Below are 57,671 nucleotides of genomic sequence, written 5' to 3'. Positions count from 1 at the left end.
TCGGGATTGAGTAACAGGATATACTCTCCTGTAGATAGATGAATGGCCTGGTTGTTGGCCTTTGAAAAGCCTTTGTTGTCGTGATTTTCGATCAGTTTAACTTCAGGGAATTTTTCGCGAACCATTTGGCACGAAGCGTCAACGGAATTGTTGTCCACAACAAAAATCTCAGCATCTATATTCCTGGATGCTTTTAGAGCAGCATGCAGACACTGTTCTAAAAAGTATTTTACATTGTAATTGACAATTACGACTGAGAGCTTCATTGTTGCTTAATGCTGCTTGGCTTTTTTGAAATGGTTACTGTGATAATGTACTTTCAAAGTCAAGACGGTTCTTAATGGATCTGCCTAGTGTTATTTCATCAGCGTATTCCAATTCATCTCCAATCGATACCCCACGGGCCAATGTTGATATCTTAACGTTCAGATCTTTCAATTTCTTATAAATATAAAAATTTGTTGTGTCTCCCTCCATGGTTGTACTCAATGCCAGAACGACTTCCTTTACCTCTCCACTTTTCACTCGCTCAATTAATGAGTTGATTTCCAGGTCCGATGGGCCAACTCCGTCCATTGGAGAAATAATTCCTCCAAGTACGTGATAGAGTCCTGAAAATTGCTGCGTATTTTCGATGGCCATCACATCTTTAATGTTTTCCACAATGCACACTTCCTCAGAATTACGATTGGGATTGCTACATATATTGCATGTCTCGGAGTCGGAGATATTGTAACATACTTTGCAGTGTTTAATCTCGGTTCGTAGTTGGATTAAACTATTCCCAAACAATTCAACCTCCGATTTTTCCTGCTTCAACAAATGCAAGACTAATCGCAATGACGTTTTACGACCAATACCCGGAAGTTTGGCAAATTCGTTGACAGCGTTTTCCAATAAGCGGGAAGGAAACTTTTCCGTAATCATACCTGGCAATTATTATGGCATCAAATTTAATAAGAGCTGGTTAATTATAGCCAAAATGCCAAGGTTATTTGAGATAACTGGCCAAAGTGTCCAACAACTCTTTCATTTTTATGGGTTTGCTTAAAACGTCATTGCAGCCGGAATCCAGGCACTTTTGTTTTTCTTCGGCCATTGCATAGGCTGTTTGGGCAATAATCGGTATTTCTTTATCGGTCTTCCGAATCGTTTGAGTGGCTTGATAACCATCTATTTCGGGCATCTGAATATCCATCAGGATTAGATCGACTCTGTTTTTACCATAGAGGTTTAGCGCGTCAATACCATCTTTGGCCCAAAGCACTTTTGCATTGGTGTCTCTTAAAATTTCAGCGAGGTATTCATAATTGTAGTCAACGTCCTCAGCAATCAAAATTGTAAATCCAGTAAAGTCATAATCCTGTTTTTGTTCCTTTGGTTGCGGTTTTGCGGGGGCACTGATCTTGTCGTAAGGAATTGTGAAATAGAAAATAGAGCCTTTGCCCTCTGTGGATTTCACGTTCATCGAGCCACCCATTAGCTTTACGAGTCCGTTTGAAATGGCGAGCCCCAACCCGGCCCCTCCTTTGCGTTCCTTTAAGCTGTGTGCATGGTGAAGTGTACGGTCGAAAATTGTGTTTTTCTGTTCTTGCGGGATTCCTTTTCCGGTGTCTTCTACATAGAACTGGATCTTTTTATTAGTCATCAATTGATAACCAATTTCAATATGCCCACTTTCGGTGTATTTCAGTGCATTATCAAAAAGGTTAAATAAAATTTGCTTCAGCCGTTGGGTGTCAGTGAAAATATAATCGTGATGTTTCAGATTCGGTTTTCGGAAGCGAATTTCCAAATTAGGTTTTTCTCTGGCTTCCTGCATTTCACTAAATCTTGCTGACAATTCACTAAACGTGTTTTGTATGGAGCAAGCATCCTTTTTTATTTTCAACTCATTTGCTTCAATTTTTGAGATGTCAATGATGTCATCAATGAGTACCAATAAATATCGACTACTTTTTTCAATAATATCAGCGTAACGATGTTGTTGTTCTAACGATAAATCGCCCGTTTGTAACAGCTCGGAAAATCCAATAATGCCATTGATCGGTGTTCTGATTTCATGACTCATGCTGGCCATGAAATTATGCCGGGACTGGTTCTCGATGCGAGTTCGTTTTCTTGACTTTTTTAGTTCTTCTTCCAGCCGTTTGAATGATGTAATCTCTTCGGAAATTTTAATGTAATTAGTAATAATGCCGTGCTCATCTTTTAGGCTCGAAATAGAGGCCAGCTCCCAATATGTTCTTCCGTTCTTGTTTCGGTTTTTAAATTCTCCTGTCCATTCATTACCTGTTGTAATTGTATCCCAAAGTTCCTCATAGAATTTTTTAGAATGAAAGCCGGATTTTTGAATGTTAGTCTTTTTCCCAATCAACTCGTCTTTCTGGAATCCGGTAATTTTACAATATGCCGGATTGAAAAGCTCAATATATCCATCTAAATCGGTAATTACGATCGCAACAGGACTTTGCATGATGGCCTGATTGAGTTTTCGGAGGTTACCCTCATGCTTTTTTTCTGTCGTGATATCGCGATTCGTGCCTAAAATACGCACAGCTTCTCCTTGACTGTCGCGAATAGCTGCGGCGCGGGTTTTAATCCAACGATAAACTCCATCCCGGTGTTTTAACCTGAATTCTGATTCAAAAATTAGCGAGCTGCTTTTAAGGAAATTGGTAAACGACCGCTCTACCCGGTTATAATCGTCCGGGTGAAGTTTGTTCATCCAGGTCTGAAACTTATCGTCCAGTTCGTCAGGATAATAGCCTAGTTGTGCTTTCCATTTTCTTGATATTTGTAAATCTTCGCTGTTAACCTTCCAATCCCAAACACCTAACTCCGATGCATCCACAACCAACCTTTTCCATTCTTGTTTCTTCTGAATTTGAGCTTCAGTATCTTTTTGTTTCGTAATATCCCTGATCAGGCCATTGACTGTGACAATGTCTCCTGTTGCGTCTTTTTCAGGCGATAAACTAATGCTAATCCATAATGGCTTGGTTGTGTTTTTTAGCCGAAATTCGTTGAAGTAAGGAGTGCCGTTTTTAATTATCAGGTCAAGGATTTGGTCGATGTCGTGGGTCAACTCTCCTAAATAATCTGTTTCGCTTATGGCCTGTCCAATAATATTATCGGGGCTGGTATTAAGCATAGAGAACAGATTGCCTGAATGATAAAGGTGTTTTTTTGAAGTGTCGAAACGTATAAATGCGTCATTTGCAAGATTTTTGTCAAATCCTTTTAATAGCTCATTGGATAATGAAGCTTGTGATGAATGCATTTTTGAAAGGTCACTTTCACTTTGTTTTTTATCTGAATGTGTCATAGGATTCGGTTTCAATCAAATTAAAATTAGCAAATAATTGTCAAACTACACGTAATCCGTCAATAGTAAAGCAGATTTTTTTTGAACTGTATACAGTGTTTCGTTAATATTAAAATTGTAACTCGCAGCAAGCGCATTTTGTTCAGCATAACATTGAATTAGATAAGTTATGATATGTTTATAGTTTGTCTCTTTTTGTAAGGTGAGGGTGGAGTCGCTTGTTTCTCTGTTCAGTTTTTGTTTTTGGGCAAAGCTTTTGTTGAAGCTGAGTTGAGGTACTGCGAGAATCAGGATATTTGCAAATATCTTAAAATAAGCATTATTTTGCCCTAGTTAAGTGGCATGGAAAAGAGAATGAAAGAACGGATTATACGATATTTTGAACGAACAATATCACAAATGGAGCGGTTTGCGAAAACACTGTTTATTGTTTTGTGGGGGCTCCTCTATTTTTCAGCGGGTTTTGCTGCGAGCAACGAAGTAAGTTTCGACTCATTTACTCAGGAAAGCGGCCTGCCTAATAATTTGATACAGACAATTTATCAGGATCATAAAGGATGGATGTGGATTGGCACCAGCCAGGGACTAAGTCGTTTTGATGGATATGAGTTTGTAAACTTTGTGCATTCGGATGATGATACAACAAGCCTGAACGGAAATTTGGTGAGGGTGATTTTTGAAGACAACAAAGAGCGTCTTTTGGTTGGTACCGAAAATGGAGGGTTGAATGTGTTCGACAGGGAGTTAGAAACCTTTTATTGTCCCTACGAAAATAATCTCTATTTCAGTGGTGAAGACAGGTCTGTTAATGATATTGAGCAAGATGCCTCCGGAAATTTATGGTTGGCAACCAATCACGATATTTTAATTATTGATACGCTTGGTACTGTTTCTCGCCTGTCGCTTGTTCCCGAAGATTCACAAGATAAAAATGAGGCATTTGTACGTGTGATTGAATTTGATCAGAATGGGATGCTTTGGGCTGGTACCAACGAGAGCGTTTTCTTGATTAACACCCGGCAGCAAACTTGCGAGAAGTTTGCTTTGCCATTAGCAGGAACAGGGCGCGATGAGATTTGGGAGCTTTTTCAGGATAAAAATGGGGATATGTGGATTGGCACCTATTCCAACGGTGTTTTTGTGGTCGATTCGGAGTCAAAGGAAATAGAACCTGTCGATTTGGGGTCGTCGTTTGAACGAACAAAGACGGTTCGTTCAATTTCAGAAGGAGCCCACGGCAACTACTGGATTGGCACGCGTGGTGGAATTTTTGTTTATTCTAAAAACGATGGCGTGGCTGCTTATTATCACAATGATGAGCGGGAGTCAACTAGTTTGATCAATAATTCGGTATTGGATATTGTTCACGATAGTCGTGGTGAAGCATGGATTGGAACGCGCGGAGGATTGAATTTGCTGGCAAAGAATAAACAGGTATTTGAAAATTATATTCCACATCCGTCGGACGATGGTAATAAGTATTTGAATAGTAGTATTGTTTATGCATTTTGGATTGACGGGGAGCAGAATATTTGGGTTGGTACTGAGGATGGAGGTATTAATATTTATCATCCGCAAACAAAAAACTACAGCTATCTGAGAGCCAGAGTTGATGATCCAAAATCGATTTCAAGAGACTGTATTAAAGCATTTCAGGAAGATAAGAAAGGAAATCTCTGGGTAGGGACTTTCCTTGGAGGAGTTGATGTGGTAAACCTGAAAACGAAGAAAGTTGTTCGACATTTTGATGCAAATCCATCAAACGAAGGGAGTATTTCGGATAATAAAATTTGGGACTTTCTACTTGATCACAACGGGAATATGTGGGTAGGTACATCGGCGGGAATTGATCGATATGATTCGCAGAATGACAAGTTTATTCACTATCCTCAATTGGCAGGGCAGGAGCAGGTAAACTGGATGGAGATGGACTCCTTTCGCCGCATTTGGTTTGGAACATCTGATATGGTTGGTATTTATGATCCTGAAAGCAAGAAAGTAACTCGTTTTAGTGAGCATTCAAGGGCTTTTGTTGAGGACTCGAAAGGTCGTTATTGGCTTACTACTTTAGATAAGGGAATTGCACAGTATTCAAGTGTAAACGGGGCTTTACAATACTACGACACAGAAGATGGTTTGTCTAATGATCAGGCTCTGTGCGTTTTAGAAGATAATAGCGGAAAGTTGTGGGTTAGCACCTCAAACGGTTTGTCGAAGTTTGACCCTGAACGGGAGACTTTTCAAAACTTTACAAGTAAGGACGGACTGAGAAGCAATCAATTTTCTTATGGGGCTGCATACAGAGCGGAGGATGGACGGTTACTTTTTGGTGGAGTATCAGGCTTTAATATCTTCAACCCGAAAGAAGTGAAGCTGGAAGATGGCGATGTTCCTTTAGTTTTAACTGATCTGCGGATATTTAACAAGAAAGTTCCAATTAACAGCGACAAAGGAGTGCTGACGAAGAGCATTTCAGAGACTAAGCATTTGGTTCTGCCCTACGAGCAAAACGTTTTTACACTTGAGTTTGCAGCATTGAACTACGTAAATAGCCAAAATAATTTATACAGCTATTATTTAGAAGGTTTTGATAAAGATTGGAACGAGCCTAGTCAAAACCGAACAGCCACCTATACCAATTTAAATCCAGACGATTATATGCTCCATGTTAAACGAGTTGTTCCGGGGAAGACAGAACTTGGAAGTGAGTTGAGTCTGATGGTTACTATTTTACCGCCTTTTTGGAAAACTATTTGGTTCCGTGGTTTGATTATTTTAATCATTTGTGTGCTGATTTATTTGTTGATCCAATTCTTCCTTTATCGTGAAAAGATTAAAAGTGAATTGATTTTGGAACGAATGAAAGCTCGCAAATTGCATGAGCTGGATATGCTCAAGTTGAAGTTTTTCACCAATGTATCGCACGAAATAAGAACACCGCTAACCTTGATTCTTGCGCCACTCGAAAAGCTAATTAAGCAAAAGGTGACTACGCCGGAAGTTAGTGCCAATCTTGATATGATGCACCGAAATGCGAAACAGCTTGATCGTTTGGTCAATCAGCTACTGGATTTTCGGAAGCTTGAATCCGGAAATTTGAAACTGGAGCTCGTGCAGGGAGATATTGTAAGTTTTATTTCAAAAATTGTGGAGTCTTTTCAGGGATATGCCGATGAAAAGGATATTCAGCTAAAATTCAATTCCTTAAAAAAGAATTTGACTGCTCGTTTTGATGCCGATAAACTCGAGAAGATGATCAATAACTTGCTTTCGAACGCATTCAAATTTACCGGAAAAGACGGTCAGATCACGGTGAATTTGTCTTTAATTTTTGATACGAATGAGGAGGATTTGGCATCGGAAAACCCTGATAAGGAATTTATTGAAATCACGGTTCGGGATACCGGGCAGGGAATCTCGCAAACCAATGCATCCAAAATATTCAACCGATTTTTTCAGGCCAATGAAAAGCAGGTGCAAACTGGAGCAGGAATTGGGTTGTCGTATGTAAAGGAACTGGTGAAGCTTCATCATGGAAAAATATATGTCGTGAGTAAACCCGGCAAGGGCAGTAAGTTTACCATTCGGCTGCCCTATGTCAAAGGCGAGTTAGTGGAAACGCCTCCTGAAACAGAAGCGCTGAACGATTCCGGGGTCGGGACCACAAATGAATCGAATTTGGTTCGTGAGCCGGAGCATTTGAATAGTCGCATCATGTTGGTCGTTGATGATAATCCTGATGTGAGGAAATTGATCAGTAGTCATTTTGACTCCAGATTTCAGGTTTTTGAAGCTGCTGATGGCCGAATTGGCTTGAAGATGGCATTGGAACAGGTACCCGATGTGATTGTTAGTGATGTGCTCATGCCCGATATTGATGGCTACGAGTTTTGTAAAAAAGTAAAGAAAGACGAGCGTATATCTCACATTCCGGTATTGCTTTTAACCGCGCTTCATTCAAAAGATCACGAAATAAAAGGATTGTCGAGTGGCGCGGATGATTATATCACCAAGCCCTTTGATCTGGCTATTTTACAGACAAAAATTGAAAATATGCTTTCGATTCGTGATTCACTAAAACAGAAATACTCTGGCGAAATCACACTCCAGCCTAAAAATATCATCATTTCTTCTCCAGAAGAAAAATTTTTGCAGAAAGCAGTTGAAGTGGTCGAAAACAATATTGCAGATACCGATTTGGATATCGAGCGTTTCGCACAGGAAGTTGGTGTCAGCCGTATGCAATTGTACCGTAAGTTGAATGCATTGACGGATATGACAGTCAAAGAATTTATAAGAAGTATTCGGTTGAAGCGGGCAACTCAGTTATTGTTGCAAGAAAAAATGACCGTCAGTGAAATAGCTTACGCTGTCGGTTTTAAAGATCTGTCACACTTCCGGAAATGCTTCCGCCAGACTTACGGCATGAATGCGACAGAATACAAGCAAAAAAACTGAATTAGGTCGGGTCGCTCTACTTTCAATACGACAATCGATTTAGTCAAATAGATCTTCGAGGTTTCCTGTTTTCGGGCTGATTTATAAGAGAGATGTTCGTCTTCCAAATGACAGAGGGGCGAAATAAGGAAATTCGATTTTCTGTTTTTTAACAGAATTGAAGTTGGCGTAGTACCCCTTGATTTTACCATGGAGATAGTCAGCTTTTAGAATTTTCTTTTACCCAGTTTTTTTTCTCAATAGCTTGTTTGCGACAGGATTAAAAGCCAAAATTGTATTCGTAGCGTTTGTTTTATTTCTCTGATTGTAAGTTGCTTTTTTGATGTGTAAACAGTGTGTGGGAAAATAGACCCCGCTATTTGGTATGTATTTCCCTCTTTGATATTGAGGCCTGTTCTTTTTGGGAATTAATCTAAGGCAAGTGCGGGATTGTCGTCTTATTTTTGGTAAGCTTAATAACAGGCACTAAAACTTATGGATAAAATGCGAAAAGATCTGAAAAGAAATTCCTGGACCATAACGATCGTTGTGATCGGGCTGGTTGTCGCATTGGTTATTCTTGTGAATATTATTTTTTAAAACAAGACTCCTCCCTAAGTTTATTTATGCCTCTAAAATTAAAACAAAATGTACCTGACAAAAGTTAAAAATGCTTATCTGATTCTGGCACTGATTGGCTTTACCTTCAGCCAATGCACAACAACCGAAAAAAAGGAAAAGGAGTCTGACCCAATCGTTGCAGACTCAACAGCGATTAAAATGGCAGTTCGTATGGCCGACTCCGAGATGGTTCACTTTCCGGAGGCTTCAACCGTAGATTTTAACCCTGAAGGAAAATGGAGCTATACTGCCGGACTGGTTTCTTCAGCCATGGTTGAATTGTCGGAGGAAACAGGAGATTCTGCTTATTACGAATATGCCAAAGAGTATGCAGATCAGTTCATTAACGAAGATGGTGAAATAAAAGGTTATAAAAAGAGTGATTTTAATATTGATAAAATTAACTCTGGTAAATTCTTGTTTGATCTATATGAAAAGACAGGTGATGAGCGCTACAAAAAGACTATTTTCATATTACGCGATCAATTGGAGGATCATCCACGTACTTCGGAAGGTGGGTTTTGGCACAAAAAAAGATACCCTCATCAAATGTGGTTAGATGGCTTATATATGGGAGCTCCGTTTTATGCCGAGTTTGGAAAAGTGTTCGACGAGCCGGCAGCATTTGATGATGTGATCAATCAATTCGTCACCGTACACAAGCATACCTATGACTCAATCGTTGGGTTAAACTACCACGGATGGGATGAAAGCAAAGAGCAGCGTTGGGCAGATCCGGAAACCGGATGTTCTCCTCATTTCTGGGGACGTGCAATGGGATGGTATGCTGCAGCTCTGGTTGATGCATTGGATTTTATTCCTGAAGATCATCCTGAAAAACACCAGGTTGTTGAGATATTGCAAGAAGTAGCAGCCGGTTTGAAAAAGTGGCAGGACGAAGAAACAGGTCTTTGGTATCAGGTGTTAGATCAGGGAGACCGGGAAGGAAATTACCTGGAATCGTCTGCTTCAAGCATGTTTGTTTATGCATTGGCTAAAGCCACTCGAGTAGGATATATTGACGAAGAATATCGTGAGGTAGCCGAAAAAGGATACGCCGGCATTTTGGATAACTTCATTAAAGAAAATGAAAATGGCACGATTAGCCTAACCGATGTTTGTTCTGTCGCAGGACTTGGCGGCGATCCGTATCGTGATGCGTCTTTTGAGTACTACATTAGTGAGCCTATTCGTGATAATGATCCAAAAGGCGTCGGTCCATTTATTTTGGCCAGCCTGGAAATCAGCAAATAATGAATTAAGAGATCAAAAGGGGTGAAAAGTATTGTTATTTTGAATTTTTTTCAGAGTGACAGTATACGTTTTTTTATCGTATCGCCAGTTTTTTTTAGGTGAATCAAAAACTCTGCGACACAAAAACAGAACTGAGCGATCAAAATATAGAAAACATGCAACTAAAAAACTACGGGCTACTGGTACTTTTTGTTCTGTTAAATACATTTGGTTTTGCCAATGTTGGGCAGCAATTTGATTTTGTAGTTTCGAAAGATGGATCAGGTGATTTTACCACTGTTCAGGAAGCCATTGATGCTGTTCCTCATTTTCGGAAAGAGAGAACGACCATCTTTATCAAAAACGGTGTTTACAAAGAAAAATTGATTTTGCCGAGTTCTAAAAACAAGGTCAGTTTTATCGGTGAAAGTGTTGAGAACACCCTTATTACAAACGATGATTATGCTTCCAAAGAAAATTGTTTTGGAGAAGAAATGGGAACAACCGGTTCGTCGGGCTTTTATGTGTTTGGCAACGACTTTAATGCCGAAAATATCACCTTCGAAAATTCTGCCGGTTCAGTAGGTCAGGCGGTTGCTGTTCGGGTTACCGGCGACCGTATTTTCTTTAATAATTGTCGTTTTTTGGGAAATCAGGATACCCTGTATCCGCAAGGAGAAAATAGTCGTCAATACTATAAAAACTGTTACATTGAGGGTACGGTCGATTTTATTTTTGGTTGGTCAACAGCTGTCTTCGAAGATTGCGAAATCTTTTGCAAAGCCCCAGGCTATGTAACGGCTGCGTCAACCTTGGAGGAAACACCTTTTGGCTTTGTTTTTTTGCATTGTAAAATCACAGGCAATGCTCCGGCAGGCTCCGTTTATCTTGGCCGTCCCTGGAGACCCTATGCCAAAACAGCTTTTATTGAATGTGAGCTGAGCGAAGTGATTAAAGAAGAAGGTTGGCATAATTGGGGAAAAGAAGAAGCCGAAAGAAAGTCAACTTACGTTGAGTACCAAAATACAGGTGAGGGTGCTAATCCCAAAAAACGTGTAGCGTGGGCGCCACAACTAACTAAAGAGCAAAGAGCCAATTATACGTTAGAGAATATTTTTGATGGGTGGATGCCCGGAAAAGCATTTGTTGAAAAACGTAGATAAATTAACAAACTAAATAGAACATGAAGCTTAATAAACTACAATTACTAATTATAGCATGTCTTGTAAGCATGTTGAATCCGGTGTTAGCACAAAAGAAAGATGTCTCCAAACAGTATATTTCAAATGTATGGGTAGCCGATAACGGCGATGGGACTTATAAAAATCCCATTCTTCATTCCGACTATTCTGATCCTGACGCTGTGCGGGTTGGCGACGATTTTTATATGACTGCATCGTCGTTTAATTGTGTTCCCGGCTTACCCATTTTGCATTCTAAAGATTTGGTGAATTGGGAATTGATTAATTATGCGTTGCCTAAACAACCACCCTTTGATGTGTTTGATAAACCACAACACGGCAATGGCGTGTGGGCTCCCTGTATCCGTTATCACGAAGGCGAGTACTACATTTATTATCCTGATCCTGACATTGGAATTTATATGACAAAAGCAGAAGATCCGGCCGGTAAATGGTCTGAACCTGTTTTGGTGCGTGGAGGCAAAGGCCTGATTGATCCATCGCCGCTTTGGGACGACGATGGGAAAGCTTATTTGGTGTATGCATTTGCCGGAAGCAGAGCGACTGTGAAAAGTGTATTGATGCTGAGCGAAATGACCCCTGATGGGACACAATTGATAGGTAATGATGTCATGTTAATTGATGGTCACGAAGCTCATCCAACAGTTGAGGGACCTAAGTTTTACAAACGAAACGGTTACTACTATATTTTTGCTCCAGCCGGAGGTGTTTCAACTGGTTGGCAGTTGATATTACGCTCAAAAAATATCTATGGCCCTTACGAAGAGAAAGTTGTTTTAGAGCAAGGAGAAACAGATATTAATGGCCCTCATCAAGGAGCTTGGGTAGATACCCAAACTGGCGAAGATTGGTTCATTCATTTTCAGGATAAAGAAGCCTACGGACGTATTGTGCACTTGCAACCCATGAGTTGGGAAAACGATTGGCCTGTGATGGGAGTTGATCAGGATGGCAATGGAATAGGTGAGCCTGTTGCATCGTACAAAAAACCCGACGTTGGTGGTACTTACCCAGTTGTAACTCCGCCCGAAAGCGATGAATTTAATACACACAAGTTGGGAATTCAGTGGCAATGGCATGCTAATCCAAAGCTTAAATTTGGTTACCCGTCAGGTAACTTGGGGTATTACAGGTTAAACTGCAAACCTCGTCCTGAGAATTATGTAAGTCTTTGGCCTATTCCGAATTTATTATTACAGAAATTTCCGGCGGAAGAGTTCATGGCAACGACCAAACTGACCTTCAATCACCGATTTGATGGCGAAGAAGTCGGGTTTGTTGTGATGGGTGAAAACTATCAATACATTTCCTTAAAGCAGGTTGGCGAAAAGCTGATGGCCCGAGTGGTAAATTGCGAAAATGCCCGCACAGGAGGTGTCGAAAAGGAACTGTATTGCGACGATTTTGATAGCAATACCGTTTATTTCCGAATTAACGTAAAAGAAGGAGCTGTTTGCAGTTTTAGCATCAGTAAGAACGGAAAGAAATTTAAGGAAGTTGGAGAGAGTTTCTCTGCAGTTCCTGGTCGTTGGATTGGTGCAAAAATTGGCTATTTCGCGCTTCGCGATGGAATCATCAATGATTCGGGTACCGTTGACATCGACTGGTTTAGAATTGACGAGCTTAAGAAATAATTCATGCAGCAAAAACTAGGTAAATATCGCGCAGTTGCTCTGATGCTGATTTTAGGATTGTCACCAATCTTAAAATCATGTACCGACAAGCAAGAGGAGCTCAAAGAAAAAGTAAGCAAGGTTTGGTTGATTGGAGATTCAACGGTTGCCAATTATGCTTTAGAAGAAGATTACCTGTCGAAACGACATCCAATTACAGGTTGGGGGCAGGTATTTCAGCCATTTATGTCAAAAGACAGCATTTCGCAAATCAGCCAATTGACTGATGCCGATAGCTTGGTTGTTGACGACCGAGCCAAGGGGGGGCGCAGCACTCGTACTTTTTTTCAGGAAGGGCGCTGGCGAGCTGTTTATAACGAACTGCAAGTCGGTGATTTGGTCTTGATGCAGTTTGGACATAATGATGCAGCCGAAAGCAAGCCCGCGCGATATGTTAATATTGAGGGCTACAAAGAGTTTTTACGCTTGTTTATCAATCAAACACGTGAAAAAGGAGGTACTCCGATATTAGTAACTCCCGTTGCCCGGAACTATCCCTGGGAAGATGGGCACCTGCAAAACATTCATGGAGATTATCCTGATGCAATGAAAGCGGTTGGTAATGAAATGGATGTTTTGTTGATTGACTTGAATCAACGATCAATGGATTCTTTTTCTGAAAAAGGAAAAGAGTACGTATCAAAAAATTATTTCATGAACTTACCTGCCGGCGTTTACGAAGCCTATCCAGATGGACAGGATGATAATACGCACTTTCAACCAGAAGGAGCAAAAGAAGTGGCTCGATTGGTTTATGAAGAAATGAAAAAAATAGGAAAACAATAAATACATAATATAATGAAAAAGCTAGCTGGATTTTTTACAACGCATTTATACCTGTTGTTATTTGTCGCTGTCGCTTGTACAGCACAGCAACCTAAAGTCGAAAAAACATTTGATATTTATGAGGGGGTTGAATTTGAAATGCCAATGGTCATTGAACCAAGTTTCCCTGATTATTCAGCATCGATTACAGAATATGGGGCAGTTGGTGATGGCCAGGTATTAAATACAAAAGCGTTCGCTGATGCGATTGACCAAGTTGCTGAAAAGGGTGGCGGAATAGTATCTGTTCCTCGCGGAATTTGGCTGACCGGACCAGTCGTATTGAAGAGTAACATCAATCTTCATTTGGAAGATGGTGCGTTGATTATTTTTAGCACCAATAAAGATCTTTATCCGTTGGTTGAAACCAGTTTTGAAGGACTGAATACCGTACGCTGTCAGTCGCCGATTTCGGGAAATGATCTGGAGAATATTGCTATTACAGGAACTGGTGTGATTGATGGTTCAGGTGATGCCTGGCGTCCTGTTAAAAGGTCGAAATTGACAGATAAACAATGGAACGAGTTTGTCAACTCAGGTGGCGTCGTCGATAAAGATGGCCGCATCTGGTATCCTTCTCAGCAATATCTTGACGCAGTTGAGATGGCTGATATGAACGTGGTTCAGAAATATGACAATATGGAGGATTACAATAAAATTAAAGATTTTATGCGTCCGGTGATGGTGAGTCTGGTAAATTGTAACAAGGTATTGCTTGACGGACCTGTTTTTCAAAACTCTCCGGCCTGGAATATTCACCCGCTAATGTGCGAGAACTTGACGGTCCGCAATATTGATGTCCGCAACCCATGGTACTCGCAAAACGGTGATGGGATAGATGTTGAATCATGCAAAAACACGGTGTTATACGACTCTTCTTTTGATGTGGGCGACGACGCAATTTGCATCAAGTCAGGAAAAGATGAAGATGGACGTGATCGAGGAATTGCTAATGAAAATATGGTGGTTAAGAATTGCATTGTTTATCACGGACATGGCGGTGTAACTGTTGGAAGCGAAATGTCCGGAGGTGTAAAAAACCTACACGTTTCTGGATGTACTTTTATGGGAACTGATGTTGGTTTACGCTTTAAAAGTACACGTGGACGCGGCGGCGTTGTTGAAGGAATCTATATTTCAGATGTCGATATGATTGATATTCCGACCAATGCGATTTCTTTCAACTTATATTATGGAGGCAAATCAGTTTCCGAGATGTTGGCAGACAAGGATAATGAAAAAATAGAGGAAGTCATCCCTCCGGTAACCGAAGAAACACCTCAGTTTAAAGATATAACGATAAAAAATGTTCGATGCAAAGGGGCTCATCAGGCGATTTATTTACAAGGTCTTCCTGAAATGAATCTGGAGAATGTTTTATTGGAAAACCTAACAATGGAAGCAGAAAATGGCTTGCTATGTATGGATGCAAAAGGCATTACGGTGAAAAATCTTCACTTAAAGGCAAAAGTTCAACCTGCTCTTAATTTTTATAATGTGAAAGATGTGAAGATTTCCGGGCTTGAAATTCAAAAAGCTGATCAACCCATGATTTCCGTGAGTGGAGCAAAGACCGAGAATGTGGAAATTAAGGTGATGTCGGATATAAATGTAGATGAAGTATTAGTTCTGGATAAAGAAGTGAACAGTAGTGAGGTGAAGGTTAGTAAGTAAATTCAAGACATTGAATTATGCGAAAACTAATTCTAATCATTCTGTTTTTTCCATTGTTTGCGCAGGCACAGCAGCTGGCGTTTCCCGGAGCTGAAGGCTTTGGACGCTATACAAAAGGCGGACGCGGTGGCGATGTTTATATCGTAGACAAGCTGACTGATAATCCTGATAGTCCTCAGGAAGGTTCACTGCGTTGGGCACTTGAGTTGGATTGCAGGCGAACCATCGTTTTTGCTGTTTCCGGAACAATTGCACTCAAAGCTCCTCTAAAAGTTAGCCACGGACATGTAACCATTGCCGGGCAAACAGCACCGGGAGACGGAATCTGCGTAAAAAATTATGCTTTTTCGGTTAGTTCAAGTGATGTCATTATTCGTCATCTGCGTTTTCGATGTGGCGACGAAACATTGCAAAGTAGTGCACAGGATGCCATGAATGGTAAGCGCAAGGAGGATATCATTATTGATCATTGCTCCTTAAGTTGGTCGATTGATGAGACAATGTCTTTTTACGATAACAAGAACTTAACGGTTCAGTGGTGTATTGTAAGTGAAAGCTTGTATGATTCGGGACACAAAAAAGGCAAACACGGTTATGGGGGAATTTGGGGTGGTACAGGAGCCTCATTTCATCATAATTTAATTGCCAGTCACACCAGCCGGCTGCCACGTTTTAATGGAGCCCGGTTTGATACTACTCCTGAAACCGAATATACTGATTTCAGAAATAATGTGATTTTCAACTGGGGATTTCAAAATGTTTATGGTGGCGAAGAGGGCAACTATAACCTGGTGAATAACTATTATAAGGCAGGTCCGGCTACAAAAAGAAATGGCGAGCTACCACATCGTATCCTAAGTTTAACGCATGAGTACATCAAAAATAAAGGCAATGAAAATGCGGATACTTTGGGAGCTGGCAAGTTTTATATTGAGGGCAATTATGTTGATGGTTTTCCTGAGGTTACCGCCGATAATTGGACCAAGGGAGTTCAAAAAGCTAGTGATAAAGTAATCCACGGAGCCCGATTAGAAGAACCCGTGCCATTTGCACCTGTTAATACGCAGGATGCTGAAGAGGCGTACCGGTTGGTATTGAAATACGCAGGAGCAACGAAACCTCAAAGAGACCCGATTGATCAACGAATTGTTTGGGAAACAGAAACCGGCGTTTGTAAATTTGGTGACAGCTGGGGAGCAAACTCCGGAATTATTGATTCGCAAAAATCAGTTGGCGGCTGGCCTGAATTAAAGTCGAAGCCGGCACCAAAGGATACCGATCGGGATGGCATGCCTGATGAATGGGAAGTAAAAAATAAACTTGATCCTAAAAATGCGTCCGATAGAAATGGTGATTGCGATGGCGATGGATACACCAATTTGGAGGAATATTTAAATGAATTGGCTGAATGCTAAAATCAAATTTCAACAAAAGATACTGAAAACGAGCAGGTAAAAATTCGCACATGTAGACGATTGGTAACAAGTGATTTATGTTGATGTGCGTAAAATAAAATGATTAAAAACGGATGAAGAATACAATTTTAATGGTCGTGCTTGCATTGGTTCTGTCGTCATGCAGCACAAAAGAAAAAAGCATTGATGTTTTTATGGTTGGCGACTCAACCATGGCAAATAAAAAGACCGAAGTTTATCCTGAAACAGGGTGGGGACAAGTTGTAGCCCAGTATTTTGATTCGTTAGTTACGGTTCATAATCACGCGGTGAACGGACGCAGTACCAAAAGTTTTATAGACGAAGGTCGGTGGCAAGTTGTTTTGGATAGCTTGAAGAAAGGTGATTTCGTTCTGATTCAATTTGGGCACAACGACCAAAAAATTAAGGACAGCACACGATATACCATTCCTTTTGAAAGCTACTCTGAAAATTTGGAGAAGTATGTGTTGGAAACTCGTGAGAAAGGTGCGACTCCAATTTTACTAACCTCTATTGTTCGCCGTAAGTTTGACGAAAATGGACAATTGGTAGATACGCATGGCGATTATCCTGTTGCAATGAGGCAGGTAGCGGAAAGGCTTAATGTTCCTTTAATCGACTTGCAAAAACTAACGGAAGACTTGGTTCAGTCGATGGGGGATGAGCCTTCGAAAGAACTCTATCTGTGGACCGAGCCTACTGAGAAATATCCGGAAGGAAGGCAAGATAACACACACCTTCGATTGGCAGGAGCTATAAAAGTGGCAGCGTTGGCTACCCGCGAACTTACAAAGCTGCCGATCGACTTAGCGGATCATGTGATCGTAAATGATTAGTTTTTACTAAAGATCGTAGCGGGCAGGAATCATGACCTTGGATAAGGTCAATACGAACTAAAAAGGGTATTCGAAGGAATGCCCTTTTGGGTTTACTCTAATTACGAGATGTTCTAAGTTTTATTAACTTGTCTTCTAATTGTATTGAGTAAGATCAGTATGGAAGCTAAGTTCAGGAAAATCAAAAAAACGGATTTCCCAAAATTGATTGAATTATTTAAAGAGTTTGCCACTTTCCAAAGAATGCCTGGAAAAGTAACGAATACTGAAAAACAGATGCTTCAGGAAAGTGACTATGTTAATGGATTTGTGGCATGCCAGGGTCGTGAAGTTATTGGCTATGTAACTTGTTTCTTCGCCTACTATACTTGGATAGGGAAATCGCTCTATATGGATGATCTCTATGTAAAGCCTCAATTCAGGGGTCAGGGAGTGGGCACTAAGTTAATCAACCAGGTGATTGAATTTGGTCAAGCTCAAAATTGTAAAAAATTACATTGGCAGGTATCCGAATGGAATCAGCCAGCTATTGATTTTTATAAAAGTATTGGAGCTTCTGTTGATGGCGTGGAATCCAATTGTGATTTGCCGCTATAGTATAAAACCGAAACATATCGTTTTCTACCTCAAACACACTCTCTCCAGTTTGTTAATTCTTGCTAAAGAGTGCTAAAGAATGTTTTACGATGCACTTCTGGAATAAATCTTGCTATTTAATCAGTAGAAAAAAGAAAAACAGGAGGAAAAATAATGAAAAAGATTGCTTTATTGATCATGTGCGTTGTTGTATCGGGTACCATTTTTGCACAAAAAAATGACAAGGACTCGGTTCTGTCCAAAAAAGAGATACGGCAGATCGAGATGGAGAAGCAATATGAATTAACAAAGTATATGTTGGAGAATAAAAGCTTTGTGCTGGAGGCCGATTTTTTACAGGATAAGTATGGAAATCGAGTCTTTGCGAGCTCCAACATCAACTTCGTATCAGTTGACTCAGCAACAGCAGTTATTCAGGTTGGCTCAAACTTCCGTATTGGGCCGAATGGTGTTGGTGGAGTAACAGCTAAAGGTACTATTACAAAATATGAACTTAAGGAGAATGAGCGAAAGAGAACTTTTAGTTTGGCTTTAAATGTGATGACTCCACTAGGAATTTACGACTTACGGTTTTCAATCAGTCCGTCAGGAAACACAAGGGCAACCTTAACGGGTTTAAGGCGGGGACAGCTAACCTTTGAAGGTGACTTGGTTCCGTTGGAAGAATCCCGTGTTTATGAAGGACAATCGCTATAGGGTTAAGAACAGAAAGGGCATTCGAAAGAATGTCCTTTTTATTCTTATAAATACTTGATATATGGGACTGAAAAAAGAAATGCAACTCGATTTGGCGAGCTGCATTTCTTTTTTTTTAGGTGTTAAATTCCTTATCCAACTACAAATAGCATCCATATTTGTGTGGTGAAAAAGCAAATAACCAGTCCCATAACAATGGGTAGAAAAGTTGAAACAAGTGTCCATTTCCAACTTTTGGTTTCTTTAAAAATTGTATAAATGGTTGTTGAGCACGGGTTATGCAGCAAGCTGAAAAGCATCAGGTTTACGGCTGTAAGCAAAGTCCAGCCTCCCGCATGCAAGATGTTGGCTGTGTCACCCACCGAGTCGAGCTCGAACATAACTCCATCACCGGCTCCTCCGGTTAGTTTTGTGCTTAATACGGTTAGCATTAATATTGTAGGAATAACTATTTCGTTCGCGGGAATAGCAATAATGTAGGCCAGTAAAATAACTCCATTCAACCCAAATATAATGGCAAAAGGATCGGACCACTGAATAAAGTGTTCGGCCAGGCTGAGTTCGCCAATATGAATGTTGGCCACCAACCAAATAACAATCCCGGCAGGAATTGCAAAAATGATCGCACGCCAAAGTACGAATATGGTTCGGTCGATTAGCGAGGTGTAAAGCGTTTGCCATATTCTGGGCGGTCGGTAGGGTGGGAGCTCCAGGCTAAAAGCGGATGCTTCACCACGCAGTACAGACTTGCTCAACCCCCAGGAAACAACCAAACTCAGAAATATTCCAAAAACCGCTATGCCTACAACTGCTCCGGCGGAAACGACTCCGGCAAGCTGTGCTGGAACAAGTCCTCCGATAAAGATTGAGGCAATTAATATTTGCGTGGGCCAGCGACCATTACACAACGAAAAATTGTTGGTGATAATGGCTACCAATCGTTCGCGCGGACTATCGATTACCCGGGTGGCAATAACCCCCGCAGCATTACATCCAAATCCCATACTCATCGATAGTGCCTGCTTGCCATGTGCTCCGGCTTTGCGGAACAGGTTGTCCATATTGAAGGCCACTCGTGGCAGATAACCAAGATCTTCGAGCAAGGTAAATAGTGGGAAAAAGATCGCCATTGGGGGCAGCATCACCGCGATGACCCAGGCCATTGACAAATAAGCACCATCAATTAAAACACCATCAAGCCACCAAGGCATGTTAATTGATGCCGCTGCACTCTTTAAAATTGGGTGCATGTAGTCGACTAATAGCGATGCCAGAAGACCGGATGGGTAGTTGGCTCCAGCTACGGTTAGCCAGAAAACGGTGGCAAGCATCAAAAACATCAGTGGAAAACCAAGCCATCTGCTTGTGACAATTTTATCAATTTTAAGATCGGCGCTATAGGCTTCTTTTTCGCCTTTTTGTGTTACTGTTTTTCGGGCAATCTGCGATGCATTGGAGTAAATCGATTCAATTACAGTATCATGAAAGTCTAGTCCCAATTCCCATCGGGCTGAGTTGGCCTCATTTAATAACTCTTCTCTTTCTTTATTGGTTGTATTTTGCATGTTGTTACTTTTAGGATTGAACCACTGATTCGTTTGTGTTGATACTTCCCAGCTCGCCGGTGCGAACAGCTTCAATGATGCTGTTATCGCCTTCGAGTAGGCGCAGCGCTACCCAATTCGTGTTCGGAAGATTGGGGTATTGCCGGGCAAGTTTCTCGGAGAGGGTTGAAATGGCATGTTGTAATTTGGGTGAGCGGTTCTTCATTTTGTGAGGTTTGCAAACGTACTTGCCGCTGGCCACTTCTTCGATAGCTGCTAAAAGTTCCTGCATACCTTGTTTTCGTCTGGCCGCAGTGGGAATTACCGGAATTCCCAATTCCTTGGATAAGGCTCTTGTGTCAATTTCAATACGATTTCTTTTGGCTTCATCCATTAGATTGAGGCACAAAACAGCACGGTCGGTTATTTCGAGTATTTGCAGTGCCAGGTTCAGGTTGCGTTCCAGTCTTGTGGCATCCACTACAATGACGGTCACATCTGGCTGACCAAACAAGATGAAATTTCGTGCTACTTCCTCGTCAGTACTGGTTGAAAGCAGTGAGTAAGTTCCCGGAAGATCGACCACTTTATAGCGCTTTTCATTGTAACTGAATCCTCCTTCGGCTCGTGTAACTGTTTTCCCGGGCCAGTTGCCGGTATGTTGACGAAGGCCGGTCAGGTTATTAAAAACCGTACTTTTCCCTGTGTTTGGGTTTCCGGCCATGGTGATCACGTAGTCCACATCATCCAGATTCAGTCCTAGTTTTACCAGGTTGGCAGCATTGTGGACGGAACAATTGTTGCAGTTGTTCGTATTTTGTATAATTGACTTCATGTGTTTCTAGTTTAAAATTATCAAAAGGTATTGTGTGGAACTTGTTTCTAATCACTGTTTTGTGCTCGTCTCTTTTGGGCGGTCGATAAAGATTAATTCAGCTTCTTTCTGTCGTATTCCGATGGTGGTTCCCATTACCCTGTAGCCAACCGGGTCGCCGGAGGCACTTCTTATTTCGGGTGAAATCAGACTTCCGGGAACAATGCCCAGATCCATAAGCCTTCGTCGTTGTTGTCCCCGGCAATTGGGCGAGATTGCTGCTACCTTGGCTTTTTCGCCAACCGCAAGTTCCGAAAGCAATTCGTATTTCTGTGTTAATGGCACTTTCCCTGAAAGCAGCTCTACCGTGATGTGTGCTGCAAAAAGCGGGGTTAGGGTACATTCGTCACCATCAGCAGCAAAGGTGATCTTCTTTTCGTTAACGTCGGTTACATATACTTGCATGCCGGGGTATAATCCGAGTACCACCAATTGTTCGTAAATATTTCTGGGTTCATCTTCGATATGAATAATGCGCCCAATGTTGCCTTCTTTTAATTGGCTCAGGGACTTTCCTTTATGGTTGGGTAGGTTTCCTTCTGCGGTCGGAATCGGATCACCATGAGGATCAAATACCGGGTGTCCCATTTGGGCTGCCAGTTTTTCGGTATCTTCCGGGGTTACCTGATGCTCAATTTTATCGGCATGGTTATGCCAGTCGGCTTGTGAAACACTGGTTTCGTCGGCCAGATATCTTTCCCAAATACGATGCACACGAATTACACGAAGGGAGTAGGAGCGGCCAGTATCAGTCAATGTTATACTTTGATGATTGATAGCGATCAGTCCCATGGAAAGCAGACGTTCGAGCAATTTGCTGGCTTGGTCTCCGGTAATGTTCAAGTTGCCGGCAATTCCGTTCATGTCGCAAGTGCTGTTTCTGTATTCACAATCGAACAGATACTTCAATGCATCTTCCAGATGAACCCGCTGGTTGTTCATGTTTACTTTCGAAAGGAGAGCGATTAAACCCTTTTCGGGCCAAAAGATCCAGAAGAGGATTCCGATGATCAAAATTCCGGATAAAATCATGGTTCCGGGCTGGATCTGTAATATTGACAAGATATTCATTTCGTAAACGTATTATAGTTTCATTTTAATCGCGATTATTGAGGTAGCCGGAAGCTCAGACCAGCTCCAACAAAACTGTCGGCAGCATTTTCTGAAAGTCCGATTCCTCCCGAAATATCAACTTGAAGATTTGGAAGCAGTAAATAGGTAACTCCGGCATCCAGAAGATGTTCTTCTTTATCATTTGCACCCAGTAAGCCGAAGCCTTCAGCAAAGAGTCCAATTTTGTCAGAAATACCTATGCCCAGGGCAATGGAGTAGAAATAACCTGGTGTTGGCGTTTCTCCATCCCATTCAACTCCCAAATTATAGCCCAGCGAAATCCGGTCGGAAAGCGTGTGCGAAATGGATAGACGCATATTGGCCGCCGGCTCCGAGGGTTTGTATTCTTCATTGGCTGTAAAAGGGAAAGTCAGTGCACCTAAAATAGCGATGGCTGGCATCCCTTTTTGCTTATCACTAATTTTTACTTTGAAGCCGGTGTATAGTGGTCCAAATCCAGAAATTGAGCTTGAAGAGATCTCTGTTTTATCCCCAAGGTACTCCAAGCCTAAACGCAATTCGAAATTTGGCAGAATACCATAACGCAACAAGGTTGAATTATATGCGTATGAGGTCTGTTGTATCTGGTTAGCCTTGTCATTGAATACGACAAAGCCGGTCTCAATTTGTAGCGAGTTTAACGGAACAACTTCAGCTGATTCTGTTTGGTCAGGTCTATCGGTAATCAGTTCCGGAATGTTTTCCTGGGCTTTAGCGCCCGCTGCAATTAGAAGTAGTAGGAGAAGTATTCGTACGTTCATTTATTTCTATTTTAATTTTTTGATATAAATTGTATTTGCAAGCTCCATCGTTAACAGAAGTTTTGTATCGCCTACTTCTATTTCGGTCATCTTGTTTTTCTTATATTGTTTATTCACACAAAGTTTCGAGCCAATTTTAAGCTGATTCGAGTGGCAGAAATCAAAATATTCTTTGTCAGAACCTGATAAGCGTGCTATTTCATATTCACATCCGGTTTCAGCCAACGACAGAATGACGTTATTTTCGTTTGTTGGAATGATACCTTGCTTTGTGGGAATTGGGTCGCCGTGTGGATCAGTCAACGGATTTCCCAGAAATAAGGCAATTTTATCGGTTAAAAAATCAGAAGTCAGGTGCTCCAGTAGTTCGGCTTCGCGATGTATTTCGTGCATACTTAGCTCAAATACCTGATGAAGGAAGGTCTCCCAAAGCCGATGTTTCCGAAGAACACTCAAAGCCAACTTTTTCCCGGCAGGCGTTAGCTTTAGTTCTTTGTATTTCTCGTAATTAATAAGCTTTTTACGAGCGAGTTTTTGGGCCATGTCTGTTGCCCCGGCATTGGTAATTCCCAATTCTTTAGCAATTGAACCGGGCTTGGTGTCCAGATCTACTCCTTGCTCATATTTGTATATCGCTTTAATAAAATTCTCTGTTGAAGTTGAAATGTTATGGCTCATTTTAAAATAAATATTTAAGTATACTTAAAAAAGTAAACAAGCATATTGAAATAAGGTTTTTAGAAGTGCTTGTTTTTTTTGATGTTTTTTTGAGCGTACAATGGATGCCAAACTTGCTTTGTGGGAATTGGGGGTACGAATAATTCGTTTTAAAAAGCAAAAATCGACAAATTAGATTATTTTTGTGGAGATTATTTTTAACTGACCCCATTTTCCCAAAACTTATTTGCTGTTTATTGGTTTAAAGTTATTCTAATAGTTAATCAGTTTTTAACCGTTGTCCGCTGATAAGTTCCCGCAGGATTAAGTTCGGTCCGAATTTAGATATCAATTCAAACATGAAGTTAAACAACAGAAAGGTCAATCCAAATCAGGTAACCGTGAAGCGGTTAGTATTGTTAAATCGCTATTACCGGATTTCCCGATTTTATGAATTTATACGCAATACCTCGGTAAAGGGCGGGATTATCATTGCCGCTTTTGTATTGCTGATCGTTGGTTTGGATTATTTTGTGCTAGACTTTGATGCGTTGCTGAACCAGCTGGTGGAAACTTATTCGGCAGGGAGAGTATTTTTGGTTTTTTTCCTTTCTGAAACGTTTTTGGGCTTGCTGCCTCCCGAAATTTTTATTGCCTGGGCTTCAAAGGCTGCATCACCGTGGCTTTTTCTGTTTGTGTTATCGTTCCTGTCATACTTAGGCGGTGTTTTATCGTATTTTGCAGGAAATCGTTTGTTCCTGATTCCAACTGTTAAGGATTATATTGAAATAAAGATTAAAAGCCATATTGTCAATTTGCGCAAGTGGGGAGCTTTGTTTATTGTCATTGGAGCGCTTTTGCCCTTGCCGCATTCAATCGTTAGTGTGGCGTGCGGATTAATTAAATTTAATTTCCGCAGTTATCTGCTATGGGCACTGTTTCGTTTTGGGCGTTTTGCAATTTACGCGTTCATTATTTTCCAGATTTTTTAGCTGCTCGAGGTTGTTTTAGTGTAGAAGGATACGTTCACTAGAAGAGAGCTCTCTTCTACAGATATTGAATGTTTTCAAGGGCTAAACAGATAATAATAAATCGACATTCAAATTGGTGAACTAGTGATTGTCCTGACAAATATGTTTAGTAATTTAGTAAAACTAATGTTAGAACGTATTGTCATGAAATTTCACCCAATTAAGTTGTTTGTTTTCTTGTGTGCATGTCTTTTATCAATAGAAAGTCAAGCTCAAACCCCTGATTTCAGAATGGTTGGTTTTGCCACGCTGGATGGAGGAACTACAGGAGGAGCGGCCGGACAGACTGTTACTCCGGAAACATTTGTAGAATTGAAGCAGTACGTTGAAGATCCATCAACACCGTATATTATTCGGATTGAAAAGGAATTTAATACCGGTGTTCAAACGTGGGTGGATGAAGACGGGAGCATTGTTACCAACGAAGTTGCCGGAGCTATAGAAACTACCTTTGGCGCGATCTTCAAAGTTGGATCAAACAAAACGCTTCTTGGTGTTGGTGACCAAGGCTTTTTAAATCGAATTGGACTTGTTATTCAATGCCAGTCTAATATCATCATCCGAAATATCAAATTTACCATGAAAAACGTTCCTGCTACCCACGATGGGGAATATAAGATTTTAGATACGGATGGGACAACTACAATTGGCGATCCGGATTGTGTTGGTATACAGGCCGATGCTGAGAGTGTTCCGGAAGCCGAACGCATCAGCCAGCATATTTGGATTGACCATTGTGAATTTTACAACGAAAACATCGATAATAAAGACCGCTACGATGGTTTGGTCGACAATAAAAACAATGTGCAGAATCTCACCATTTCCTGGTGCTATTTTCACGATCATTCTAAAGCATTACTTTCGGGTAAAGGCAGCAGTGACGATTATAACCGAACCATTACATTTCACCACAACTATTTCTACCAGGTCTTTGGTTCGCGTTTGCCTCTTCTTCGATTTGGGCAACACCACTATTTCAACAATTTTATGGAGAATTGTGAAGGTGATGGTTTAAATCTCCGCATCAATACAAACTGTTACATTGAACGCAACTACTTTAAGGATTCGAAGAAACCGGTATTTGGCAAGCTTTCAGAAAATGGTCAGGGGAAATTGATCGACAATATCTTTAAAAATTGTAGTCGACTACCTGATGGAGTTACGAATGTCGACGGTGCAAAATCGGAGCCTTTGAGTAGCTCCGAGGAGTTTGTGAGGGAATGCAACTTTACTCCGTCGGACTTATACTCTTACGATGATGTATTGACGGCTACTGAAGATGTGCCTGAGGTAGTAAAAGCATATAGTGGAGTTGGTGTTATTTCGGGTGATGCCACTGCGACTAATACGACTCAAAAATTAGATCAAGCGGTTTGGGTTAGTGATCATGAACTTGTAATTCGGGCAGTACCAAACACCACTGCAGTGGTCTACGATCTGAGCGGAAGAACCGTTTATCAGGCTGTGTTGACAGATGAGATTAGCCACGTTCAATTAAATAAAAAAGGAATACATGTGGTGAGGCTAATCCTGAATAGTCAAGCAACCAATTATAAAGTAGCTTTTTAGGTGAAAAGGTTGAAGGGTGTAAAATCTCGATAGTCTGTTTCCTTTTTGCTGCCATATTCTGTGTTTGTACAACAAAATTGCATATCAATCAGGTAGGTTGTTTTTTTTTGAATTGATTCGGAAGCAAAGCAATGAGAACAGAGTTGAAAATTAGCTCTTTTGTGACACAATATTTGATCGACTAAGAATGGTGTCCTTAAATTTTGAATCGTTACTTTTAGCCAGAAGTAAATTCTCCAAAACTTAATTCTTGATTTGTGGTTAATTAAGCTGTTTTGTGAGTTGTAGCTTAATTAATAAAACTATTTATGTGGGAAGTTGTCTATCAGGTCTTAACAGTTGTTACTTCTGGTATTAGTCTCTTGATGGGACTTTATATGTTGTTGCTTTATCGAAGTACATTTGGGATTAAAGGCATTCGGTATTGGGCTACCGGAAGTTTGATGATTGGGGGTGGATTGCTTTTTAAGCTTGTGCCACCTTTCGGTAGTTTTTGGACAATTGTTATTCCAACAATTTTTACTGCAACTGGGCTTTATCTTTATTTAGCAGGTATATGGCTGTTCAAAGGAAAGAAAATCAGGACCTGGCTTATAGTTGGATTTCCAGCAATACACCTCATTCAGTCCATCGTATTTTATCAGTTCATTCCATCACACTCCATTCGTTCAATTGTATATGCAACCATACTAATAATCTATTGTATGATAGCTATTTATGAGATGTTAGTGTTGAATGATGAACAAAATCATCTCCGAAATTTATTTCGGATTAATGCGGTAGCGTTTTTTATTTTTTTGATCATATTGGTTCTCAGTATTGCATCAATGTTAACTACTCCAAATTTTGATCCTTCTAATATTGACGAATTTGCATTAATCCGTGTGGCAATTTCCGGCTTTTTGATGACTGTTTTGACTTTCGGTTTTATGTCAGCAGTTAATCTTCAACTGCAAAGGCAGCTTGAAAGACAACTGGTCTCTAAAAACAAATTCCTTAAAATAATTGCCCACGATTTGCGTGGTTCGGTTGGGACGATGAGCGGCTTTCTGAACTTGCTGAACAATGCGCCGGATATTCTTGAGAAGGAAAGAAATCACTATCTAGCCGAATTGGAAAAACTAAGTGAATCTACTTTTCATCTGCTCCAAAATTTATTGGAATGGTCGTCAGGTTCGAATAATACATTTCAAGGGGATTTAGAGCCAATAAAACTGACTCGTTTGGTTGAAGAGCATATCGATCATTTTGTGAGTTTGGCCAGATTTAAATCAATTGATGTAGATTATGACCAAGGGATAACAGCACCAATCAATGGAGATAGAAAGATGATTGAAACCGTTGTTCGCAATTTGTTTTCAAATGCCTTGAAATATACTCCAGAACATGGTCGAATTGAAATTAAAACGGAAAATCAGAACGATAAGGTTCGGTTACTGATTAAGGATAGTGGAGTGGGTATCCCGCCAGATAAACTGAAAGAGATCTTCACTTTTGAGAAGAGCAATTCATCGCTTGGAACTAATGGTGAAGTCGGGTCGGGTTTTGGTTTGGTTGTATGTCACGATTTTGTTAGGAAGAACAGGGGCTTCATTAAAATAAATAGTCGATTGAATGCAGGAACGGAAGTTATTTTGGAGTTTCCTGCGATAGATGTCAATAACAAAGCGATCGACGATGGCGCTCAGAAATTGAACTACAAAAAGAAATGGCTTACTCCCGAATTCTCGAGAAATTTAGGTGGTAAGAAGACCAGCATTAGGAGTTGACAGATGTTTGATAAACGAATCTTCATATATAGCGAATCTTTTCTGAAAATATTAGAGGTGTTAAAAGCTACCTATTTACAAAAGCAACATAGAAAACGCTTGTATTAATTCGGCTCGGAAGATAACGAAGGGACGATAAGTTAAATTGTGAAGAGTCAAAGTCGTTGCAACTCATAAACCATAAAAAATAAAGCTAAGCCGCCACCAACCAAAAACAAATTTGGAAATTTTGCCCAGCTGGATTTTTTCAATCCTAACACGAACCCCACAATGGCAATTACACCGGCGATAACCAGCCCCGAAAAATAAGTTAAGGCTTTAGCTTCAACAGGTGGTTCTTGTCCGTTGGTTATTTCGGGAACCGTAATTTGATCACCCAAAATAACCCACAACGCAAACAGAGCTAACACAACAAATGTACCTTGACCCAATTGCTGAAATAATTGCTTCTTTTTAGTCCACGAGTAAATGATCAAGCCAATACCTAAAAATAAAATCCATTGTGAGGTTGAGGTCAGCGTAAGGAATGCTTGTCGATCCATTATTTAAAATTTAGTCAAAAGTGTTAATTTTTTGGTAAAGAAAAAAATGAACTTGATTTATTCTATTTGGTTACATTTGTTAGCTTATAAACAGAAAAAATTAGTTGAATACAATGACAAAGAAACTTACAGTACCCACAAACATAAAAGGTCTGATTTTTGATTTGGACGGCACAATTGCTGACACGATGCCCATTCATTATATTGCCTGGAAAAATGCAGCCGCCCGTTATGGCATTGATTTTACGACCGAATTGTTCGAGCAATTGGCAGGTATTCCATTGTATGGAACGGTAAAAAAATTGAATGAGCTTTTCAATAAGAATATTGATTCAAAAGAAATGGGCGATTCCAAAGAAAAGGAATACGAAGATAATATGGACAAGGCACAGCCTGTAGAGCCGGTTGTCGACCTTATTCGAGAATATTACGGCAAGCTGCCAATGGCTGTTGGAACTGGTGGCGGACGAGAAATCTCAAAAAAGGCGATGCGCATTGTAGGCGTTGACAAATATATTGAACATCTGGTTTCGGCAGATGATGTGACGAAGCATAAACCACATCCGGAAACTTTTTTGAAATGTGCTGAGCTGATTGGTGTTGATCCAAAGGACTGTCTGGTTTTTGAAGATGGTGTGTTGGGAATTGAAGCTGCGAAGGCGGGCGGCATGCATGTGATTGATGTTAGAGATTATTATCAGGTAACCATCGGACAAGAATAAGGCTATGAGGTCAAGAATTTTCTTTTTTTCATTGTTGGTTGTTTTTCTGGTTTCCTGCCAAAGGGATCCGTTAAAGAAGAAAGCAACAATTGTTTTTTACAACCTTGAAAACCTCTTCGATACGATTGACGATCCGGCTATTGATGATGAAGAGTTTTTACCGGAAGCTGACAGACATTGGAACTCGGAACGCTACGAGAAAAAGCTACAGGATATTGCTCAGGTTATAGCAGCCATAAACACAGAAGAACTTCCGGAATTGATTGGCGTTTGTGAAATTGAGAACCAAACTGTGCTAAATGATTTGGTTGAAGAGGAGCCGTTGGCAGGTGGAAATTACCAGATTGTGCATATCGACAGTCCTGATAAACGCGGAATTGATGTTGGCTTACTTTACCGAAAAGGAGAATTTAAAGTATTGGAAAAAGAAGCCATTCTGGTCAATCCGGGTTTTGAGACTCGTGATATCCTTTATGTGTTTGGCAAGCTGGGGAAAGACAAAGTGCATGTGTTTGTCAATCATTGGCCATCGCGTTGGGGTGGATTGGAAAAATCGCAACCGAACCGGATTGTTGCGGCTCAAACCTTAAAAAACAAGGTAGACGAAATTTTAGAAGATAATGCGAAGGCAAAAATTATCATCATCGGCGATATGAATGACGAACCGGATAATAAAAGTTTAGCTGAAATATTAGATGCCCAAACGCCCGACTCTAAAGCCGATCTCTATAATTTGATGATTCCGCTGGACGAACAAAACCTGGGTAGTTATAACTATCGTGGAGATTGGAATATGATTGACAATATCGTGGTTTCCGCTTCTGTTTTACATGGCGAAGGATTTGTTGCCAACGATCAACTCGGGCAGGTTTTTCACCAGCCGTGGATGGAATATCGCAACAACGCGGGACAAATGTCGCCCAACAGAACTTATGGCGGACCCAATTACTATGGCGGAATCTCCGACCACTTTCCGGTGTATTTGCAATTGAATTGGAACAAATAATGAAGCAGGAATTATTGTCCTGAACGAAGAAAATAGAGAAGCAGCTAAATGGACCTTAAAGTAGTATCACCTTATCAGCCAACTGGAGACCAGCCCGGAGCAATTCGTCAACTTTCTGAAGGAATTCGGCAAGGAGAGCGGAACCAAACACTGCTTGGGGTAACGGGGTCGGGAAAAACCTTTACAATGGCAAAGGTAATTGAGGAGGTGCAACGCCCAACCTTGATTTTGAGTCATAACAAAACCCTGGCAGCTCAGCTTTACAGCGAGATGAAAGCTTTCTTCCCGGAAAACGCGGTAGAGTACTTTGTGTCGTATTACGATTATTACCAACCCGAAGCTTATTTGCCCACTACTGATACCTACATTGAAAAAGATCTTTCTATTAATGCTGACATTGAAAAATTACGACTGAGTACAACGTCTGCGTTGCTTTCGGGCAGGCGCGATGTGGTGGTCGTTTCATCGGTTTCGTGTTTGTATGGTATCGGAAATCCGGAGGATTTTCATGCTAATGTGACAAGTGTAAGTGTTGGTGAAACGTTAAACCGGAATCAGTTTTTACATAAATTGGTTGATGCACTTTATTCGCGAAATGAAGTTGATTTTACGCGCGGTAATTTCAGGGTGAAAGGTGACACGATCGACATCTTTTTAGCTTATGACGATAAAGCTGTTCGGGTTGTTTTTTGGGGCGACGAAATTGAAGAGATTTACAGTTTTGATCCGGTTGAAGGCACGACTATCGAGTCGATGGAAACGGCTATTATTTATCCGGCTAACATATTTGTAACTACCAAAGAGCGCATGAAATCGGCCATCCATCAAATTCAGGATGACTTGGTGAAGCACGTCGATTTTTTCAAAGAAATAGGCAAGCCACTCGAAGCCAAACGAATCCTGGAGCGGGTGGAATACGACATGGAAATGATGCGTGAATTGGGCTATTGTCCCGGAGTTGAAAACTACTCCCGCTATTTTGACGGGCGTGATCCCGGTACCCGCCCCTTCTGCTTGTTGGATTATTTCCCGGATGATTTCTTGACCATTTTGGATGAAAGCCATGTTACCATTCCTCAAATTCGGGCCATGTATGGTGGCGACCATTCCCGAAAAATAAACCTGGTCGATTATGGTTTCCGGCTTCCGGCGGCGATCGATAACCGACCATTGAAATTTGAGGAGTTTGAAGATCTGGTGAATCAGACTATGTACGTTAGTGCAACACCCGCAGATTATGAATTGGAAAAATCGGAAGGTGTAATTGTAGAGCAAATTATTCGGCCAACCGGATTGCTCGATCCGGTTATTGAAGTGCGTCCTTCGGGCAACCAGATTGATGACCTGATTCATGAGATCCATCTCCGGATTAAAAAGAATGAGCGGATTTTGGTGACAACGCTTACCAAACGAATGTCGGAAGAGTTGAGTAAATACCTGGTGAATATGGGAATCAAAACTCGTTACATTCACTCGGATATCGATACAATGGAGCGCATCGAAATTATGGAGGAACTGCGCAAAGGCGGTTTTGATGTGCTGGTCGGAATCAATCTGCTTCGTGAAGGATTAGATTTGCCCGAAGTATCGTTGGTTGCCATTATCGATGCCGATAAGGAAGGTTTTTTGCGCTCCGAGCGTTCATTGACACAAACAGCAGGACGTGCGGCGCGAAACCTCAATGGGATGGTGATTATGTATGCTGATAAGATTACCCAATCGATGCAAAAAACGATTGACTCCACCAATTATCGTCGCGAAAAACAGCTGAAGTACAACGAAGAAAATGGCATTACACCTACAGCTATCGTAAAACCAACGCGTGAAATTATTGGTTACGAGTATCGCGATGACAAGCAGAAAGCATACACCGGAGGGGCTGGTCATCCTGACATCGCCGCTGATCCGGTTGTTCAATACATGAGCATTGACGGGCTGGAAAAAGCCATTGCGAAAACGAAAAAGGAAATGCAAAAAGCTTCCAAAGAGCTCGACTTTATTGAGGCTGCCCGCTTGCGAGATGAAATGTACCGCTTGCAGGAAATTGTTCTGCAAAAGAGAACGTAGTCGCGATTTACCGCAGATAGCCTTTCTCAAAACGCAATGAATATGTCACTTTCTCCAAGTGATCGTTATATTTGGGGCAAAAGTTTACAAGTTATCGTGTTCAGTTCGGTTGATGATTTCGTTTTGCAAATCTTCACCCAAATCATTAAAATAATCGCTATATCCGGCTACGCGAACAATCAGGTCTTTGTAATGCTCCGGATGTTTTTGTGCATCACGCAGCGTGTCGGCATTCACCACGTTAAACTGAATATGGTGACCATCCATCTTGAAGTAACTGCGAACTAAGCTGGACACTTTTGAGATGGACGTTTCATCTTCGAAAAATGAAGGGGTAAACTTTTGGTTGAGCAACGTTCCTCCAGTTCTCAGATGATCAATCTTAGCCGCTGATTTAGCCACCGATGTTGGCCCTTTTCGATCGGCTCCCTGTACCGGCGAAATACCTTCCGATACGGGTGTTTTTGCCATACGACCATCGGCACTTGCCTGCATCACACTTCCGAAGTAAACATGACAGGTTGTAGGCAGCAGGTTGATGCGATAGGCAGCACCACGAGGGCTTTTATGCCCATTCACTGCATTGTAATAGAGTTCGAAAACGTCTTTTAACTGGTCGTCAGCCCGGTCATCATCGTTGCCATATTTGGGAGTTTTATAAACCAGTTTGTAGTGCAGATCCTCGGCGCCTTCAAAATTGTTTTCCAGCGCTTTCATGAATTCATCCATGCCAATGCTTTTTTCTTCAAAAACATGTTGCTTGAGGGCTGTTAGCGAGTCGGTGATTGTTCCCATTCCCACACCCTGAATGTAGTTGGTGTTGTAGCGTGCACCTCCATTGATATAGTCGGTTCCACTTGCCACGCAGTCATCAATAATTATTGATAAAAATGGCGTGGGAATATGGCTCATAAACGTTTTCTCGATGATGTTGCTGCCTTCAACTTTGATATTCACAAAATGTTGAACCTGCTTTTCGAAGGCTACCATAAGGTCTTGCATGGTTTTAAACGATTTTGGATCACCTGTTTGAAGTCCGATTTGCTTTTGGGTTCGCTGATCGAATCCATTGTGTAAAGTAACTTCCAGTATTTTGGGCAGGTTGAAATAACCGGTTAATAAGTAACTCTCGGTACCAAAAGCGCCACTTTCCACACAGCCACTGGCTCCACCGTTTCGGGCGTCAATCAAACTTTTCCCCTGGTTTGTTAGTTCTTGAATAATGGCATCGGTGTTGAAAATGGAAGGCTGTCCAAATCCTGTTTTTACAATTTTTATTGCTCGGTTGATAAAGCTTTCCGGGTTCTTTTTACTTAGCTGAACCATGGAACTTGGCTGAAGCAGCCGCATCTCTTCAATCACATCCAGAATAATGTACGACATCTCATTCACGGCATCCGATCCGTCCGGTTTTACCCCTCCTAAATTTATCAGGGCGAAGTCGGTGTAAGTATTGCTTTCCAAAGCTGTAATTCCGACTTTTGGTGGGGCAGGGTGATTGTTGAATTTCACCCAAAATGATTGTAGTAATTCTGTTGCTTTATCTTTTGTCAATGTTCCTTCGGCCAGTTCTTTTTTGTAAAATGGATAAAGGTGCTGATCCAAACGTCCCGGGTTAAAAGAATCCCAGGGGTTCAGCTCAGTTACAACTCCAAGGTGCACAAAACAGTAATACTGCAATGCTTCGTGGAATGTTTGTGGCGCATTGGCAGGCACGTTCTGACAAATCTTAGCCATGGTTTCAAGTTCGATTTTTCGAACCTCTTCTTTTTCTTCTTTTGCCAGTTCTTCCAACTTTTGAGCATGGCGGCTGGCAAAAAGGATGATGGTTTCGGCAGCCATTTGCATGGCATTTAATTCTTCTTGCTTATCGTAGGCTTTCGGATCATTAATAAAATCCAGCTTGATCAGACTTTCTTTAATATCAAGAATAATATCGAGCATACCTTTCGTATAAATTTTATTGCCGGCAACAGTATGTCCCGGAGCTCTTTGCTCCATAAATTCAGTGAAAATCCCTGCGTTGTAGGCATCCATCCAGGATTGTTTCATCCGGTTCATAACTCGGTCGCGGTTTGAGTGTCCTTCCCAGAAAGGAATGATAATATTTTCGTAGGCATCGCGGGTTTCCTTGTCAACCCGGAACCAGACTTTTTCTCGTGTGTTCAGAATGTCTAAATCTTGCAACGAATGCACTGTAATTTCGGGGTAGGTGGGAGTTGCTTTTGGAGCAGGTCCTCTTTCTCCTACAATCAATTCTCCATCGTTAATACAGATGGATTTGTTCTGCATGATATAGCGAAAAGCTTTTGCTCGCTGAACAGGAATCGAGTTGCCTAATGATTGGTGACTTTTATAAAACTCGGTAATTAGTAAAGCCCGCTCGGCTGATATTTTATTGACGGCGTTCAGGCTTTGTTCTCGTAGTTTTTTTATTCTTGGTGTCATAATTTCTTTGTTTTGGTCCATGTCGATTACAAAATGGTTAACCTCCTAGTTGAACTGTGAAACCAGCGTTTTCAAATTGTTTTTTAATCGTTGCCAGTTCTTCCTTTTTTAATGAATGTTCTTTAATGAAGTGGTTTTCCATATGAAAGCGCTTGTATTTTTCCTTTGCCGTATTGTGAAAAGGCAACAAGTCTATTCGACCGAATGGATGTTTCAGAGTTTTCAGGAATTCAATACTTTCATTTACATTTTCCGGGGTGGTACTAACTCCCGGAATCATTGGGATTCGGATGGTTATCAGACTCCCATTTCTAGTCAATCGTTGAATGTTTTCCAGTATTGTTTTATTGGAAACCCCTGTGTAAAGTTGGTGTTGCTGGTCATCCATTATTTTCAGATCGACCAAAAACAGATTGGTGTGCCCGGCGATTTTTTCAATGACCGACCAGTTGGCAAACAAGGAGGTATCCAGAGTTGTGTGAATTCCAGAGGCTTGACATGTTTGTAGCATTTCGGCCAAAAAATCGTACTGCAATAATGGTTCCCCTCCCGAGAAGGTTACGCCACCTCCGGATTCTTGCATGAAAACCTGCTCTTTAAGAAGTTCATCCATCAATTCTTCAGAACTTATTTGATAGCCAATGGTCTCCTTTTCGGTGAATTTGTGGCCATTGAGTTGCACAGTTTTTTCAATACAAATCGGATTTTTGTCAATACTTTCCGGATTGTGGCACCATTGGCATTTTAATGGACATCCTTTTAGGAAGATCGTTGTCCGGATGCCGGGTCCATCATGGATTGCAAAGCGTTTAATGTCAAAGATCATCCCATCCATGGGAATTGTATTTTTAGTGAAACAGAATAAGAAAAGATAAATGAAAAGGAGTTGCACCAGAAGTGATGCGGGGGAAAAAAATCAATTGATCCAGCATTCGTACAAACCTTTACCAAAGTTGTGATAAAGGTTGGAATAATGTTTGATTTTGAATTTCATATCGTGTGCAATAATTAGTTGCGTAATTTACTCATTTTTATTCGTTCTTACCTGAATAAATCTGAATCGGGAAGTAATTTAAACTCGTTAAAAATAAATGAAACAAGGATGCCTGGCTTCCCTGACATCCTTGCCCTTGAAAATCAGATTGATTTGCTAGAGAATTATCGCTTCACTGTTCGCACACTAAACATGGAACCCGCTCTATGTACATCGCGTGGAATCATTCTCACCTTAATTTTTCCTTCCTCTACGGTCAGTTTGTCTGATAGTTATAAATTTTCTTACCAAATAGGAAGTATTTCATTTGAATGAACGGATGCCTATGGATTTTCGTCAATCAATTTCTCAAACTTCGAGTCAAATTCGTCAAGTAAATTAGTTCCCCAATTTGTTGGCATGCTCTTTTATTAAATCCATTGTAGAATCGATATCGTAGACTGAGTTTAGACCTTGCGGCTCCTGGGGTGGGTCGCCCATTAAGTCATCACCCAGTTTCCAGTAAGGATCATCGCCGCTATGGCGCCCCAATCCTGCAAATGCCCAGAAATTGCTTCCGGCCAAAACATCTCCATTCTGCTCGCTCTTTTCAACCAACTTGAAAGCAGCTCCGTAATATTTGTCCCGAGCTGTCGTCGTATCGTCAGGACCAAAAGTATGGTGGTCTCTGGGCAATCCAAATTCTTCGAGCACAATTGGTTTGTTAAGTTGGCGGGCCACCTCGATATGATCAGTCATGTATTTTTTTGTGAGAACAATGGAAGTATCAACGGTTTCGGCAATGTGATCAGAATCGAGCCAGTTCCAGTTTTTTGGCCAGGTATGCATGGTGAGGTAATCGATGTTCGGATCATCGTGTATTTTTCGGAAAAGTTCCATGTCTCCTTCACAACCCCACTGTCCCTCTGATCCAGTAGTGACCAGATGATTGGGATCAATCGATTTAATGAAGGCAGCAGTTTCCCGTATCCATTCGGCAAAGCGGGACTTGTTTGCATCGGAGAAAGCACGGGGTTCGTTGGCTATTTCCCAGGTCATGATGGCTGGATCGTCCACATATTTTTTCCCATTGTATTGGTTGGTGCGAGACAACAAAAAACGGATGTGGTTTTGAAATTTTTCCTGGCAAGGTTCGCAATTGATGAATTGTCCTGAAAAGCTCATGAACTCAGGCCAGGTATGCGGGGCAATTTGAGGATATGGAATGTCGCCGTAGCCGCTCCAGTTGAGGTATTGCGAAAAGCCACCTGACCATTCCCAACTGTTGTTCAGGAAAAGAACTGCGTACATTTTTCGTTTCCCCAGTTCGACCATTAAAAAGTCGAGTCCATCCAAAAGCGTGTCATTGTAAATTCCGGGCGATAATTGCAAGGCAGGAGTTACACGATAGGGCTCATTGTTTGGCCCTTCTGCACCTGCCAATATCCGAAGGTTGGTAATCCCGTGCTGTTTCATCATGTCCAGCTCTTTTATGAGCCTGGCCCTGTCGCCTCCTTGGCCGGTTGAAGCCAGGATGGCGCCATACCAATAGTTGGTACCTACAAAATAATAAGGGTCATCATTCACCGTTAGTTGGTGTCCCTGTCGCTTCACAAACGGATCAGATGTCTTTGGTTGGCTACATGATCCTAAGATGAACACGAAAATGGAAAGCAGTATCGATAATTTTCTCATGATTAGATGATTATTTGTTGGTTTTATTGCGTTGAATATTCAATTCATCGTTGATCTGGGTCATGTAGGCATCGCTCAATTTATAGGTGTATACAAACACTACCGATAGCAGTGCCCCAATGGCGGGAAATACGCTTAGCATGAGCCGGATGGCATTTTGTGTTTCTGCGGATTGCACAGCATCTGCTTTAAAACCATAGATTGCCAGTAACCAACCGGTGACAGCACCACCAAGAGTCCATCCAAACTTTTGCGACATGGATGATGACGAGAAAATAAGGCCTGTGGCACGACGTCCGGTTTTCCACTCGGAATAATCGGCAATATCAGCATACATCGACCAAAGTAGCGGAAAGATAATTCCTGCACAAATGCTGATCAGAAATTGAAAAGTGAAGATCATCATAATTGCACTCCGGTCGAATAAGTAGAAAATGAAGCTCAGAACAGCGGCTAAAAGCATGGCAAACAAAAACGTATGACGTTTTCCAAGTCGATCGGATATCGGCCTTGCAAGGACAACCCCAATAATGTTTGCTGCCTGACCTAGTACAAGAAAAATGGTACTGTATGCGATTGGCAGCGACATCCCTAAAAGTGTCATATCAATAGCATCTTCATTTTGAATGAAATAGCGGAAGTAATAAATGGCTGCTCCATCTCTGATCGAATTAAAGATAAGTGCCGATACCCCTGCTCCTAAAAGGATAAACCAAGGTCCGTTTTTAAGTAAGTCTTTAAAATCATCTTTAACGGTTGATTTTGTTTCTTGTACGGGTTTCACCCGTTCTTTGGTCCATGAAAATGTTAGGAAGAAAAATAAAACGGCTACTACAGCAATAACCATGACTGCTTTTTTTGTTCCCGATTTAAAATCAATTTCGTTGATCTCCAGTTTTTTAAATTCGAATGAACCTGGATTAGCTGTTACAATAGCTAACTGTAGCTTTTCCGGAGCTTGAAGCCAGTTTGCCGACGGAACCAAATCCGTGAGTTTTATTTTTACGGTACTCCATGTCCCGTCACGTCTGAGTCCAAGGGTATCGATAGACGAGGGGATATTCGCTAATGCATATTCGTTAGTTTGGGCAGAATAAATTCCGAATTTAAGTGCATCGCTGCTGCTTGTTTTTATTTTTGCGCTAAGAACCAATAATGAATCTGTTACTTCGGTTTGAGCTGTCAAACTATTATCGAATAACAATATTTTTTCAGACTGAAGTGGAGTTGAAGTCTCCACGATTTTAGCTTCAGGGAACTGACCAACAGCTTTTGAACCGAATGTGTCAAACAATGGCTGAAATGTAGCCAATACCAGGATGCTTCCACCAAAGGCAAAAACCATTCGAAACGAGGAGAGGGTGGTGCGTTGTTTCGAATCGGGTGTCATAACGCCCATCAGTGCTGCGTAAGGCACGTTTATGCTGGTGTAAACCATCATCATCAAGGTGTAGGTGACGTAAGCGTATACAATTTTCCCGGTCATTCCCAGATCGGGTGTTGTAAATAACAATACGCCAATAATTCCAAATGGTAATGCCATCCAAAGTAAGTAAGGCCTGAATTTTCCCCATCGACTTTTCGTGCGGTCAGCAATGATTCCCATGATGGGATCGTTGGTGGCATCCCAGATTCGCGTAAGCAAGAACATGGTTCCAGCCGCTGCTGCCGGTATGCCAAACACATCGGTATAAAAAAACAACAAATACATTGAGAAGAGCTTCCAGAACATGGATGATGCGGCATCGCCAAGTCCGTAGCCAATTTTTTCTTTCAGTTTGAGTTTGTATTCCATTTGGTTTATTGTAGGGGATTCGTTTGGTCTAATTTAAGTTTTTGATGACTTCGATTAATGCCCGACTATTGTGGTATGGGCATTTCCAGAATCCTGCTTTGTCGTTGTTCGTTGTTGGAACGCCATTATTGTCAACACTCCAAAACCATTCGCCATTTTTGTTGTCGATGAGGTGGGTTTGAATAAAATGCCAGGTCTTGTTCATCATTTCAAGATAATTCTTATCACCTGAAATCTTCCAGGCATATACCAAGCCAACCATTGCTTCGGCCTGCGGCCACCAATGTTTGTCGGTGTCTAAGTGTTTGTTTTCCTGCTCGTAGCAGACTGAGCCGTCATTTGCCATTCCTTCAGCAAGCACGGCGTCGACCATTTTTAAGCTTATGTCTTCAACCTCGGCAATTAGTTTGTCATCAGCCAGTTCGTAGGCTGCTTCGGCCAGTAGCCAAGCGCCTTCAATATCGTGCCCAAACGAAATGATACCGGAGCGAACAGTCCAGTCGTAGTCGAAGAATAGTTGAAAGTGGCTTGTTTTTTTGTTGATGATGTGATTGATAAAAACCCGTATTAAATCGTCCATCTTCTTTTTCAGTTGCTCGTCTGGCCATACCCGATAAAGATTGGTGTAAGGTTCTAAAATATGCAAATGCGTGTTCATCGATTTGGGTTCATTGGCGTCTTTGGAACTTAGTCGCATATCCTCCAGTGGGCTCCAATTTTCCGAAAGTGCTTCGATGTATCCTCCGTGATCATGGTCGTAGCTGTGTTTCTCGATCAATTCAAATAAACCGGTGGCATGCTGCAACGCTTCCTTATTTTGGGTCGCTTTATAATATTCTGAAAAGCCATAGATGCCAAATCCCTGGGCGTAAATTTGCTTTCGGGAATTGGCGACTTTGCCATCTTCGTTTAACGACCAGTAAAGTCCGCCATTAATTGGGTCGATAAACCGGTCGACCAAATAATGGTAAGCACGGTTTGCGATATTTAAATAGCCTGGATTTTGGGTGAAATTATAGGCTGCGGAAAATGTCCATAGGATGCGGGCATTCAATACGGCTCCTTTTTCCGCTCCGGGAACCAGTCGATTGTAATGATCGCGAGCGCCAACGAAACCGCCTTTGTCTTTATCTTGTGTATGGTCAATCCAGTACGATAAAATGGCGCGCAGTTCAGCCTCCAGTTCTTTTTTTAGAGTTATAATGTCAGATCGCTTTGTTGTTCCTTGAGACATTTATTTTGGTCTATCAAGTGATTAATACGGTTTACTGATATTGCTGATCGTAATTCATCTTGTGGCGAATTTACACAATAGTCGATTAACTGATCAAGCGTTGAGGTGGCCACATGCATCCTGGTGTCAGACGATGCGTAATAGATAAATACTTTACCATCTTCATCCATAATCCAGCCATTGGAGAACAGCACATTGGAAACATCTCCAACCCGTTCTTTTTTTATTGGAGCAAGAAAATACCCGGCCGGCTTATAGGTCACCTCCCACGGACGCTCCAAGTCGGTCATGAACACGTACAAGGTGTATCGGAGTCCTGCTGCCGTATTGCGCACACCATGAGCCAATTGCAACCACCCTTTTGGGGTTCGAATTGGAGCTGGGCCCAAGCCATTTTTTACCTCGTAAATGGTATGATATGTTTTGGCATCGACAATTATTTCGTTTATTATTTCGGCATTCTCAATGGTGTCTGATAAGCCAAAGCCAATTCCTCCACCGCTGCCCGTGTCAATAAATCCATCTTGTGGGCGTGTGTAAAAGGCGTATTTTTTATCAATAAGATGTGGAAACAAAACAACATTTCGTTGTTGTCCGGCATGGCTTTTCAAATCCGGCAAGCGTTCCCAGTTGACCAAATCTTTAGTCCGGGCAATTCCTGCTGCAGCAACAGCACTACTCGTGTCGCCACTTGGCGCATTAGGGTCTTTTCGTTCGGTACAAAACACACCATAAATGTAGCCATCGTCGTGTTGTGTTAGGCGCATATCGTAAACATTTGTGTCGGGCTCATCAGTTTCCGGAAGTGTGATTGGTCGATCCCAAAAGCGAAAGTTATCCACCCCATTGGGGCTTTCAGCGATCGCAAAAAACGATTTTCGGTCGTTTCCTTCAGTTCGCACTACCAAAAGATACTTGTCTTTCCACTTTATTGCGCCGGCATTCATGGTGGCGTTGAATCCAATTCGTTCCATGAAGCGAGGATTGGTTTCCTGGTTGTAATCGAAACGCCAGTTAAGTGGCACATGATCGCGTGTTAATATCGGATATTTGTATCGGCTGTAGATGCCATTCGTGCTAAAAAGCTCCTTGTTTTGTCTTGACAATAATGCCTCGTGCTCCTCCGTAATTCGTTTTTTTCTCTCTTCAAACAATTGCATTGACATATTCAGTTTTTTTTTGTGTGCTAAGTCTCAATCAGCGCTTTATTTCTTGTTTTTATTAAAATCGTTTAGTAACCAGATGTTGGGTTGATTTAAAAAGCTTTTTGCATTTGCCTCTGAAGGGTGTCCGTCATAAGCAAAGAAGTGATGAACTTTGGAGTCGTTTCTCCAAACCATCACATAGCTCAGGTTTTGGGCAATGCTGTCGGGCTCAATGGCTTTCCCCAGTTGGTCGGTAAACCATAAAGAGTCAGGTATGTTTTCGTATCCCGTTTCAGAAAAGGCTGCAAGTTTTTGGTTTTTATTTGCCGTTTTAATTACGATATCTAACGTTTGTCGCAACTGGCCGGGCCAGTCGACCGTGTTTGTTTGTTGATAATCATCAACACCCATAATATCAATAATATCGTTTCCCGGATACCAGGTTAGATACTCCTGCTCGGATTGAAATCCACTATTTGGAGAATAGCAAGTTACCATATTGGTCAATCCTTTTTCGTGTACTAAATAGTCGATGGTAAATCTGAAAAGTGTTTTGTATTCTTCGGGTGAAGTCAACTTTGTTCCCCACCAAAACCAGCCGCCACTCATCTCATGCCATGGCCGAAAAATAAAAGGAATGAGCTTTCCGTCGCTTGTTTTTAGTTGCAAAAAGAAATTGGCTAATTGATCCAACTGCACCTTAAACTGCTCGTGAAGCGTTCCTCCGGGGATAATATACTTTACTGTAGTCGTGTCAGTATTCCAGGAGTTCTCGCCATTTACCAGTGAGTAAGGATGCCAGCTAAAGGTGTTGATTCCACCCATTTTATCTGCTTTGATCGCTAAATGGCGCATTACATCAAACGGTACGTCATCAAGATTTTTCAAATCGCCACGTTCCAAACCGCCAAGCTCCCATCCAAACAGGGCAGGATAATCTCCTGCGACCCTTTTTACATCCGACTCCCCGTCGACATAACTCCATTTCATTCCGTAAGCCAGATCATCCTGATGGCCAAACAACGTACCTTTAGCTTGAACTGATTTCAGTGTTTCAATCAGACGCTTTGCTTGTGTCTGTTCTGTTTTGTCGGCTTTACAGCCAGCCCACATAGCTGTGATTAAAAGGAGTAGTTTGATTTCTATTCTCATAACGTTCTATTTTAGACTAGGCATTTGGTCGCGTGTGATAACATCGCTATGGTTAAAGGCGTCGGTCCACCAAGTTGCATCAGCATGTTCATGACTGGTTTCACCAAAGTCAGACTCATTTACATCGTCGGTGCGTTCGTAATCGTACCAAGGCATAAAAAAGGACCATTGAGCTTCGGCATTCCATTGTGCTGAGATGTTGGCAGCATTACCACATTCGCTCAGTGTAACCATTTTGGTCGGGTAATTTTCCTGAATGGATGCGAATTCATCTGCAATATCCAATGTTTTGGAATTATTGTAGATGTCTCTTCCAACAATGTCGACATAGTTATCGCCCGGGTAAAACTCACGATCCTTGGTTTGTGTTGTCCATACCCAAATCAGGTTATTCAATCCTTGAGTTTTGAAATAGTCGAACATATAAATCCAAAGATCTTTGTATGCTTCAGCACCATCGGCACCCCACCAAAACCAAGCAGATCCGCCACTGAATTCGTAAATGTTTCCGGCAGCCTCATGCAGTGGACGCCAAATAACCGGAATGTTCTTCGCTTGAAGTAACTTCAGGTAGTCGGCTGTTTTTTTTAAATCAGCCTTTACCAGATCATTTTCCCAGGTACCATCAATCGTAGCATTCGAAGCTTTAAAAGTTGTTTCTTCTGGTTTGTATGTGTAATCTGTTGCTCCTTCTGCTGTTGGCACGATCCAGTGCCATCCTGCGCTAATCAGCCCATTATTGTTCCACCAGTCTTGCTGTATCGTAGTGTTTGAATAGTCGACCCAGTTGGCAGGTGAATAGGGGAGGTGGACATAATCAAATGTTGCAATAGCGGGATACTTGCCGGTTTGTAGTTTCACCCATTCTGCTTCATTGGTATTCCAATTTACATTGGCCATGGCACCCGAAAGCACTTTCTGTCCATAATTTTCGACTAGAAAATTATACACATTCTGTGCTTGCTGAGAAGGATTATCTATTGCCAGCGAAGTGGTAATGGCGGTTTGCACCTCTTCTTGTATTGAAAAACTAATAATCACTTGGGTGGCAGCTACTTTTGTGGGTCCAAGAACTACTCCTTTGGGGACAACCAGTTGGTAGGTATTTCCTTTTTCCAGGCCTGTAGCTTTTATGGTAACTTTCGTTAACGAAGCCACCACACTTGTAACTGTCGCATCACTTAATGTAACTAGGCTATGTGTTGAAGAAGGAGAGGTGACATTCTGATCAAAAGTCAGAGTGATTGTTATGCTTCCCTCAGCAAGGTCAGTGGCACCATCAACTGGTGTTGAGTTGACCAGCACAGGGCCATCCAGCACGGGGGTGGGCACATCGTCCCCCCCGTCGCTGCATGCCGTTACTGTAACTGACAGTATAAAGAGTATTACAAAGCAGGTATTCAGAAACCTATTTGTTGTTGCAGTCATTCAATTAAAATTTATTTCGCGGTGACTGAAACTTTAGAGATAATCAGGTTTTGCCCTTGCACTACCAATGCTGTTTCAGACCAGCCATCATTTGTACTTAGAATGTGATCCAGGAATGCCTGAGTTAATTCCATTTCATAGGACGTTTGTGAAGCATCATCAAAAGCGAGGATGTCTCCTTGTTGCCCCCAGTTTGCGTCATTTAGTTGAAGTTGGCCTGCTCCTGTAACCGTGAAATAGAATTTCAGGATAGAGCCAGCCGTCAGGTCGGCAAATGATGCTTTGTAAAGGCGGAATGCTCCACCATCAGCTTCTCCTGTCCAGGTACCCAAGTCTCGGGTTTCATCCATGATTACCGTTTCAGAAGGTGCTGTAACGATGATGCTAATTTTAGCGATAATCCAATCCGATCCCTGGATGATTAATGCATTATCCGATGTTGCATTGTTACGAATATTATCCAAAACATCTTGGGTAAGCACGATCTCTTGTTCCGAAACGGTTTTGTCTCCGTAAATATCTGTTGTCATGTATCCATCATTATTCAGCTCTGCAAACGGAATTGGCGCCCAATTACCATTGTTAATCTGTGCTTGTCCCCAATTATCGGTTTGGGTGAAGTAAATCTTCAATACTGCTCCGGAACTCACTCCTTCGAATGCTGATATCGGAACAAATGCACGTCCTCCATCACCCCAGGTCAATGAAAGTGGCCCTTCAAAGATGACAGTTTCCTGCGTGCCAGATCCAATAACATCAAGCTCGTAGGTGATTTCGCCGTTTGAAGAAACTAAGGTTACATCAGTTTTTCCTCCAGCGTTGTTGGGGATCAACACATATAGGGTTGCTCCCTGAAGAATATATTGAGTCGAAGCTCCATTGACCATCACATCGGTTAGCTTATCTTCATTATATACATCCAGAGTCAGCACTGTTCCTGCATTAATTTCTGTTTCAGGATCTGGTAATACAGGTACGTAACAGAATTCTGGTTTTTCAACTGTCAACGAAGGAGCAGTTACTGTTTCTCCATTCGCCATGTTTAAGACCAACTCGCCGGTTTCAGCATCTACAGGTACCGTAACCGTAATGCTTGTGTTTGAAGATGGATTGACATCAACAGCAATGCCGCCTGCAAAAGTTACAGAAGTCACCAAGTCGAGATTGGTACCGGTTATTGTAATATCACTTCCTGCAGAAACAGGCGATGGATTGTATTCGCTTGCTTCTGGTTTCAGTGTTGCAAAGGCAATCGAAACCGTTTTTCCACTTGCCGTATTTAATACCAGGTCGCCGCTGGTTGCAGCATCGGGTATAATCAAAGTAACTTTGTCTGATGCACTGGACGAAGGTGCGATTGTATTTTCTGTCCCCGGGAAAATAGCAGTGGTCACCAAGTCCATGTTTACACCTGAAATCGAAATTTCATCGCCCGCTCGAAGGTCAGAAGCTGGTGAAGCCGACAGTTCAGTAGGCAAAGCCATTGTAATTTGAGCAACAGGTACTGCAATGCCTGAAAAGGCAATCATGTTAACCGTACCGTCAGTTGTTCCTGATGGTAATGAAAATATTAGTGTATTGTTACTTACCGAAAAGTCAATTGTATCGCTATTGGCGAGTATCACATACTCTGCCAGGTCGAGGTTAGCACCTGAAATCGAAATTTCATCTCCGGGCTTTTTATTTGTCAAGTCGTCAACTGATGCAATTGAAGGTAAGGTAACTTCAAGGATTGTTTCCGATTTCAGCTCAATAGGCATTTCGGCTGTGTCGCCTAGCATAATGATGCCTGACTGTGCTTCTTTGGGAACAACCAAGGCTATTTTTTTCCGTTCCCAGGTCGTGAAGTCGGAGCTCATGACAGTTACATCGTCAGCAAGAACTACTTTTTGTATTAAGTTCAGGTAGTCGCCTTCAATCGTAAGTGTTTCGCCAGCCTTAACCGGATTTGGCGAAATTTTGGAAATCGAAATAGGCTCAATGTAGGCCAACAAGGTTTTCGACGTAATTTGACCCTCGGGGGTATTCAATTTCACATATCCCTCAACTGCTTCCTGCGAAATAGTCACTTTGATTTTCTCGCTGCTGACTACCTCGATATCTGAAATCTCAATATTATCGGGTAAAACAACACTGGTAACCTTGTCCAGGTTTCTCCCAATAAAGGTTAATTCGCTGCCTCTTAAGGCAGGACTTGGTCCATAGGCTTCCAGTACAACCTGACTGGATACGATCTCGTCATTATCATCATTACAAGCTGCAATAGTCACTGCTATTAATACCAATAGCATGATCAGCTTCCATTGATTTAGTAATTTATCTGGTTTCATATTATTACTTAGTTTTGGTGATTAATCAATTGGCACTACACGGACGTTGTCTATCCATAGCGTTGGCGAACAGGCTATTCCTACACTACTTCCTTGTCCCATCCAAATGGTGAGACCACTATAATGCCCTGCAGACTTTACAGCCCTTTCACTTCCATCGGCACCATACTTAAATTCATCCATTGGAATTGATACTGTAATCCATTTCTCTGTTGAAAAGGATCCACTAGCCGTCCAGGGAGTCCAAAGACCACGAGGGTATGATTCAGAACGCTTCCAGTTTTCATTTCCACCATGCGTATCTTCATAGTCGGGCCAGGCTGCATTGTTCTGCCAATTAAGCCAAACTTCATCCGCTCCGGTAAATATAAACTGCAATGCCGCCGCAGACCAATCGCCCGTTACTTTTACTTCAAATTTCAGCACTTGGTCCGATAAATTAGAGGCATCTGCAAAATCTGCATCCTCCGGAGTGTATGTCCAGCGATCAAAACAGTAGTCTTTGTCATCTGTAGATCCTGTTTCATCAATGTCACCCGATAAAATCAAATAATTGCCGCTAATGCCACCATCTGAAGTCACTCCTTTACCGCCATGCCATCCAAAGAAATAGTCGTAGTCAGGATAATTACCGTTGTTAAAATCAAGAATGATGTTTCGCTGATCGCGGAAATGGAAAGCACTGATCCCATCGCCATAAATAGATGAAACGGTAACTGGACCGCTTTCGGCACCTTCGGGAACAACTACATCAATTGAAGTAATATCCTGCGATACGATTTCTCCTTGAACGCCACCGGTGAAGGTTACGGTTAGAGGACTGTTTTCGTCGTCGATAAAATAGAGCCCATCAATGTGAGCAACATCTCCTGCTTCGACATATTCACAAGCCATTGATTTTACTGTTGGCTCAGGAACAATTGTTGCAAAGGCAAAATAAGCTGAGTCTTCGCTTGTATATAATTTAATCAGATCTTCTTTGATTCCCGGTATTGAGTTTGGAATCGATACAATAATGCTATTGTTAGTAACCATATTGGGATTCAACTTAGCTTTCTTGTCGTTGAAATAAATCTCGTTCACGCCTGCTAATGATTCTCCAATAATCGCAATTTTAGAGCCCAAATATCCTCCTGTTAAAAGAGAGTCAGAAGCGTCAACGTCGCACGGACGGACATATCGAACGACCGGTGTTCCTCCGGTTGGCCATTCGTTGTCGTTATCTTCACAAGCAACCAAACTGAGCAGAGCTAGTATGGCGATAACCGTTTTCGATATATATTTTTTCATCATGTTTACTTTTCTAATCAATTAAATTCGTACTCAACAGGTTCAGCTGTAATTGACGGAGTTTTTGTCAAGGTTTCAGCAGGAATTGGCAATACCAGATTTTCTGCGCTTACGGTTATGCTGGCAACGTCCGGATTCAGGTAGAAGATAGAGCCTTTACCGCTGGAATCATCTTCAGGATTTACAGAAGTAAAGCCACCATGATAAGCGCCATCAGCATTTCTTTCCTGCCAGTTATAGCTGCCATTGGATAGGTATTGGCGTTCACGATCCATATCGTTCAGGTAGGTCAATGCGTCCGTCATATTTCGATAGCTCATTCGTTTGATGTCGAGGAAGTTGATGCTTTCAAAAGCAAATTCTACCCGGCGTTCTTTGATGAGTTGGTCGTAGGTAATCGAATCTGACGACCAGCCTAATCCTGCACGAGAACGAACCTGCTTAAACAAATCGAGGGCAGTCGCATCAGCGGTTAATGAACCGGAACCAATACAAGCTTCAACATAGCAAAGATAAACATCAGTTAGACGGAGCAGGTAGGTGTTGTTTCCTGCATCCTGGTTGGAAGCACCGGCAACTCCACCGCAATCAGAATTGGCACCGATCACATACTTTCTTACATGGGCTAGCATTTCGTTGTTTGTCTCCGTTGATTCATCTTCGGAGAAATTGTAGTAGGTGTAGCCACCGCCACCAAGATTGTTATATTGGTCGCCATTGCGCATGAAGGTATATTTGCGGCGAAGGTCGCCATTTTCAAATGACTCCTGTAAGTCCAGGGTGGGGCCCTTGCCAGCTCCCCATGAAGCACCAAGTGTGATTAATGCATTGCGTGATTGTGAAACATTTCGTCCGTTACCATATCCATATCCATCGTTGGTACACTGGATGGCAAACAATGATTCTGAATTATTATTTCCCGCAGGATAAAACATCGTTGACAAATCGTTGTAAAGACTGTAATTACTTTCATTAACAACCTGTAGGGCATATTGCTTGGCCAATCCGAAATTACTGTCTGAATCAGCATTCTCCAGATGTGAAGCCATTGTTAGATGTAATTTAGCCAGCATTCCGACAGCAGTGTATTTTGAGCAGCGACCTTCCTGAAAGGGGGTTGAAGGCAGGTTTTCGGATGCAAACACTAAATCGCGGCGAATAAATTCGTAGACGCTGGATTGTGTGTTTCGGATCACCTGATCACCTGAAATGTTGCTGTCAGTAATGATTGGTACGTCTTGCCAATATTCTGAGAGAAAATAGTAGGCAATGCCTCTAATACAGCGGGCTTCTGCTAAGGCTCGATTTACAATTTCTTCCGAAATTCCATTGGCTCTTGCTGCCGCCGGCATACCATTAATGATATTGTTACAATAAGAAACCACTCGAAAAAGTCCATTCCATCCTTCTTTTAGGAACGAATTTCCGTTTTGAAAAGTCATATAGTAAAACTGACCTTCCTGGTCGTAGGTGTAATACAAGTCACCAGCCAATTCGTCACCAGCCATCCATATGAAATTCATGTTGAAATCTTGCCAAACAAAGGCACTGTAAAGAGAAGCTGTGTTTGCATTTACGCTGGACTCCGAAGTATAGTAAGTTTCCAGTACCTGCTCGTCTTCGGGTACGATCGTTAGAAATTGATCGCAGGAAGTGATGCCCAGCACAAGAAACGAAAGATAAATTGTTGTTAATATATTTTTCATTTTCATTTAGCTTTAAAGTTAGAACGTGATATTAGCACCAAGCGTCAATACTCGGGGTGAGGGGTATCTTCCCATATCTACGTTAGACAAACCCGCTTTCTGGTTGTACGATCCAATTTCCGGATCAAGCCCCGAGTAGTTGGTAAAGGTGTAAACATTTTGAGCGTTTAAGTACAGTTTGCATATTGATATGCCCGCTTTATTAATCCACTCTTTAGGGAGTGAATACGAAAGAGAAATATTCTGAATACGCAGGTAAGAACCATCTTCAATCCAGCGGTCGCTCATGCGGTTGTTTCCGTTGAGATCGTTTCCACTCCATCGGGGCAGTGTTGCGTCAGGATTGATTAAGTAAGCATTGTCAATGTCTTCAACATTCGAATTGTCACCATCGAGATAAGCTGGTTGTGCGCGATCGAGAACGGCTGCATCCTGGTTGTCCCATTGCGACATCAGGCCTTCAGTTTTAACTCTAACATAGTTTAAAATATCGCCTCCAACAGAGCCTCTCAGTCCAACTCCCAGGTCCCAGTTTTTGTATGAAAAAGAGTTTGAAAAGCCGAAAGTAAAATCAGGATTTGGATCACCAATTACGGTTTGGTCGTATTCGTTGATAATACCATCAGGTGTTCCGTCTGGTCCGCTAATGTCTTTAAATTTTACATCGCCTACCCAGGTTCCTGTGGTACGATGAATATCAACTCCTTCAGGTCGTGCAGAAGTTTTTACATCTTCGGCGTCTACAAATATGCCATCGGTTTGATAGCCATAAAACACACCAATTGGTTGTCCTACAGTAATCATTGAAACGGTTTGGAAAGCTGCATACCAATCAAGGCTTCCGTAGATTGTTGTGTTTTGATCGTCAAGTGCTTTGATCTCGTTCTGGTTGAGCGAGAACGTAATGTTGGAGTTCCAGTTGAAATTCAGTCCTTTTACGTTATGCGTGTTCAATGTAAAGTCGATCCCTTTGTTATCAACTTTACCAATATTCATAAATGGGGTTTGAATATCTTTGAAGTCTGATCCTCCCAAAACCGGAGAAACTGAAGGTTGTAACAACAGGTCTTTTGTGGTTTTGTAGTAGGCATCTATCGTTAGGCTTAGCCGGTTGTCAAACAAACTCACATCAATACCTCCGTTGTATTGTTCCGAAGCTTCCCACTTCAAATCAGGGTTCGCATTGTTGGACATTCGGTAGGCGGTGCCAAAAGCTGACGAAAACGCTTGCATGGTCGATCCATACAGGTAGGTTCCAATATTGGCGTTTCCAACTTGTCCGTAGCCCAAGCGAAGTTTCAGGTTTGATAGCCAATCTTTTGAATTTTGCATAAACTCTTCGCTGGTTACACGCCAGGCTGCAGCAAAAGAGGGGAAGTAACCCCAGCGGTTGTTTGCTCCAAATTTTGAAGAAGCATCGGTCCGTAATGTTGCTGTCAATAAGTAGCGGTCGGCATAGTTGTAATTTAACCGCCCAAAAACAGAAACAGTGCTGGCTGCGTCTTTCCATCCCGAATTTGTAACAAGTTCTCCGTCGGCAGTCAATACACGAATATCGTTGGATGAAAGCTGATCTTTCTGTACTTGAGTTCCCTCCCAGGCTGATCTGCTTGTTTCAGTTCCTGTCATGAAAGTGATGTTGTGTTTTCCGAACGATTGATTATAGGTGGCGTAGTTTTTCCAGATCCAGTATAAACTGTGATCTTCACGCTGCATAATCATGATATTGGTGTTTTTTAATTGCCCGTATTCGTAGCTGGGTTTAAATCCTTTGTTTACATTATTCGAGCGGTCGAATCCGAACTCGGTACGAACAGTTAAATGTTTCCATGGGTAGATTTCGCCATACACATTACCCATAATTCGCTCTTGCAGCAAGGTGTTGTCCTGGTCTTGCGAAAGGGCTACGGGGTTGTAAATTGAAGATCCGTTTACTGTTTCCGGTCCGGCGAAGTTTCCATCGAAATCGTAAACAGGCACTGCCGGAGACATCAAAGCAGCTTGCATTACTACTCCATTGATACCGTCGTTGTTAATAATCGACTGATTGGTGCGTGCAAAAGAAAGTGACATTCCTGTTTTTACATTATCGTTGACTTTGCTGTCTACATTAATACGGCCAGTGAAACGTTCAAATTCGGAACCGATTAGCATACCGTCCTGAGAAGTATATCCCGTTGATGCGGCAAATTGTGTTCCTTTTGAGCCACCCGTGATTGATATATTGTGATTGTGCATCCAGGCATCATCGGTAACAGCATCTTGCCAATCAGTTCCTTTTCCAAGCAAGGAGGGATCAAGATAGGCCTCATCGACGTTGGCAAGTACACCTTCATCATGTAGTTGGTTCTGATATAATGCAAATTCCTGAAGATTCATCATGTCTATCTTTTTTGGACGATGTTGAAGGGCAACATATCCATCATACGACACGCTGGTTTTTCCATTTTTACCTCTTTTTGTCGTTACGATGACGACGCCGTTTGCACCGGCAGCCCCATAAATTGCAGTTGCCGAGGCATCTTTTAATACATCAAAAGAAACGATATCGCTAGGAGCAATTGAAGCCAGTGGGTTTACAATATCTTGTCCATTCGATCCTCCTGACCATTCAAAACCAGCAGTTTCGGTTCCAGAACCGCTTACGGGAATACCATCTATAATGTATAGTGGTTCGTTGGAGTTGTTAATTGAGCTGGCACCGCGAATACGAATGGAGTTGGCAGCTCCGGGAGCTCCGGAGTTTGCTTGAACAACTACACCGGCTACCTTGCCCTGCATCATTTGGTCAGGGTTGATAACGATTGATTCTTTTAGGCTCTCTCCCGAAAGATTGGAGACAGATCCCGTTAAATCACTTTTTTTCATGGTTCCGTAACCAACGGCAACAACCTCTTGCAGATTAACAACATCTGCTTCCATGTTAACATTGATTTTTGTTTTTCCTGCCACGGGTGTTTTAACTGGTTTGTAACCAATGAATGAGAACACCAGGACATCTTCATCAGAGGTGCCCGAAAGGGCGAAGTTTCCATCAAGATCGGTTATTGTGCCTTTGGTTGTACCTTCGACGACTACTGTTACACCAGGCAGTGCAACGCCATCTTCATCAACTACTTTTCCGGAAATTGTTCTCTCTTGTGCCAGGGCTTGTAGGCTCATAACAAGAAATAACAAGATCGAAAAAAAGCTTAGATTTTTCTTCATAAGTGCTGATTTTGTTATTAGTATAATTAGGTTATTGTACGCTTCGACTTTCACGATAAAAGCATGCATCACAAAAATAGATGATAATTAATCATGAAGATGATATTATCTGATCATTTGTGTGTATTATTATTCTGGAGTGGTCTTTTTTTTTGTTTTTTATTCCAGAACCGTGTGGTCTTTATATTTTTGTTGCACGTAAGGGTTTGTAAATGATAGATGTATGATAGAGTTTGGAGCGTGTTTGTTTCAGGTGGATTAATGCATGCTGTTAGTTTGCAGGTTGTAGTGGCATTATCGTATGGGGGTGATGTGCAATCGAATGCACTTTGTTGGTGTGATCTTGTCGATGTGTTGTGAAAAAATTCAAAGGAAGTGTTTTTTACTTCGAAAAGTTCTGTTTCTGTTTAGCTTGAAGCAGCCTTTTTTTATTGATTGTAAATGTATTCGTATTCTTATTGCGTTGTTTATTAGTTTGTTTTGGTGGTTGTGGTTTGTGGATTATGGTATTGCTCGATGGACGGGCTGTTTTAATCTAAAAACGAAACGCACTTGTATTATATTGTCGTTTGGGCTACATTTGCCTGAGATCTTAGTAGTATTTTTATTCAAAAAAAGTAATGAAAGACTCAATACATCGCGAGATAACGCCGCTAAAAGAAAACGATTGTTTTCTTGTTTTTGATCGTGTTAAACAGGATTTTAATTTCCCGGTTCATTTTCATCCGGAGTATGAGTTGAACTACATTTCAAATGCGGAGGGTGCCCGAAGAATTGTAGGAGACCATATTTATGAAATCAAGGGTGATGAGCTGGTAATGGTTGGCCCAAACCTTTACCATGGCTGGGAGGATTTTAATAATGATCCTAAAAAGCAGATCCACGAAATTACCATTCAATTTCCTCACGATCTGTTTAGCAGCGACATGCTAAATAAGAATATTTTGAATCCGGTGAAGGAGCTTTTGTTTCATTCTCAGCGAGGAATCGCTTTTTCTATGTCAACCATTAGGCAGGTTAAAGAGAAAATTGTATCGTTAAGTCAGAAAAGAGGGTTCGATTCTTTTATTGAGTTGCAAACGTTGCTTTACGATCTGGCTATTTCGCGAGAACAACAGCTATTGACTAATTTGTCTTTTCAGCGATCGCCCGATTTTTATAATAGTGAGCGGATTGAAAAAGTATACAATTATGTGCGCGAGAATTTCCAAAAGAAAATTATGTTGGAAGATGCGGCTCAGCTATTGAATATGTCAGTTGTGTCGTTTACTCGCCTAATTAAGCAACGTACAGGTAAATCGTTTATCGATTTCGTGAATGAAATCAGACTTGGATTCGCAACACGGTTACTTATTGAATCGAATAAAAGTATCAACGAAATTTGTTTCGAATGCGGCTTCAATAACTTATCAAATTTCAATCGAATATTTAAGAAGAAGCAAGGCTCAACTCCGTCAGAGTTCCGAAGCAGTTTTACAGGAATGAGGAATGTCTACTAATCAAATCACCCCAAAATAACTCTAAACTATGAAATTAATAGCTACCGTTTGCTTGTTGGCCTGTTCGGTCCTTTTTAACAATGGTCTACTAGCCAATTTGTCAGTTCCCTCTATTTGGGGCGATCACATGGTGCTGCAACAGAATGCAGAAGTGAAAATACACGGGTGGGGACATCCGATTGAAAAAGTTATGATTACAACCAGCTGGAATGCTGACACGGTGCGTACGGAAGTCGACAATTATGCTAATTGGTCGGCTGTGTTACACACGCCCGAAGCTGGAGGTCCACACACTATAAAAATTGAAGGTTATAATACACTGCAAATCGAAGATGTTTTGGTTGGCGAATTGTGGCTGTTGTCTGGCCAGTCGAATATGGAATGGACAACTGGTGCTGGAATAATTGGTGGCGATGAAGCAACAGAAAAGGCCAGGAATAATGAAATTCGTTTTTTTGAAGTGACCAACCGCACCGCCGACTATCCGGCATATGATGTGGATGGATATTGGGAAGTGTGTACTCCTGAAACCATGCCGAACTTTAGCGCCATTGGTTATTTCTTTGGTGAAAAGCTTCAGGATAATCTAAAAATCCCGGTTGGGCTGATTAGTTCCAATTGGGGAGGAACTCCGATTGAAACATGGATTCCTGGCGATTCCATTTTCAATAATGGGGAATTGTTCGAGGCTTCAAAATTGTTGAAAGAGTACCCTTGGGCTCCTATCAGTCCAGGGGTGTGTTACAATGCTATGATTGCTCCTTTGATGCCGCTTGCAATTGCTGGAGTTCTTTGGTATCAGGGGGAAGCCAATACCGACAACCCCGACAGTTACGCAGATATGCTCTCTGTAATGGTAGAAAGCTGGAGAAAAGGGTTTCAGTGCGATTTTACATTCTGCTTTGCTCAGATTGCTCCGCTTGCTGGCTATGAGCCGGAAGCAGGTGTAAAAGTGCGCGATGCTCAGCGTCGGGCTTTATCGATTCCGAATTCCGGAATGATTGTGCTTAGCGACATTGGTGACACAACAGATATTCATCCGAAGAACAAAATTCCTGCGGGGCAACGTTTTGCTGATTTAGTTCTCAATAAAACTTATGGGATGAAAGAATTTCCGGTTTCCGGGCCTCTTTTTTCTGATTACAGAGTGGATGGAAAAAAAGTAATTGTATCATTTGACTATAATAATGGCTTACACATCAACGGTAAAGAACTTACTCTTTTTGAGTTAGCTGGAGTTGATGGGGTGTGGTATCCGGCAAAGGCTGCGATTAAGAAAAACCAGGTGGTTGTTTCCTCTTCGGAAGTAAATGAACCTGTTGATGTCCGCTATGCCTGGAGCAATCCGGCAACCCCCAAGTTGTTTAACTCGTGGGGATTACCTGCTTCGTGTTTCACTTCGAAGTAAGCTGCAATTCGAGATGATCTTTTTTCTGGTTAAATACGACGGATGTCGAATTAGTTAATTAATAAGATGATGAGAACCATTTATTTAAAACATAGTTTTCGCTTGCTGTTAGGTCTTTGTATGGTTGTAGTTAGTTTTCAGTTGTTTGCAAAATGTACTAGCCCGACAGAGGCTGTAAGGTTGTTTGCTGCCGATAATTTCGCGATTCAATATGTCGGACGTGTCGATTTTTCAGATCCCGCACTTCCTCGATTTTGGTCTCCAGGAGTTTATATTGAGGCTTATTTTGAAGGTGATTCTTGTCAGCTTATTCTGAATGACGAAATGCTGTGGGGCAAGCACAATTATGTTTCTGTTGTTTTGGATGATCAGCCGATTAAGCGAATTATGCTCGCGGGAAAGGTGAATGTGCTCGACTTTAGTGACAATTTGGATCGTGGTAAGCATCGGATTACTGTCTGTAAATCTACCGAATCGGGAATAGGTTATCTTGAGTTTGTTGGGTTGCGATGTCAGAAGCTGTTGAAGCCAGAGGCGAAGCCATTACGAAAAATAGAGTTTTACGGTAATTCAATTACTTGTGGAACCGGAATCGATACATCGGTTGTTCCGTGCGGAGCTGGTGAGTGGCACGATCAGCATAATGCTTATATGAGTTATGGACCCGTTACTGCCCGCTCGCTAAATGCTCAATGGATGTTAACTGCGGTGTCGGGGATTGGCTTGGTGCACAGTTGTTGTGATATGGATATTGTTATGCCACAGGTGTATGATAAGGTAAATTTGAGGGAGAACAAAGTAGAATGGGACTTCTCGAGCTATCAGCCAGATGTAGTGACAATTGCTCTTGGGCAGAATGATGGTATTCAGGATTCGACATTATTTTGTTCGGGCTACATTAAGTTTATCCACCGTTTGCGCACGAAATATCCATCGGCTACCATTGTATGTCTGTCCAGTCCAATGGCAGACGGGGAGTTGGCCTTCGTGTTGAAAAAATATATTGCCTCGGTAGTTGAAGCCATTAATCAATCGGACGATTCGAATGTGCATTCTTTCTTTTTTTCGAAAAGCTACAGCAATGGTTGCGATTACCACCCTGATTTGAAACAACACGCAGAAATCGCGGAAGAATTAACCTGTTTTATTCGGCAGCTGAAGGGGTGGTAGTCAAAATAGTTTACTTTTTGGTGTGTTTTTTTGTAGGGAATTGGTTCAATTTTTTTGCTATTTTTACCTCAACTTAAAACAATTAAAACAAAAAGAACTATGAAGGATCGTAGAGAATTCCTTAAAATTTCGGCTTTAGGATCACTGGGTGTGGTGTTGTTAAACTCTTGCGGTGGAGCAGCTGCTGGCGATGTTGATCGCAAAAAATATGGCGTTGGCTTGCAGTTGTATACCATTCGTGATGCCATGAATGCAGACCTGCAAGGGTCATTAAAAAAACTTTCGGATTTGGGCTACAAGAATGTTGAACTTGCCGGCTATTCTGGTGGGAATTTTTACGGTTTAAAACCAAACGAATTTAAAAAGATCATCGATGATTTGGATATGGAAATTATTAGCAGTCACACCATGGTTGAAGCTGCAGGTGTGACACTTGACAACGCTAAAATAATGGCCGATTCTCATGCCGAAATTGGTGTAAAATATTGTATTCAGCCCTGGGTTAATGCAGAGGATCGACAAATTGAGACTTACAAGCGAATGATTGGTGACTGGAACAAAGTTGGTGAAATCATGAAAGATGCTGGTATTCAATTCGGCTATCATAATCACAACTTCGAGTTTAAGAATATTGATGGAGTTGTTCCTTATTACGATGTGTTTATTCCGGAGATGGACAAGGATCTGATTACATTGGAGTTGGATTTGTTCTGGGCATCAAAGGCCGGGCAGGATCCGGTTGAAATGTTCGAAAAGTATCCCGGGCGTTTCCAGTTGTTGCACCTGAAAGATATGAAAACACATGAAGACCCGTTTTTTGAAGTGGAAAAAGAAGACGTTACAAATGTAGGTGATGGAGTGATTGACTTTAAACGCATTCTGGCTGCGAAAGAAACTGCCGGAGTAAAATACACTTTTGTTGAAGATGATAACCAGGGGAATGGAAAACCGTTCGAGGGTGTGGGTGCAAGTATTGAA

General features: G+C 41.6%; 41 protein-coding genes (2 of these 41 cut by a window edge). 20 read left to right on the top strand and 21 right to left on the bottom strand.

Annotated elements, in window-relative coordinates; genetic code table 11:
* From GR929_RS09860 to GR929_RS09850, 3 genes are all read right to left on the bottom strand, one after another.
* On the bottom strand, positions 1-266 hold the 5' end (the start) of the coding sequence (locus GR929_RS09860; protein ID WP_159519245.1) for a glycosyltransferase family 2 protein. It extends 1,684 nt beyond the left edge of the window; 266 of the gene's 1,950 nt are visible here — the first part of the coding sequence; its start codon is at positions 264-266; the stop codon falls past the left edge of the window.
* Positions 267-300: 34 nt separating this feature from the next.
* Positions 301-927 carry a recombination mediator RecR gene (gene recR, locus GR929_RS09855; protein WP_262886043.1) on the bottom strand — a complete coding sequence of 209 codons (627 nt, stop codon included), beginning with the start codon at positions 925-927 and terminating at the stop codon, positions 301-303.
* A 64-nt stretch (positions 928-991) separates the two neighbouring features.
* Entirely contained in the window at positions 992-3,328 is a 2,337-nt protein-coding gene (locus GR929_RS09850) for a PAS domain S-box protein (RefSeq protein ID WP_159519243.1), read from the bottom strand.
* Positions 3,329-3,670: 342 nt separating this feature from the next.
* Here GR929_RS09850 and GR929_RS09845 point away from each other — a divergent pair, with 342 nt between their 5' ends.
* The 10 genes from GR929_RS09845 to GR929_RS09800 all read left to right on the top strand — a co-directional run bounded on the left by GR929_RS09845 (position 3,671) and on the right by GR929_RS09800 (position 18,558).
* Entirely contained in the window at positions 3,671-7,786 is a 4,116-nt protein-coding gene (locus tag GR929_RS09845) for a hybrid sensor histidine kinase/response regulator transcription factor (protein WP_159519241.1), read from the top strand.
* Between the two features lie 627 nt (positions 7,787-8,413).
* Positions 8,414-9,640 (top strand): glycoside hydrolase family 88/105 protein, encoded by a 1,227-nt coding sequence (locus GR929_RS09840; protein WP_201300959.1) that lies wholly within the window; start codon positions 8,414-8,416, stop codon positions 9,638-9,640.
* 155 nt (positions 9,641-9,795) lie between these two features.
* Complete coding sequence (locus GR929_RS09835) at positions 9,796-10,782, top strand: pectinesterase family protein (protein ID WP_159519239.1); 987 nt, start codon at positions 9,796-9,798, stop codon at positions 10,780-10,782.
* 20 nt (positions 10,783-10,802) lie between these two features.
* Positions 10,803-12,455 carry a glycoside hydrolase family 43 protein gene (locus tag GR929_RS09830; RefSeq protein ID WP_159519237.1) on the top strand — a complete coding sequence of 551 codons (1,653 nt, stop codon included), beginning with the start codon at positions 10,803-10,805 and terminating at the stop codon, positions 12,453-12,455.
* 3 nt (positions 12,456-12,458) lie between these two features.
* Positions 12,459-13,280 carry a rhamnogalacturonan acetylesterase gene (locus tag GR929_RS09825; RefSeq protein WP_235934239.1) on the top strand — a complete coding sequence of 274 codons (822 nt, stop codon included), beginning with the start codon at positions 12,459-12,461 and terminating at the stop codon, positions 13,278-13,280.
* Positions 13,281-13,292: 12 nt separating this feature from the next.
* Positions 13,293-14,993, top strand: coding sequence for a glycoside hydrolase family 28 protein (locus GR929_RS09820; protein ID WP_159519235.1), 1,701 nt, complete (start codon positions 13,293-13,295; stop codon positions 14,991-14,993).
* Between the two features lie 17 nt (positions 14,994-15,010).
* Positions 15,011-16,408, top strand: a complete 1,398-nt coding sequence (locus GR929_RS09815; RefSeq protein ID WP_159519233.1) for a pectate lyase family protein — start codon at positions 15,011-15,013, stop codon at positions 16,406-16,408.
* Positions 16,409-16,521: 113 nt separating this feature from the next.
* Entirely contained in the window at positions 16,522-17,265 is a 744-nt protein-coding gene (locus GR929_RS09810) for a rhamnogalacturonan acetylesterase (protein WP_159519231.1), read from the top strand.
* Between the two features lie 159 nt (positions 17,266-17,424).
* Complete coding sequence (locus GR929_RS09805) at positions 17,425-17,862, top strand: GNAT family N-acetyltransferase (protein WP_159519229.1); 438 nt, start codon at positions 17,425-17,427, stop codon at positions 17,860-17,862.
* 153 nt (positions 17,863-18,015) lie between these two features.
* Entirely contained in the window at positions 18,016-18,558 is a 543-nt protein-coding gene (locus GR929_RS09800) for a DUF4251 domain-containing protein (RefSeq protein WP_159519227.1), read from the top strand.
* A gap of 131 nt (positions 18,559-18,689) precedes the next feature.
* On the opposite strand, the gene GR929_RS21760 is transcribed toward GR929_RS09800, so the two are convergent.
* From GR929_RS21760 to GR929_RS09780, 5 genes are read right to left on the bottom strand one after another with little or no spacing between them, the layout of a single operon-like run.
* Entirely contained in the window at positions 18,690-20,123 is a 1,434-nt protein-coding gene (locus GR929_RS21760; RefSeq protein ID WP_201300958.1) for a ferrous iron transporter B, read from the bottom strand.
* A gap of 10 nt (positions 20,124-20,133) precedes the next feature.
* A complete protein-coding gene (locus tag GR929_RS21755; protein ID WP_201300957.1) occupies positions 20,134-20,937 on the bottom strand; it encodes a FeoB small GTPase domain-containing protein in 804 nt (267 codons plus the stop codon).
* A 51-nt stretch (positions 20,938-20,988) separates the two neighbouring features.
* Positions 20,989-22,047, bottom strand: coding sequence for a metal-dependent transcriptional regulator (locus tag GR929_RS09790; RefSeq protein WP_159519225.1), 1,059 nt, complete (start codon positions 22,045-22,047; stop codon positions 20,989-20,991).
* Positions 22,048-22,082: 35 nt separating this feature from the next.
* Entirely contained in the window at positions 22,083-22,850 is a 768-nt protein-coding gene (locus GR929_RS09785) for a transporter (RefSeq protein ID WP_159519223.1), read from the bottom strand.
* Positions 22,851-22,856: 6 nt separating this feature from the next.
* Positions 22,857-23,528 (bottom strand): metal-dependent transcriptional regulator, encoded by a 672-nt coding sequence (locus tag GR929_RS09780; RefSeq protein ID WP_201300956.1) that lies wholly within the window; start codon positions 23,526-23,528, stop codon positions 22,857-22,859.
* 338 nt (positions 23,529-23,866) lie between these two features.
* On the opposite strand from GR929_RS09780, the gene GR929_RS09775 reads away from it, so the two are divergent.
* From GR929_RS09775 to GR929_RS09765, 3 genes are all read left to right on the top strand, one after another.
* Positions 23,867-24,499 (top strand): YqaA family protein, encoded by a 633-nt coding sequence (locus GR929_RS09775; RefSeq protein WP_159519221.1) that lies wholly within the window; start codon positions 23,867-23,869, stop codon positions 24,497-24,499.
* Positions 24,500-24,682: 183 nt separating this feature from the next.
* Positions 24,683-26,107 carry a pectate lyase family protein gene (locus tag GR929_RS09770; RefSeq protein WP_159519219.1) on the top strand — a complete coding sequence of 475 codons (1,425 nt, stop codon included), beginning with the start codon at positions 24,683-24,685 and terminating at the stop codon, positions 26,105-26,107.
* A gap of 308 nt (positions 26,108-26,415) precedes the next feature.
* Entirely contained in the window at positions 26,416-27,876 is a 1,461-nt protein-coding gene (locus GR929_RS09765) for a sensor histidine kinase (protein WP_159519217.1), read from the top strand.
* A gap of 155 nt (positions 27,877-28,031) precedes the next feature.
* On the opposite strand, the gene GR929_RS09760 is transcribed toward GR929_RS09765, so the two are convergent.
* Complete coding sequence (locus GR929_RS09760; protein WP_159519215.1) at positions 28,032-28,418, bottom strand: hypothetical protein; 387 nt, start codon at positions 28,416-28,418, stop codon at positions 28,032-28,034.
* Between the two features lie 113 nt (positions 28,419-28,531).
* On the opposite strand from GR929_RS09760, the gene GR929_RS09755 reads away from it, so the two are divergent.
* From GR929_RS09755 to uvrB, 3 genes are read left to right on the top strand one after another with little or no spacing between them, the layout of a single operon-like run.
* On the top strand, positions 28,532-29,140 hold the full coding sequence (locus GR929_RS09755) for an HAD family hydrolase (RefSeq protein ID WP_159519213.1): 609 nt from the start codon (positions 28,532-28,534) through the stop codon (positions 29,138-29,140).
* A gap of 4 nt (positions 29,141-29,144) precedes the next feature.
* Positions 29,145-30,146 (top strand): endonuclease/exonuclease/phosphatase family protein, encoded by a 1,002-nt coding sequence (locus GR929_RS09750; RefSeq protein WP_159519211.1) that lies wholly within the window; start codon positions 29,145-29,147, stop codon positions 30,144-30,146.
* 48 nt (positions 30,147-30,194) lie between these two features.
* Positions 30,195-32,213, top strand: a complete 2,019-nt coding sequence (gene uvrB, locus GR929_RS09745; protein WP_159519209.1) for an excinuclease ABC subunit UvrB — start codon at positions 30,195-30,197, stop codon at positions 32,211-32,213.
* An 84-nt stretch (positions 32,214-32,297) separates the two neighbouring features.
* Here the strand turns inward: uvrB and hypD are convergent, their stop codons facing one another.
* From hypD to GR929_RS09685, 12 genes are all read right to left on the bottom strand, one after another.
* Positions 32,298-34,661 carry a trans-4-hydroxy-L-proline dehydratase gene (hypD, locus tag GR929_RS09740; RefSeq protein WP_159519207.1) on the bottom strand — a complete coding sequence of 788 codons (2,364 nt, stop codon included), beginning with the start codon at positions 34,659-34,661 and terminating at the stop codon, positions 32,298-32,300.
* A 37-nt stretch (positions 34,662-34,698) separates the two neighbouring features.
* The gene (locus GR929_RS09735) at positions 34,699-35,496 is read right to left on the bottom strand and encodes a glycyl-radical enzyme activating protein (protein WP_159519206.1); all 798 of its coding nucleotides are present in this window, start codon (positions 35,494-35,496) and stop codon (positions 34,699-34,701) included.
* A gap of 537 nt (positions 35,497-36,033) precedes the next feature.
* Positions 36,034-37,329, bottom strand: a complete 1,296-nt coding sequence (locus tag GR929_RS09730; protein WP_159519204.1) for a glycoside hydrolase 5 family protein — start codon at positions 37,327-37,329, stop codon at positions 36,034-36,036.
* A gap of 10 nt (positions 37,330-37,339) precedes the next feature.
* Positions 37,340-39,124, bottom strand: a complete 1,785-nt coding sequence (locus GR929_RS09725) for an MFS transporter (protein ID WP_201300955.1) — start codon at positions 39,122-39,124, stop codon at positions 37,340-37,342.
* A gap of 28 nt (positions 39,125-39,152) precedes the next feature.
* Complete coding sequence (locus GR929_RS09720) at positions 39,153-40,358, bottom strand: AGE family epimerase/isomerase (protein ID WP_159519202.1); 1,206 nt, start codon at positions 40,356-40,358, stop codon at positions 39,153-39,155.
* Positions 40,322-41,524, bottom strand: coding sequence for a glycoside hydrolase family 130 protein (locus tag GR929_RS09715; protein ID WP_159519200.1), 1,203 nt, complete (start codon positions 41,522-41,524; stop codon positions 40,322-40,324). The genes GR929_RS09720 and GR929_RS09715 overlap by 37 nt, the downstream gene beginning before the upstream one ends.
* A 39-nt stretch (positions 41,525-41,563) precedes the next feature.
* Positions 41,564-42,655 (bottom strand): glycoside hydrolase family 26 protein, encoded by a 1,092-nt coding sequence (locus tag GR929_RS09710; protein WP_159519198.1) that lies wholly within the window; start codon positions 42,653-42,655, stop codon positions 41,564-41,566.
* Between the two features lie 6 nt (positions 42,656-42,661).
* Positions 42,662-44,083, bottom strand: coding sequence for a glycosyl hydrolase (locus GR929_RS09705; protein ID WP_159519196.1), 1,422 nt, complete (start codon positions 44,081-44,083; stop codon positions 42,662-42,664).
* Positions 44,084-44,094: 11 nt separating this feature from the next.
* Entirely contained in the window at positions 44,095-46,413 is a 2,319-nt protein-coding gene (locus tag GR929_RS09700; RefSeq protein ID WP_159519195.1) for an IPT/TIG domain-containing protein, read from the bottom strand.
* A gap of 21 nt (positions 46,414-46,434) precedes the next feature.
* Positions 46,435-47,706, bottom strand: coding sequence for a glycan-binding surface protein (locus GR929_RS09695; protein ID WP_159519193.1), 1,272 nt, complete (start codon positions 47,704-47,706; stop codon positions 46,435-46,437).
* 14 nt (positions 47,707-47,720) lie between these two features.
* The gene (locus GR929_RS09690; protein WP_201300954.1) at positions 47,721-49,409 is read right to left on the bottom strand and encodes a RagB/SusD family nutrient uptake outer membrane protein; all 1,689 of its coding nucleotides are present in this window, start codon (positions 49,407-49,409) and stop codon (positions 47,721-47,723) included.
* Between the two features lie 18 nt (positions 49,410-49,427).
* Positions 49,428-52,616, bottom strand: a complete 3,189-nt coding sequence (locus GR929_RS09685; protein ID WP_159519189.1) for a SusC/RagA family TonB-linked outer membrane protein — start codon at positions 52,614-52,616, stop codon at positions 49,428-49,430.
* A gap of 620 nt (positions 52,617-53,236) precedes the next feature.
* On the opposite strand from GR929_RS09685, the gene GR929_RS09680 reads away from it, so the two are divergent.
* From GR929_RS09680 to GR929_RS09665, 4 genes are all read left to right on the top strand, one after another.
* A complete protein-coding gene (locus GR929_RS09680) occupies positions 53,237-54,115 on the top strand; it encodes an AraC family transcriptional regulator (protein WP_159519187.1) in 879 nt (292 codons plus the stop codon).
* A 28-nt stretch (positions 54,116-54,143) separates the two neighbouring features.
* Complete coding sequence (locus GR929_RS09675) at positions 54,144-55,523, top strand: sialate O-acetylesterase (protein WP_159519185.1); 1,380 nt, start codon at positions 54,144-54,146, stop codon at positions 55,521-55,523.
* A gap of 66 nt (positions 55,524-55,589) precedes the next feature.
* Positions 55,590-56,693 carry an SGNH/GDSL hydrolase family protein gene (locus GR929_RS09670; RefSeq protein WP_235934236.1) on the top strand — a complete coding sequence of 368 codons (1,104 nt, stop codon included), beginning with the start codon at positions 55,590-55,592 and terminating at the stop codon, positions 56,691-56,693.
* A 99-nt stretch (positions 56,694-56,792) separates the two neighbouring features.
* Positions 56,793-57,671, top strand: partial view of a sugar phosphate isomerase/epimerase family protein gene (locus GR929_RS09665; protein ID WP_159519184.1) — the 5' portion only. Its footprint extends 27 nt past the window's final position; only the first 879 of its 906 coding nucleotides appear in the window; the start codon lies at positions 56,793-56,795; its stop codon lies off the right edge, out of view.

Origin of the sequence: Sunxiuqinia indica (genome assembly GCF_009847015.1) — a bacterium.
In the GTDB taxonomy this organism is placed as follows: domain Bacteria; phylum Bacteroidota; class Bacteroidia; order Bacteroidales; family Prolixibacteraceae; genus Sunxiuqinia; species Sunxiuqinia indica.
The sequence above is the reverse complement of the archived record's forward strand: the minus strand, read 5'-3'. Positions and strand labels throughout refer to the sequence as shown.

Bases quoted from the DNA above. Each gene is read 5' to 3' on its own strand.
- recR (WP_262886043.1), bottom strand. From the start codon at position 927: ATGATTACGGAAAAGTTTCCTTCCCGCTTATTGGAAAACGCTGTCAAC.
- GR929_RS09850 (WP_159519243.1), bottom strand. From the start codon at position 3,328: ATGACACATTCAGATAAAAAACAAAGTGAAAGTGACCTTTCAAAAATG.
- GR929_RS09845 (WP_159519241.1), top strand. From the start codon at position 3,671: ATGGAAAAGAGAATGAAAGAACGGATTATACGATATTTTGAACGAACA.
- GR929_RS09840 (WP_201300959.1), top strand. From the start codon at position 8,414: ATGTACCTGACAAAAGTTAAAAATGCTTATCTGATTCTGGCACTGATT.
- GR929_RS09835 (WP_159519239.1), top strand. From the start codon at position 9,796: ATGCAACTAAAAAACTACGGGCTACTGGTACTTTTTGTTCTGTTAAAT.
- GR929_RS09830 (WP_159519237.1), top strand. From the start codon at position 10,803: ATGAAGCTTAATAAACTACAATTACTAATTATAGCATGTCTTGTAAGC.
- GR929_RS09825 (WP_235934239.1), top strand. From the start codon at position 12,459: ATGCAGCAAAAACTAGGTAAATATCGCGCAGTTGCTCTGATGCTGATT.
- GR929_RS09820 (WP_159519235.1), top strand. From the start codon at position 13,293: ATGAAAAAGCTAGCTGGATTTTTTACAACGCATTTATACCTGTTGTTA.
- GR929_RS09815 (WP_159519233.1), top strand. From the start codon at position 15,011: ATGCGAAAACTAATTCTAATCATTCTGTTTTTTCCATTGTTTGCGCAG.
- GR929_RS09810 (WP_159519231.1), top strand. From the start codon at position 16,522: ATGAAGAATACAATTTTAATGGTCGTGCTTGCATTGGTTCTGTCGTCA.
- GR929_RS09805 (WP_159519229.1), top strand. From the start codon at position 17,425: ATGGAAGCTAAGTTCAGGAAAATCAAAAAAACGGATTTCCCAAAATTG.
- GR929_RS09800 (WP_159519227.1), top strand. From the start codon at position 18,016: ATGAAAAAGATTGCTTTATTGATCATGTGCGTTGTTGTATCGGGTACC.
- GR929_RS21760 (WP_201300958.1), bottom strand. From the start codon at position 20,123: ATGCAAAATACAACCAATAAAGAAAGAGAAGAGTTATTAAATGAGGCC.
- GR929_RS21755 (WP_201300957.1), bottom strand. From the start codon at position 20,937: ATGAAGTCAATTATACAAAATACGAACAACTGCAACAATTGTTCCGTC.
- GR929_RS09790 (WP_159519225.1), bottom strand. From the start codon at position 22,047: ATGAATATCTTGTCAATATTACAGATCCAGCCCGGAACCATGATTTTA.
- GR929_RS09785 (WP_159519223.1), bottom strand. From the start codon at position 22,850: ATGAACGTACGAATACTTCTCCTACTACTTCTAATTGCAGCGGGCGCT.
- GR929_RS09780 (WP_201300956.1), bottom strand. From the start codon at position 23,528: ATGAGCCATAACATTTCAACTTCAACAGAGAATTTTATTAAAGCGATA.
- GR929_RS09775 (WP_159519221.1), top strand. From the start codon at position 23,867: ATGAAGTTAAACAACAGAAAGGTCAATCCAAATCAGGTAACCGTGAAG.
- GR929_RS09770 (WP_159519219.1), top strand. From the start codon at position 24,683: ATGAAATTTCACCCAATTAAGTTGTTTGTTTTCTTGTGTGCATGTCTT.
- GR929_RS09765 (WP_159519217.1), top strand. From the start codon at position 26,416: ATGTGGGAAGTTGTCTATCAGGTCTTAACAGTTGTTACTTCTGGTATT.
- GR929_RS09760 (WP_159519215.1), bottom strand. From the start codon at position 28,418: ATGGATCGACAAGCATTCCTTACGCTGACCTCAACCTCACAATGGATT.
- GR929_RS09755 (WP_159519213.1), top strand. From the start codon at position 28,532: ATGACAAAGAAACTTACAGTACCCACAAACATAAAAGGTCTGATTTTT.
- GR929_RS09750 (WP_159519211.1), top strand. From the start codon at position 29,145: ATGAGGTCAAGAATTTTCTTTTTTTCATTGTTGGTTGTTTTTCTGGTT.
- uvrB (WP_159519209.1), top strand. From the start codon at position 30,195: ATGGACCTTAAAGTAGTATCACCTTATCAGCCAACTGGAGACCAGCCC.
- hypD (WP_159519207.1), bottom strand. From the start codon at position 34,661: ATGACACCAAGAATAAAAAAACTACGAGAACAAAGCCTGAACGCCGTC.
- GR929_RS09735 (WP_159519206.1), bottom strand. From the start codon at position 35,496: ATGGATGGGATGATCTTTGACATTAAACGCTTTGCAATCCATGATGGA.
- GR929_RS09730 (WP_159519204.1), bottom strand. From the start codon at position 37,329: ATGAGAAAATTATCGATACTGCTTTCCATTTTCGTGTTCATCTTAGGA.
- GR929_RS09725 (WP_201300955.1), bottom strand. From the start codon at position 39,124: ATGGAATACAAACTCAAACTGAAAGAAAAAATTGGCTACGGACTTGGC.
- GR929_RS09720 (WP_159519202.1), bottom strand. From the start codon at position 40,358: ATGTCTCAAGGAACAACAAAGCGATCTGACATTATAACTCTAAAAAAA.
- GR929_RS09715 (WP_159519200.1), bottom strand. From the start codon at position 41,524: ATGTCAATGCAATTGTTTGAAGAGAGAAAAAAACGAATTACGGAGGAG.
- GR929_RS09710 (WP_159519198.1), bottom strand. From the start codon at position 42,655: ATGAGAATAGAAATCAAACTACTCCTTTTAATCACAGCTATGTGGGCT.
- GR929_RS09705 (WP_159519196.1), bottom strand. From the start codon at position 44,083: ATGACTGCAACAACAAATAGGTTTCTGAATACCTGCTTTGTAATACTC.
- GR929_RS09700 (WP_159519195.1), bottom strand. From the start codon at position 46,413: ATGAAACCAGATAAATTACTAAATCAATGGAAGCTGATCATGCTATTG.
- GR929_RS09695 (WP_159519193.1), bottom strand. From the start codon at position 47,706: ATGATGAAAAAATATATATCGAAAACGGTTATCGCCATACTAGCTCTG.
- GR929_RS09690 (WP_201300954.1), bottom strand. From the start codon at position 49,409: ATGAAAAATATATTAACAACAATTTATCTTTCGTTTCTTGTGCTGGGC.
- GR929_RS09685 (WP_159519189.1), bottom strand. From the start codon at position 52,616: ATGAAGAAAAATCTAAGCTTTTTTTCGATCTTGTTATTTCTTGTTATG.
- GR929_RS09680 (WP_159519187.1), top strand. From the start codon at position 53,237: ATGAAAGACTCAATACATCGCGAGATAACGCCGCTAAAAGAAAACGAT.
- GR929_RS09675 (WP_159519185.1), top strand. From the start codon at position 54,144: ATGAAATTAATAGCTACCGTTTGCTTGTTGGCCTGTTCGGTCCTTTTT.
- GR929_RS09670 (WP_235934236.1), top strand. From the start codon at position 55,590: ATGATGAGAACCATTTATTTAAAACATAGTTTTCGCTTGCTGTTAGGT.